This window comes from Nocardia sp. NPDC051911 (genome assembly GCF_040681035.1).
In the GTDB taxonomy this organism is placed as follows: domain Bacteria; phylum Actinomycetota; class Actinomycetes; order Mycobacteriales; family Mycobacteriaceae; genus Nocardia; species Nocardia sichangensis.
This window is the reverse complement of record NZ_JBFAXY010000016.1, coordinates 99,776-156,800: the sequence shown is the minus strand read 5'-3', so window position 1 is coordinate 156,800 and position 57,025 is coordinate 99,776. Positions and strand designations below refer to the sequence as shown.

The 57,025-nt window shown below is 69.7% G+C and carries 53 protein-coding genes and 1 pseudogene (1 of these 54 only partly in view); 26 read left to right on the top strand and 28 right to left on the bottom strand.

What is annotated here, in order from left to right; all coding sequences use genetic code 11:
- A protein-coding gene (locus tag AB0L97_RS21235) for a M48 family metallopeptidase (RefSeq protein WP_356966415.1) crosses the window boundary here: on the top strand, nt 1-109 show its end. It extends 947 nt beyond the left edge of the window; the window shows 109 of its 1,056 coding nt (coding positions 948-1,056); its start codon lies beyond the left edge, outside the window; the stop codon is at nt 107-109.
- Nucleotides 110-189: 80 nt separating this feature from the next.
- Here the strand turns inward: AB0L97_RS21235 and AB0L97_RS21230 are convergent, their stop codons facing one another.
- On the bottom strand, nt 190-468 hold the full coding sequence (locus AB0L97_RS21230; RefSeq protein ID WP_356966417.1) for a hypothetical protein: 279 nt from the start codon (nt 466-468) through the stop codon (nt 190-192).
- A 110-nt stretch (nt 469-578) separates the two neighbouring features.
- Between AB0L97_RS21230 and AB0L97_RS21225 the strand changes: the two genes are divergently transcribed.
- Complete coding sequence (locus AB0L97_RS21225; protein WP_356966419.1) at nt 579-2,561, top strand: glycoside hydrolase family 15 protein; 1,983 nt, start codon at nt 579-581, stop codon at nt 2,559-2,561.
- An 18-nt stretch (nt 2,562-2,579) separates the two neighbouring features.
- Here AB0L97_RS21225 and AB0L97_RS21220 read toward each other — a convergent pair whose 3' ends face one another.
- Complete coding sequence (locus AB0L97_RS21220; protein ID WP_364432066.1) at nt 2,580-4,385, bottom strand: dynamin family protein; 1,806 nt, start codon at nt 4,383-4,385, stop codon at nt 2,580-2,582.
- Nucleotides 4,386-4,466: 81 nt separating this feature from the next.
- Nucleotides 4,467-6,701 carry a hypothetical protein gene (locus tag AB0L97_RS21215; RefSeq protein WP_364432063.1) on the bottom strand — a complete coding sequence of 745 codons (2,235 nt, stop codon included), beginning with the start codon at nt 6,699-6,701 and terminating at the stop codon, nt 4,467-4,469.
- Between the two features lie 568 nt (nt 6,702-7,269).
- Between AB0L97_RS21215 and AB0L97_RS21210 the strand changes: the two genes are divergently transcribed.
- Nucleotides 7,270-7,962, top strand: a complete 693-nt coding sequence (locus AB0L97_RS21210; RefSeq protein WP_355072375.1) for a response regulator transcription factor — start codon at nt 7,270-7,272, stop codon at nt 7,960-7,962.
- Nucleotides 7,959-9,215, top strand: coding sequence for a HAMP domain-containing sensor histidine kinase (locus AB0L97_RS21205; protein WP_355072374.1), 1,257 nt, complete (start codon nt 7,959-7,961; stop codon nt 9,213-9,215). The genes AB0L97_RS21210 and AB0L97_RS21205 overlap by 4 nt, the downstream gene beginning before the upstream one ends.
- A gap of 4 nt (nt 9,216-9,219) precedes the next feature.
- On the opposite strand, the gene lepA is transcribed toward AB0L97_RS21205, so the two are convergent.
- Nucleotides 9,220-11,097, bottom strand: a complete 1,878-nt coding sequence (lepA, locus tag AB0L97_RS21200; RefSeq protein WP_355072372.1) for a translation elongation factor 4 — start codon at nt 11,095-11,097, stop codon at nt 9,220-9,222.
- Between the two features lie 556 nt (nt 11,098-11,653).
- On the opposite strand from lepA, the gene AB0L97_RS21195 reads away from it, so the two are divergent.
- Both AB0L97_RS21195 and AB0L97_RS21190 read left to right on the top strand, forming a co-directional pair.
- Nucleotides 11,654-12,208, top strand: a complete 555-nt coding sequence (locus AB0L97_RS21195; RefSeq protein WP_356966427.1) for a type II toxin-antitoxin system PemK/MazF family toxin — start codon at nt 11,654-11,656, stop codon at nt 12,206-12,208.
- A gap of 8 nt (nt 12,209-12,216) precedes the next feature.
- Nucleotides 12,217-12,621, top strand: a complete 405-nt coding sequence (locus AB0L97_RS21190; RefSeq protein WP_355072368.1) for a DUF5360 family protein — start codon at nt 12,217-12,219, stop codon at nt 12,619-12,621.
- A gap of 54 nt (nt 12,622-12,675) precedes the next feature.
- Here the strand turns inward: AB0L97_RS21190 and AB0L97_RS21185 are convergent, their stop codons facing one another.
- Together AB0L97_RS21185 and AB0L97_RS21180 are read right to left on the bottom strand one after the other, a co-directional pair.
- Complete coding sequence (locus AB0L97_RS21185; protein ID WP_355072367.1) at nt 12,676-13,464, bottom strand: aquaporin; 789 nt, start codon at nt 13,462-13,464, stop codon at nt 12,676-12,678.
- 96 nt (nt 13,465-13,560) lie between these two features.
- Nucleotides 13,561-13,768 (bottom strand): annotated as a pseudogene (locus tag AB0L97_RS21180) (transglutaminase family protein); the annotation flags it as partial.
- 233 nt (nt 13,769-14,001) lie between these two features.
- Between AB0L97_RS21180 and rpsT the strand changes: the two are divergent.
- Complete coding sequence (gene rpsT / locus AB0L97_RS21175) at nt 14,002-14,262, top strand: 30S ribosomal protein S20 (RefSeq protein WP_364432054.1); 261 nt, start codon at nt 14,002-14,004, stop codon at nt 14,260-14,262.
- 175 nt (nt 14,263-14,437) lie between these two features.
- Nucleotides 14,438-14,683, top strand: a complete 246-nt coding sequence (locus tag AB0L97_RS21170; protein WP_355072363.1) for a hypothetical protein — start codon at nt 14,438-14,440, stop codon at nt 14,681-14,683.
- A 6-nt stretch (nt 14,684-14,689) separates the two neighbouring features.
- Here the strand turns inward: AB0L97_RS21170 and AB0L97_RS21165 are convergent, their stop codons facing one another.
- Nucleotides 14,690-15,754, bottom strand: a complete 1,065-nt coding sequence (locus tag AB0L97_RS21165; RefSeq protein WP_355072361.1) for a helix-turn-helix domain-containing protein — start codon at nt 15,752-15,754, stop codon at nt 14,690-14,692.
- A 125-nt stretch (nt 15,755-15,879) separates the two neighbouring features.
- On the opposite strand from AB0L97_RS21165, the gene AB0L97_RS21160 reads away from it, so the two are divergent.
- On the top strand, nt 15,880-16,950 hold the full coding sequence (locus tag AB0L97_RS21160) for an aldo/keto reductase (protein WP_364432049.1): 1,071 nt from the start codon (nt 15,880-15,882) through the stop codon (nt 16,948-16,950).
- Between the two features lie 234 nt (nt 16,951-17,184).
- On the opposite strand, the gene holA is transcribed toward AB0L97_RS21160, so the two are convergent.
- The 15 genes from holA to AB0L97_RS21085 all read right to left on the bottom strand — a co-directional run bounded on the left by holA (nt 17,185) and on the right by AB0L97_RS21085 (nt 35,274).
- Complete coding sequence (holA, locus tag AB0L97_RS21155; RefSeq protein ID WP_364432046.1) at nt 17,185-18,156, bottom strand: DNA polymerase III subunit delta; 972 nt, start codon at nt 18,154-18,156, stop codon at nt 17,185-17,187.
- 149 nt (nt 18,157-18,305) lie between these two features.
- The gene (locus AB0L97_RS21150; protein ID WP_364432043.1) at nt 18,306-21,068 is read right to left on the bottom strand and encodes a ComEC/Rec2 family competence protein; all 2,763 of its coding nucleotides are present in this window, start codon (nt 21,066-21,068) and stop codon (nt 18,306-18,308) included.
- The gene (locus AB0L97_RS21145) at nt 21,065-21,985 is read right to left on the bottom strand and encodes a helix-hairpin-helix domain-containing protein (RefSeq protein WP_364432040.1); all 921 of its coding nucleotides are present in this window, start codon (nt 21,983-21,985) and stop codon (nt 21,065-21,067) included. The genes AB0L97_RS21150 and AB0L97_RS21145 overlap by 4 nt, the downstream gene beginning before the upstream one ends.
- A gap of 588 nt (nt 21,986-22,573) precedes the next feature.
- The gene (locus tag AB0L97_RS21140) at nt 22,574-23,059 is read right to left on the bottom strand and encodes a GNAT family N-acetyltransferase (protein ID WP_355072352.1); all 486 of its coding nucleotides are present in this window, start codon (nt 23,057-23,059) and stop codon (nt 22,574-22,576) included.
- An 82-nt stretch (nt 23,060-23,141) separates the two neighbouring features.
- A complete protein-coding gene (locus tag AB0L97_RS21135) occupies nt 23,142-23,984 on the bottom strand; it encodes a DegV family protein (RefSeq protein ID WP_355072350.1) in 843 nt (280 codons plus the stop codon).
- 3 nt (nt 23,985-23,987) lie between these two features.
- Nucleotides 23,988-24,683: a diglucosylglycerate octanoyltransferase gene (octT, locus tag AB0L97_RS21130; protein WP_355072959.1), complete on the bottom strand. Its 696-nt coding sequence runs from the start codon at nt 24,681-24,683 to the stop codon at nt 23,988-23,990.
- Nucleotides 24,684-25,479: 796 nt separating this feature from the next.
- Entirely contained in the window at nt 25,480-26,142 is a 663-nt protein-coding gene (locus tag AB0L97_RS21125) for a histidine phosphatase family protein (protein WP_356966599.1), read from the bottom strand.
- The gene (gene rsfS / locus AB0L97_RS21120; protein WP_355072349.1) at nt 26,136-26,549 is read right to left on the bottom strand and encodes a ribosome silencing factor; all 414 of its coding nucleotides are present in this window, start codon (nt 26,547-26,549) and stop codon (nt 26,136-26,138) included. Before rsfS ends, AB0L97_RS21125 begins: the two co-directional genes overlap by 7 nt.
- A 94-nt stretch (nt 26,550-26,643) precedes the next feature.
- Nucleotides 26,644-27,285 (bottom strand): nicotinate-nucleotide adenylyltransferase, encoded by a 642-nt coding sequence (gene nadD, locus AB0L97_RS21115; RefSeq protein WP_355072347.1) that lies wholly within the window; start codon nt 27,283-27,285, stop codon nt 26,644-26,646.
- Nucleotides 27,286-27,400: 115 nt separating this feature from the next.
- Nucleotides 27,401-29,353: a hypothetical protein gene (locus AB0L97_RS21110; RefSeq protein WP_364432033.1), complete on the bottom strand. Its 1,953-nt coding sequence runs from the start codon at nt 29,351-29,353 to the stop codon at nt 27,401-27,403.
- A 2-nt stretch (nt 29,354-29,355) separates the two neighbouring features.
- Nucleotides 29,356-31,206: an HSP90 family protein gene (locus AB0L97_RS21105; protein ID WP_364432030.1), complete on the bottom strand. Its 1,851-nt coding sequence runs from the start codon at nt 31,204-31,206 to the stop codon at nt 29,356-29,358.
- A 49-nt stretch (nt 31,207-31,255) separates the two neighbouring features.
- Entirely contained in the window at nt 31,256-31,597 is a 342-nt protein-coding gene (locus AB0L97_RS21100; RefSeq protein ID WP_355072343.1) for an MmcQ/YjbR family DNA-binding protein, read from the bottom strand.
- A gap of 8 nt (nt 31,598-31,605) precedes the next feature.
- Nucleotides 31,606-33,033, bottom strand: a complete 1,428-nt coding sequence (locus AB0L97_RS21095; protein ID WP_364432026.1) for a VWA domain-containing protein — start codon at nt 33,031-33,033, stop codon at nt 31,606-31,608.
- A gap of 3 nt (nt 33,034-33,036) precedes the next feature.
- Nucleotides 33,037-33,918, bottom strand: coding sequence for a MoxR family ATPase (locus AB0L97_RS21090; RefSeq protein WP_355072339.1), 882 nt, complete (start codon nt 33,916-33,918; stop codon nt 33,037-33,039).
- A 90-nt stretch (nt 33,919-34,008) separates the two neighbouring features.
- Nucleotides 34,009-35,274 (bottom strand): glutamate-5-semialdehyde dehydrogenase, encoded by a 1,266-nt coding sequence (locus tag AB0L97_RS21085; protein ID WP_355072337.1) that lies wholly within the window; start codon nt 35,272-35,274, stop codon nt 34,009-34,011.
- Nucleotides 35,275-35,373: 99 nt separating this feature from the next.
- Between AB0L97_RS21085 and AB0L97_RS21080 the strand changes: the two genes are divergently transcribed.
- The 4 genes from AB0L97_RS21080 to AB0L97_RS21065 all read left to right on the top strand — a co-directional run bounded on the left by AB0L97_RS21080 (nt 35,374) and on the right by AB0L97_RS21065 (nt 40,071).
- Nucleotides 35,374-36,252, top strand: coding sequence for a ribokinase (locus tag AB0L97_RS21080; RefSeq protein WP_364432021.1), 879 nt, complete (start codon nt 35,374-35,376; stop codon nt 36,250-36,252).
- A 52-nt stretch (nt 36,253-36,304) separates the two neighbouring features.
- Nucleotides 36,305-37,675 (top strand): glutamine synthetase family protein, encoded by a 1,371-nt coding sequence (locus AB0L97_RS21075; RefSeq protein WP_364432018.1) that lies wholly within the window; start codon nt 36,305-36,307, stop codon nt 37,673-37,675.
- Nucleotide 37,676: 1 nt separating this feature from the next.
- The gene (locus AB0L97_RS21070) at nt 37,677-38,756 is read left to right on the top strand and encodes an amidohydrolase family protein (protein ID WP_364432015.1); all 1,080 of its coding nucleotides are present in this window, start codon (nt 37,677-37,679) and stop codon (nt 38,754-38,756) included.
- Between the two features lie 91 nt (nt 38,757-38,847).
- A complete protein-coding gene (locus tag AB0L97_RS21065) occupies nt 38,848-40,071 on the top strand; it encodes an RtcB family protein (protein WP_364432012.1) in 1,224 nt (407 codons plus the stop codon).
- A gap of 49 nt (nt 40,072-40,120) precedes the next feature.
- Here AB0L97_RS21065 and AB0L97_RS21060 read toward each other — a convergent pair whose 3' ends face one another.
- Nucleotides 40,121-40,603: a hypothetical protein gene (locus tag AB0L97_RS21060; protein WP_364432009.1), complete on the bottom strand. Its 483-nt coding sequence runs from the start codon at nt 40,601-40,603 to the stop codon at nt 40,121-40,123.
- Between the two features lie 106 nt (nt 40,604-40,709).
- On the opposite strand from AB0L97_RS21060, the gene AB0L97_RS21055 reads away from it, so the two are divergent.
- Complete coding sequence (locus AB0L97_RS21055; protein WP_355072327.1) at nt 40,710-41,636, top strand: alpha/beta hydrolase; 927 nt, start codon at nt 40,710-40,712, stop codon at nt 41,634-41,636.
- A gap of 149 nt (nt 41,637-41,785) precedes the next feature.
- Entirely contained in the window at nt 41,786-43,900 is a 2,115-nt protein-coding gene (locus AB0L97_RS21050) for a RecQ family ATP-dependent DNA helicase (protein WP_364432005.1), read from the top strand.
- Between the two features lie 144 nt (nt 43,901-44,044).
- Here AB0L97_RS21050 and AB0L97_RS21045 read toward each other — a convergent pair whose 3' ends face one another.
- Genes AB0L97_RS21045 through AB0L97_RS21035 form a run of 3 tightly spaced genes read right to left on the bottom strand, consistent with a single transcriptional unit; the run spans nt 44,045 to nt 45,380 of the window.
- Nucleotides 44,045-44,782, bottom strand: coding sequence for a contact-dependent growth inhibition system immunity protein (locus AB0L97_RS21045; protein WP_364432002.1), 738 nt, complete (start codon nt 44,780-44,782; stop codon nt 44,045-44,047).
- Nucleotides 44,783-44,829: 47 nt separating this feature from the next.
- Nucleotides 44,830-45,138 (bottom strand): hypothetical protein, encoded by a 309-nt coding sequence (locus AB0L97_RS21040; protein ID WP_355072321.1) that lies wholly within the window; start codon nt 45,136-45,138, stop codon nt 44,830-44,832.
- Complete coding sequence (locus tag AB0L97_RS21035; RefSeq protein WP_364431997.1) at nt 45,135-45,380, bottom strand: hypothetical protein; 246 nt, start codon at nt 45,378-45,380, stop codon at nt 45,135-45,137. The genes AB0L97_RS21040 and AB0L97_RS21035 overlap by 4 nt, the downstream gene beginning before the upstream one ends.
- A gap of 111 nt (nt 45,381-45,491) precedes the next feature.
- On the opposite strand from AB0L97_RS21035, the gene ligD reads away from it, so the two are divergent.
- Both ligD and AB0L97_RS21025 read left to right on the top strand, forming a co-directional pair.
- Nucleotides 45,492-46,460, top strand: a complete 969-nt coding sequence (gene ligD, locus AB0L97_RS21030) for a non-homologous end-joining DNA ligase (RefSeq protein WP_364431994.1) — start codon at nt 45,492-45,494, stop codon at nt 46,458-46,460.
- Nucleotides 46,461-46,538: 78 nt separating this feature from the next.
- The gene (locus tag AB0L97_RS21025) at nt 46,539-47,489 is read left to right on the top strand and encodes a D-isomer specific 2-hydroxyacid dehydrogenase family protein (RefSeq protein WP_356966473.1); all 951 of its coding nucleotides are present in this window, start codon (nt 46,539-46,541) and stop codon (nt 47,487-47,489) included.
- 35 nt (nt 47,490-47,524) lie between these two features.
- Here the strand turns inward: AB0L97_RS21025 and AB0L97_RS21020 are convergent, their stop codons facing one another.
- Nucleotides 47,525-48,022, bottom strand: coding sequence for a GrpB family protein (locus AB0L97_RS21020; RefSeq protein WP_364431990.1), 498 nt, complete (start codon nt 48,020-48,022; stop codon nt 47,525-47,527).
- A gap of 82 nt (nt 48,023-48,104) precedes the next feature.
- Here AB0L97_RS21020 and AB0L97_RS21015 point away from each other — a divergent pair, with 82 nt between their 5' ends.
- The 6 genes from AB0L97_RS21015 to AB0L97_RS20990 all read left to right on the top strand — a co-directional run bounded on the left by AB0L97_RS21015 (nt 48,105) and on the right by AB0L97_RS20990 (nt 54,455).
- Entirely contained in the window at nt 48,105-49,091 is a 987-nt protein-coding gene (locus AB0L97_RS21015) for an alpha/beta hydrolase (RefSeq protein ID WP_355072312.1), read from the top strand.
- Nucleotide 49,092: 1 nt separating this feature from the next.
- Nucleotides 49,093-49,995, top strand: coding sequence for an SDR family NAD(P)-dependent oxidoreductase (locus AB0L97_RS21010; RefSeq protein WP_364431987.1), 903 nt, complete (start codon nt 49,093-49,095; stop codon nt 49,993-49,995).
- 10 nt (nt 49,996-50,005) lie between these two features.
- Nucleotides 50,006-50,926 (top strand): ferritin-like domain-containing protein, encoded by a 921-nt coding sequence (locus tag AB0L97_RS21005; protein ID WP_355072954.1) that lies wholly within the window; start codon nt 50,006-50,008, stop codon nt 50,924-50,926.
- A gap of 11 nt (nt 50,927-50,937) precedes the next feature.
- Nucleotides 50,938-52,443 (top strand): NAD(P)/FAD-dependent oxidoreductase, encoded by a 1,506-nt coding sequence (locus AB0L97_RS21000; protein WP_355072308.1) that lies wholly within the window; start codon nt 50,938-50,940, stop codon nt 52,441-52,443.
- A 95-nt stretch (nt 52,444-52,538) separates the two neighbouring features.
- Entirely contained in the window at nt 52,539-53,321 is a 783-nt protein-coding gene (locus AB0L97_RS20995) for a MerR family transcriptional regulator (protein WP_355072306.1), read from the top strand.
- Between the two features lie 39 nt (nt 53,322-53,360).
- Nucleotides 53,361-54,455 carry a methyltransferase gene (locus tag AB0L97_RS20990; RefSeq protein WP_364431982.1) on the top strand — a complete coding sequence of 365 codons (1,095 nt, stop codon included), beginning with the start codon at nt 53,361-53,363 and terminating at the stop codon, nt 54,453-54,455.
- Between the two features lie 34 nt (nt 54,456-54,489).
- Here the strand turns inward: AB0L97_RS20990 and AB0L97_RS20985 are convergent, their stop codons facing one another.
- On the bottom strand, nt 54,490-54,843 hold the full coding sequence (locus AB0L97_RS20985) for a hypothetical protein (protein WP_364431979.1): 354 nt from the start codon (nt 54,841-54,843) through the stop codon (nt 54,490-54,492).
- Nucleotides 54,844-55,081: 238 nt separating this feature from the next.
- Between AB0L97_RS20985 and AB0L97_RS20980 the strand changes: the two genes are divergently transcribed.
- The 3 genes from AB0L97_RS20980 to AB0L97_RS20970 form a co-directional block, all read left to right on the top strand.
- Entirely contained in the window at nt 55,082-55,786 is a 705-nt protein-coding gene (locus tag AB0L97_RS20980; RefSeq protein WP_355072300.1) for an ESX secretion-associated protein EspG, read from the top strand.
- A 93-nt stretch (nt 55,787-55,879) separates the two neighbouring features.
- Nucleotides 55,880-56,254, top strand: a complete 375-nt coding sequence (locus AB0L97_RS20975; RefSeq protein WP_355072299.1) for a hypothetical protein — start codon at nt 55,880-55,882, stop codon at nt 56,252-56,254.
- The coding region (locus tag AB0L97_RS20970; protein WP_364431974.1) for a hypothetical protein at nt 56,251-57,025 on the top strand (775 nt) is incomplete at its 3' end. The genes AB0L97_RS20975 and AB0L97_RS20970, both read left to right, overlap by 4 nt.

Below are 57,025 nucleotides of genomic sequence, written 5' to 3'. Positions count from 1 at the left end.
GCTGGGCCGGGATGTCGGCGCGGCGGCGAGCACGGTCGCCCACGAGGTCGGCGACACCGTGGCGAAGCTCGGCAAGCGATTCGGCGACTGGCGCGGCGGCGGGAACTGACCGTCAGCGGGTGATCAACCAGGCGACGACGATCAGCACGAGCAGCGCGATGAGGGCGAGCTGAACCCGCGAACGAGGCATCAGCGCGCCCCGCTCTGCACGGGAGTGCGATCGGCGGCGGCCTGCCCGGGTTCGAGCACCGCCGCCGCAGCGGCCGGGGCGGGGCGGGCCGGTGCGGAATGGGCGCCGTAGCGGCGATCCAGCACGCGCAGCACAGCGCGCAGCACGCGATCAAGCCCGTAGGCGATGGCGAAGCTGATCGGGACCATGCCCACGAGCACCACGAGGAACTGCGGGATGAACGGCAGTCCCGCCACCCACAGCTCGAAGCCGTCCCACCAACCTGCGATGCGATGCACGGCTCCAGCCTAGTCGGTACGCCGGCCGGTTCCACGAGGCCGTCGGCCACATCGGCGGACGGAGAAATCGCGCAGTGGACGACGGGCGTACATCGGCCCGAAGATGGGGTATGGCGTCCTCCGATGACCTCACCCTCAACGACTCCGACGGCCTGCCGACGAACTTGGCCGAAACCCACCGCCACGGCGCCTACCCGCCGATCGATGACTACGCCTTCCTGTCCGACTGCGAGACGAGTTGCCTGGTCGCCAGCAACGGCGCGGTGGAATGGATGTGTGTTCCGCGGCCGGATTCGCCGAGCATCTTCGGGGCGCTCCTCGACCGCAGCGCGGGGCACTTCCGGGTCGGGCCGTACGGGGTCAACGTGCCCGCCGCCCGCCGCTACCTGCCCGGCGGGATGATCCTGGAGACCACCTGGCAGACCGGCACCGGCTGGCTGATCGTGCGCGACGCACTGGTGCTCGGCCCCTGGCACAACAACGATCAGCGCAGCAAGACCCACCGGCGCACCCCGATGGACTGGGATGCCGAGCATCTGCTGCTGCGCACGGTGAAATGTGTGAACGGCACCGTGGAGCTGGAGGTGAGCTGCGAGCCCGCGTTCGACTACCACCGGGCGAGCGCACGGTGGGAGTACACCGGCAAGGTGTACGAGGAGGCGACCGCGGTGCGCGGCGACGAGCCCAGCGCCGGGCCGAGCCTGGTGCTCACCACCGATCTGCGTCTCGGACTCGAGGGGCGCGAGGCGCGCGCCCGCACCAGGATGAAAGAGGGCGACGAGGTCTTCGTCGCGCTCACCTGGTCGGAACTGCCCGCGCCGCGCACCTTCGACGAGGCCGCCGAGAAGATGTGGCAGACCACCGAATGCTGGCGCCAGTGGATCACGCTCGGCAAGTTCCCCGATCACCCGTGGCGCAACTACTTGCAGCGCAGCGCGCTCACCCTCAAAGGCCTCACCTACGCTCCGACCGGCGCCCTGATGGCCGCCGCCACCACCTCGCTGCCGGAAACCCCTGGCGGAGAACGCAATTGGGATTACCGCTACAGCTGGGTGCGGGATGCCAGCTTCGCGCTGTGGGGCCTGTACACGCTCGGCCTTGACCGGGAGGCCGACGACTTCTTCGCCTTTCTCAACGACGCGACGACCGGCGAGGACGGGGAGCCCGTCCCGCTGCAGGTGCTCTACGGCATCGGGGGCGAGCGGCAGCTCGACGAGATCATCCTCGATCACTTGGGCGGCTACGACCAGTCCCGTCCGGTGCGCATCGGCAACAATGCCTACAGCCAGGATCAGCACGACATCTGGGGCACCATGCTCGACGCGGTGTACCTGCACGTGAAGTCGCGCCAGCAGGTGCCGGAGACGCTGTGGCCGCTACTGGTCCGCCAAGTGCACGCCGCCATCGAGCACTGGAAGGAGCCCGATCGGGGCATCTGGGAGGTGCGCGGTGAGCCGCAGCACTTCACCTCGTCCAAGGTGATGTGCTGGGTGGCGCTGGACCGCGGCGCGAAGCTCGCCGAGTTGCACGGCCAGTACGAGCACGCCGAAGAGTGGTACGCGATCGCGGAGGAGATCAAGGCCGACGTCCTGGCCAACGGCGTCACCTCAGAAGGCGTGTTCACCCAGGTCTACGGCGGCGACACGCTGGACGCCTCGCTGCTGCTGGTGGTGCTCACCCGCTTCCTGCCGCCCGAGGACGACCGCGTGCGCGCGACCGTGCTGGCCATCGCCGACCGGCTCACCGAGAACGGCTTGGTGCTGCGATACCGGACCGAAACCACCGACGACGGCCTGAGCGGCACGGAAGGAGCGTTCACCATCTGCTCGTTCTGGCTGGTCTCCGCGCTGGTCGAGATCGGGGAGATCCAGCGGGCGCGGCACCTGTGCGAACGACTGCTCGGCTTCGCCAGTCCCCTGCGGTTGTACGCCGAGGAGATCGATCCGCGCAGTGGCCGCCACCTCGGTAACTTCCCCCAGGCGTTCACCCACCTCGCGCTGATCAACGCCGTGACCCACGTCATCCGTGCCGAGAGCTCCCGGCACGCGGGCCGCTTCCAGCCCGCGAACACCCCGCAGGGCCATCCGGTCTGACCCACGCCGGGAAACGGTCTACGCGGGAACCAGTCCGTCGGCCTCCTCGCGCAGCGCGTGCAGTTTGCCGAGCCGCGCCTCGAGGTCGGCGATCCGCTCCGGCCTGCGGTCGCCGTACTTCCCGTAGTTCTCCTCGGCCGAGCGCAGCGCGTCGTCCGCGGCGCGCGAAACCTCGGTCGCGATGTCGGTGAAGTGGTCGCGCAGCACTCGCTGCACGGCGCGCAAGCGGTTACGCGACTCCTTGCCGACCTGGAAGATCACGTCGTCCATCAGGCGGGCCACCGCTACCTTGGCCTCGGCCCGGCGGCGCACCTTGCGGCTCTTGCGGTCGTCCCACAGCGCGTTCACGCCCAGCAGCACGCCCGCACCCGCCGAGTACCAGTTCACCAGCGACATGCCCAGGAGGCTTGTGGCCAGACCGACCATCAGGATGCCGCCGTAGGAACCGCGCAGACCGGTCAGGAATTGCTGGGTGACCCCGGCTTTCGCGCTCTCGAGGGGCTCCAGCGGCTGCACCGCCTCGAGCACCTCCCCGGGGTTGCCCAAGCGCAGGTCCGGCAGCGGTGGGGTCCGGTTGTCGGCCGGGAACTTGGCGGCCACCTGCTCGGACAACTCCATCGAGCGGTAGTGCGCCACGGCGAAGTTCTCCTCGACCGCCTCGCAGATGCGCGCGTCCAGATCGGCGGCGAAATCCTTCCAGCGGCGCGCCGGATCTGTCTGGGCGATCTCGGCCTCGGCGTCGCGGATCAGGCTGCGCAGCCGGTGGCGCAGATCGTGCTCGATGTCGGCCATCAGCTCGGTCGCGCCGTCGACGAGCGTGACCTGCCAGTTCGCGGTGCGCTGGCGCAGCTGATCGGCCTCGTCGCGCGCGCGGGCGAGCTGGTCGGTGATCTCGGCGCGGCGTCGCGGGTCGCGCAGCGCCTCGGCTTCGGTGCGCAGGGTCAGCGCGAGGTGATCGCAGACCAGGCGGATGTCCCCGACCGCGGCTTCCAGCGCCACCGCGTCCGCGCGGGCGACCACGTAGTCGCGCAGATGATCGATCAGCTGCGGCACGCCGGATTCGATGTCGCGCTGGTAGTCACCGGTCAACCCGGCCTGCCGGTGCAGTTCCGCGGAGACCGGGGCCACCGCGAAGCCGAGTCCCGCCGAGTCCAGCAGTTCCCGGTTGCGCTGCTGGGTGCGCGACCAGTGCGGGAACACGTCGATCTTGTTCAGCACGCAGATCACGGTCGGGCAGATCTGCTGGATGCGCTGCAACTCGGCGATCTGCTCCACGGTCAGCTCGGTGCCGGCGTCGCCGACGTAGAGCACGGCGTCGGCCGCGGCGATCATCGACCAGGTGGTGCGGTTGTCGCCCAGCGCGCCCGGCGCGTCCATCACCACGACACCGTCGGCGAGCAGCGGACTGGGCTGGGTGAACTCGGCACGGACGACGCCCTGGGTGGCCAGCGCTGGACCGGGATCGAGCGGGTCGACCGACTGACGTTCGGTGCGGCCGTGCTCGGTCTGCCGCACCAGCGTCGCGGTCGGCTCCGGCCCGTACTCGACGATCACCGGGACGCTCAGATCGCTGTTCGTCGCGCTGACCGAGGCACCGACCAAGCTGTTGACCAGCGTGCTCATGCCGTTCTTCGGACGACCGACGACCACGAGCCGTACCCGGGGATCGCTCACCCTGGCACGAACCATGCTCAGTCGGCTGCCGAGGTCGTCGCGTCCCGCGGATCGGGCCGTCTCCCGCAGCTCGTCGAGTATCCGAATGAGCGGGGCCATCGCGTCCGGATGTTTCACGGTCGCAGCCTTCAGCCCGGCAGCGGCAGACAACCCTCCTCCTTACTCTCGATGACTTTCGTTCAGGTGCCCCCTGCGACCACTCCGCAGTCGTCGGAACCCGCTACGCCCCTGCTAGATCAGGGAGATGTCCGACACATCGGACACGTAATGGTGCGTTTCCACTATGCCCGACTCCGGCAGCAGCGCACCCGAGAGGCTGCCACCCGAGGACAGCGCCAGTGCGGAGTGGTCGTAGGTGTAGTCGGCGACCGGGTAGACGGTGTCGGCCGGGTGGTCGAGCGCCAGCGGCGCCGAGATGCCGTGCGGCTTCGGGTCGATCACCTGCGGCTTGATCGGCGCCTGGGTGGGTACGGGGGCGGTGTAGGTCGGCGCGGACGGGGCGTGCGGCTCGACGGTGGGCGCCTGTGCGGGGGCGCTGTAGGTGGGCTGGTCCGGCGCCTCGTACGTCGGCTGCGAAGGCCTGCTCACCGTCGGTACGTCGCCGGTGGGCAGTTCGTGGGTCGGCACGTCGTTGGTCGGGTAGGTGCTGTTGGAGGTGCCACCGGTGCTCGGGCGACCCGTGACGCCACCCGGCGAGGTCGCGTCGTCACCCGGGGTGGTCGGCGCATGCGTCGGCGCCGGGGTCTGGGTGACCGTCGCGCCAGGGACCTTGGTGGTCGGCACGTCCGGAGCGGTGGTGACGCCCCCGTGCGGCACCGTGGTGGCGCCCGGGAGTTTCGTGACGTCGTGATCCGGCGTCTTCGGCGCGGACGGGACGGTCACGTCGCCGGGAACGCTCGGCGTCGGCGTGGTCTTGACGATCGTCGTCGGCGCGGTGACGGTCGACGCGGGCGACTGGGCGGGGTGGGACGGATGCGGGTCGGTCCCGGGTGCCGGCTTCACCACGGGCGCAGGCCGTACCGCGTCGAACAGCGCGGGGACGGCCGCCGCGGGAGCGGTCAGCACGGACGGGCCCTCCGGAGCGGCGAACACATTCGCGATCGGGGTCGAGGCGGCGTCGGGCTGGATCGTGGTCTGCAGCGGGGTGGCCGCGACCACCGGTGCCGCGGCGACCGCCGCGGGTGCGGGCGCGGACGCCGTGGCGGCGGGGGCCACCGGCGCGACCGCGCTCACGGGGGCGACGGACGCCGAGGCCGCCAGCGGCTGCGCGACGCTCGATGCCGTCGGCGCACCGGCCGCCGACGCGGACTGCGCGACGCCGGAGGCCGCCGACGACTGCGTGGCGGACGCGCCCGATGACGTGAGCCCACCGAGCAGTCCGGAAGGGCCTTGGCTCAGCGCGTTCGGCTGGGCGGCCGCGCTGGCGGTGCCGTCCGGCAGATGGATGCCGTCGGCCAGATAGTCGGTGAATTCGTCGAGCTGATCGCCGACGTGCCCGACGGCGCCGTCGACCTTCATCTCGGAGGTGAAGTAGATCCCGTTCGGGCCGACCCCGAAGTCGACCGACCACTGGGTGCCGACGAACATCCCGAGATCGCCGCCCTGACCGACGCCGTCGAACGGATCGCCCGCCGCGTGCGCCGCACCGGCGCCGCTGTTGCCGGGCAGGTCGAAGACGGTGGAGCCGGGCGCGGTGAAGCCGTTCGCGCCGGGCAGGCCGAAGCCGTGCCCGGCTTGGCCGAGTCCGTGGCCGGGCAGGCCGAACCCGTGCCCGCCGGGCGCGTCGAGATCGTTCGCGGCGTCGGACCGGACGCCGGGCAGCGAGAAACCGTTGGACACGTGACCGTCGGTCCCCGGGATGGACAGTCCGCTCCCGGCATCACCGTCCATGCCGGGGATCCCGCCGAGCCCGGGGACGCCGCCGCCGGAGTGTCCGGGCAGCTGCGTCCCGTGGCCGCCCGACTCGCCGGGCAGCGTCGGCAGCTGCATCCCCTGCTGCGCGCCGGACTCGCCGGCCAGCGTCGGCAGTGGCATGCCGGCGTCGGTGCCGCTGTACTCGCCGGGGAGCGTGGGCAGCGACCCGGCGGGGCCCGCGCCGGTGCCGGGGAGGGCGAACCCGGGCGCGGGATTGCCCGGTCCTGGCACCAAGTTTCCGTGCGCCACCGGGACATTCGAGCCATGCGAGAACGGCGCGGGCTCGACGACCGGGTCAGGGAACGTGATCACCGGGCTCGGCTGGTCGGGATCGGGATCGGTGCTGTGCGCCCAGCCGGTGTGCCAGCTGTCGAGACGGGATTCGCCGGGCTGTGCGGGGACGCCGCCGCCGTTGGCGGCCACCAGCGCGCCGCCGGTGACATAGGCGCCCGCCCGCGCGACCCGTGCGACGCCGGTGGCCACACGGTAGGCGGTGTCGCCCGCGCGGTCGGCCTCTTCGGTGTCGCCGTCGAAGGGCAGATCACGCGTCATAAAAGCTCCACTCTCGGTTGTTCAGCATCCTCACCACGCCGGTCCGACCGAGAGTGAAGATCACCCAACAGTATTTCGGGAATACTCCCCTGTCACATTCTCCAGGACTGGAGAGAATGCGACTGTGGCGGGCAACACAACCCTGCCATCCGATTTGCCGGATCGGAAGCCCCATTTCCGGCGGCCTCCCCGACCGCGCACAGTCTCGAATAGACACCGTCACCAGGCCTGATCGAAACGTGGCGAGTGCGCGGCGGCAAGAACTAAAGGAACTCTGAGAGTTGCCGACGGAGTGCCGAGGATTTGCTCTCCATCGAGGAATTCGACGAATCAGCCGTTCGGCGGCATGGATGCCGAGTTGGCCGAGACGCGAACGTATCTACCGGACGACTATCGGCTCATATCGACTTCCACTCGGCCGCATCGCGACGATCCGCGTCTGCACACCGTCCGACACGTCCGTTACAAGTTTGCGCCGTGGCCAATGCCTCACTTTCCGGTCCCGCGCATCGCGCACCGCGGGCGCAGCCGACACCACGATCTCAGACTGTGGGATTAGATTGACCTCATGGCCGGACATCGAATCTTGGTCGTGGACGACGAGGTTCGCGTCCTCGCGTCGCTGCGGCGGGGACTGGAGCTCTCCGATTTCGAGGTCGTCACCGCGACCGACGGCGCCGAGGCCCTGAGCATGGTCCGCGCCACTACGCCCGACGCGATGGTGCTCGACGTCAACATGCCCGAACTCGACGGTGTCGGCGTGGTCACCGCGCTGCGGGCGATGGGCGACGACATCCCGATCTGTGTGCTCAGCGCGCGCACCGCGGTCAGCGACCGGATCGCCTGCCTGGAACGCGGAGCCGACGACTACCTCACCAAGCCGTTCGATCTCGGCGAGCTGGTCGCGCGGTTGAACGCGCTGCTGCGACGCAGGCGTAAACCGCTGGACCGCCCCGACCAGGCGCGCACGGTCGGGCAGGTGCGGATCGACCCCGCCGGACGCCGCGTGCTGGCCGGGGGCAGGCCGGTGGAGTTGACGAAACGTGAATTCGAGGTGCTCGCCCTGCTCGCCGAGCACATCGGGATCGTGCTCGACCGCGAGCAGATCCTGTCCGCAGTGTGGGGTTACGACTTCCCCACCGACACCAATGTCGTCGACGTCTTCGTCTCCTACCTGCGGCGCAAGCTGGAGGCGGACGGCGTGCCCCGGGTACTCCACACCGTGCGCGGCGTCGGCTTCGTCCTCCGGGAGGAACCATGAGCGGATCGCCGTCGCTGCGCACCCGGGTAGCGGTCGTGTCGGGGGTGGTCGCGGCACTGGTCGCGCTCACCTTGACGATCACTTTCGCCACCCTGCTCGGCGCCACCGGTGAACGTCAGCTGGACGAGACCGTCTCGTCGATGGCGGTGCGGGTCGCCGCGCCGCGTGAAGCCGCGCCCGCGCAACCTGTTCCGCCGTCCGCGGCCACGCTGTCTCCCGAGCAGGGGTCCGCCGACGCGCGCGGACCCGTGGCGCCCGCCGACGCGGCGATCGCCCGGGTCGACGGGCTGCCCGGCGTGCTGGTCGCGCTCGATCCCGACCGCGACGTCGTGGAGGCGGCTATACATCGCAGCCAGCGCATCGGGCTCGGCATCGGCGCGGCGGGCGCGTTGCTGGCCGCCCTGCTCGGCTGGTTCCTGGCCGGGTTCGCCGCACGCCCGTTGCGTCGTCTCGCCGACGCCACCCACCGCATCGACACGTTGGAGAAACTGCCGCCGCTGTCCGGCCGCGGCGCGCGGGAAGCCGAGGAACTCTCCGACGCGATCACCCGCATGCTCGCCCGGCTGGAAGCCGCCCACCGCGCCACCCAACGGGCGCTGACCGGCGCACGCGACTTCGCCGCGGTCTGCGCGCACGAGTTGCGCACGCCGCTCACCGCGTTGCGCACCGACCTGCAAGTACTTGCCACCAAAGAGATTCCGGAACAACAGCGCGGCGTGATCCTGTCCGAGATCCTCTTCGCCGAGCGGCAGATCGAGAACACGCTGACCGATCTGGAACGCCTCGCGGTCGGCGAACTCACCGAACCGGACGTCTTCGAGCCGTTCGACCTCTGCGACACCCTCGACCGCGCGGTGCACGACGCGCGGCGCGGGCATCCCGGGGTGCGGGTCGAACTCGCCGAATGCCCACCGATCACGGTGACCGGTCTACCGGGCGGCGTCATGCTCATCGTCACGAATGCCGTCGCCAATGCCGTGCAACACGGCAAGGCCGGAACCGTCACCGTCAGCGCACGATCCGGCCCGGAGGACATCGTGGAGATCTATGTGGACGACGACGGTCGCGGCATCCCCGAGGCGTTGCGCGGCGACGCCTTCGACCGCTTCGTCAAGGGCCCCGGTTCCCCCGGCTCGGGCCTCGGCCTGGCCCTGGTCCGTCAGCAAGCCGAATTGCATTCCGGCACCGCCGAACTCGACGAGAGCCCGATGGGCGGCGCCCGCCTGCGCGTACGGCTGCGCGCGGCGGGCTAGCCGCCTACTTCTTGTCCTTCGGCTTGTCCGAAGCGGCGTCCGAGGACAGCGCGGCCACGAAGGCTTCCTGCGGGACGTCGACGCGGCCGATCGTCTTCATCCGCTTCTTGCCTTCCTTCTGCTTCTCCAGCAGCTTGCGCTTGCGGCTGATGTCACCGCCGTAGCACTTGGCCAGCACGTCCTTGCGGATGGCGCGAATGTTCTCGCGGGCGATGATCTTCGACCCGATCGCGGCCTGGATGGGCACCTCGAACTGCTGGCGGGGGATCAGCTCGCGCAGCTTGGTGGTCATCTTGTGGCCGTAGGCCTGGGCGGCGTCGCGGTGCACGATCGCGCTGAACGCGTCCACCGCCTCGCCCTGCAACAGGATGTCCACCTTCACCAGCTGCGATTCCTGCTCGCCCGCCTCCTCGTAGTCGAGGCTCGCGTAACCGCGGGTGCGTGACTTCAGCGAATCGAAGAAGTCGAAGATGATCTCCGCCATCGGCATGGTGTAGCGCAGCTCGACGCGGGTCTCGGACAGGTAGTCCATGCCGCCGAGCTCGCCGCGGCGGGACTGGCACAGCTCCATGATCGAGCCGATGAACTCGCTCGGCGCGATGATGGTGCACTTCACCACCGGCTCGTAGACATTGCGAACCTTGCCTTCGGGCCAGTACGAGGGATTGGTGACGACGTGCTCGACGCCGTCCTCCATCTCCACCCGGTACACCACGTTCGGGGCCGTCGAGATGAGGTCGAGGTCGAACTCGCGCTGCAGGCGTTCGCGCGTGATCTCCATGTGCAGCAGGCCGAGGAAGCCGCAGCGGAAGCCGAACCCGAGCGCGACCGAGGTCTCCGGCGTGTAGGTCAGGGCGGCGTCGTTGAGCTGCAACTTCTCCAACGCGTCGCGCAGGTCCGGGTAGTCGGAGCCGTCCACCGGATACAGGCCGGAGTACACCATCGGGCGCGGCTCGCGATAGCCGGTGAGCGGTTCGGTCGCGCCGCCGCGCGCGCCGGTCACCGTGTCGCCGACCTTGGATTGGCGCACGTCCTTCACGCCGGTGATCAGGTAGCCGACCTCGCCGACGCCGAGCCCCTGGGTCGGTTTCGGCTCGGGCGAGACGATGCCGATCTCCAGCAGCTCGTGGGTCGCGCCGGTGGACATCATCTTGATCTTCTCGCGCGGAGTCAGCTTGCCGTCCACCACACGGACGTAGGTGACCACGCCGCGGTAGGTGTCGTAGACCGAGTCGAAGATCATCGCGCGGGCGGGCGCGTCCGCCTCGCCGACCGGCGGCGGCACCTGGGCGATCACCTGGTCGAGCAGATCGGCCACGCCCTCGCCCGTCTTGCCGGAGACGCGCAGCACGTCCGACGGATCGCAGCCGACGATGTGCGCCAGCTCGGCGGCGTAGCGCTCCGGGTCCGCGGCGGGCAGGTCGATCTTGTTCAGCACCGGGATGATCGTCAGATCCTTCTCCAGCGCCAGGTACAGGTTGGCCAGCGTCTGCGCCTCGATGCCCTGCGCGGCGTCGACCAGCAGGATCGCGCCCTCGCACGCCTCCAGGGCGCGCGACACCTCGTAGGTGAAGTCGACGTGGCCGGGTGTGTCGATGAGGTGCAGCACGAAATCGGTGCCCGCGTGCTCCCCCGTCCTGGGCGTCCAGGGCAGCCGCACGTTCTGGGCCTTGATGGTGATGCCGCGCTCGCGCTCGATATCCATCCGGTCCAGATACTGCGCACGCATCTGCCGCTCTTCGACCACACCGGTCAGTTGCAGCATCCGGTCGGCCAGCGTCGACTTGCCGTGGTCGATGTGCGCGATGATGCAGAAGTTCCGGATCCGGGCGGGATCGGTGAACGTCGTGTCGGCGAAGCTGGCGGGCACTCCACTCCTCATGGGTATCGGCAAACTGCCGTCTATCGTCCCATGGTGCTCTGCCAGTTTTTGCAGCGCCTTCGGCGCTGCGTGTTCGCGGCCCCTCATGGCTCGCGCCCGAGCTGCGGGTCCTTCCTTTACCCGGGGCGAATGGACGGACGCGGCTGAGCCGGTGACGGCTGGGGATGAGCCAGTGGATATGTCGCAGACGCTTCGGGCAGTCGGACATGAAGTGCGCCGCGATGGTCGCGGTGCGATGCTGCGCCCTGCGCGACCGCTCATGGTCAGCGATTACTGTCTGCCTGCGCATTGCGCGAAGAATGCGCTGAGGCCACGCTTCGAAGATGTCACCGCCCGCACCGTCGCCACCGTCGGGCGCGCCGTGCCGTCCTCCGCTGCGTTCATCGCGCTCGGTCTCGGCGTACCTTGCCAACGGGGCAGGGAGCCGGACATGTCCGATCGGTCCCGGATCGGCGGGCACATCCGCTTCCATAGCTCGCTCGCAGACGAATGGCCCCCGCGACACAACGGTTCCCACGCGGGTGAGAAGCGGCGGGTGCGCCGTTATTCTCCTGGGATGGCCCGAAGTTGGAACACCCTCGGCAAGCAGATCGGTCTCATCGCTAAGCAACAGGGGCCCAAGATCGTCAAGCAGCAGGGTCCCCGGCTGGTCGACCGGCTGGTGTGGTCGCTGGCCCAGCGGCGCACGGCCGTGGGCGTCACGGTGCGGCCCGCCGCGTCGACGCCGGTCCCGACCGCCGAGCGGGCGCGGCAGATCGTCTACTCGCCGCAACTGGACGGCCGTGCCGATCCCGGGGAGATCGTCTGGACCTGGGTGCCGTTCGAAGAGGATCCGAGCAACGGCAAGGACCGGCCGGTGTTGGTGGTGGGCCGGGACCGTCGCACGCTGCTGGGGCTGATGCTGTCGTCGAACCCGGAACGCGCCTACGACCGCAACTGGATCGGCATCGGCAGCGGGTCCTGGGACCACGACAACCGCCCTAGCTGGGTGCGGCTCGATCGGGTGCTCGACGTGCCGGAGGCGGGCATCCGCCGCGAGGGCGCGATCCTGCCCCGCAAGACCTTCGATCTGGTCGCCCACCGGCTCTGCGCCGAATACGCCTGGCACTGAGGCGGACCATGGCACGCGTGCTCGGACCGACCAAGATCGCCATGCTGATCACCGACGTCGGTTTCCTGCTCTACTGGGCGATCGCGTTCGCCCAGGTGATTCCGCCCGAATGGGCGTACAAGGATTACACCGACCCGATCCTCAGCGACTGGAACTACTCGTTCGTCGTACTCGACCTCGCCGCGAGCGCCACCGGCTTGGCGAGCCTGTGCCGCTCGCCCGGTTGGCGCACACTGATGACCGTTTCGCTGACCCTGACCAGCGTGGCGGGGCTGCAAGCCATCGCGTTCTGGACACTGCGCGGCGATTTCAGTCCGTTGTGGTGGGTGCCCAACCTCTTCCTGCTGCTCTTCCCGATCCCGGCGCTGGTCACTTTGGTGTGCACCGCACCGCAGGAGCGCACCGCGAGCTGACCGCCCAGCCACAGTGATCGGCCCCGGCCGACTGACCGGGGCCGAACGCCTTCGTCAGGAGATCATTTCGCGGGAACGGCCGAACAGCAGGCCGTACAGCAGCGCGCCGAGTGCGCCGCCGATCAGCGGGAACACGATGAACGCCCAGACCTGCCCCATCGCGCCGTCCTGGTAGGGCGCCACGGCGAGGCTGCGTGCCGGGTTCACCGAGGCGTAGTCCACCGGAATCGCCACCAGGTTGATCACCGCCAGCGTGGCGCCGATGGACAGGCCGGCCAGCGGCACGTCGGAGAGCTGATCGGTGGAGGACAGCACGACGAAGACCAGCAGCGCCGTGAGCATCACCTCGACGATGATCGTGGCGGCGATGCCGAACCCGTTCTGCACCACCACCTCGCCCAGCGGCCCCCGAATCGCCGAGGGACTGTGCTTGCCCCACCCGTTCGCGGCGAGGCCGTCGACCGACCGGTCGTACGACGGCAGGTTCTTGGCCAGCGCGAACAAAACGAGACCGGCGAGGAGCCCGCCGATCAGCTGCGAGATCACGTACCCCGCCGCGGACACGCCGCTGATCCGGCCGAGCAGCAGATGCCCCACGGTCACCGCCGGGTTCACGTGGCAGCCCGAAATCGGCCCGATCGAATAGACGAGAAACATCAGCGACAGGCCGAAAGCGAGCGCGATGCCCAGCGGACCGACCTTCTCCCCCGCCAGCACCGCGGTGCCGACACCGCCGATCACCAGGACGAAGGTGCCGAGCGCCTCCGCGCCCCATTTCTTGCTCTCGGGAACCGGTTTGTTCTCGACAGCCTCTTCGACTACTTCCTGGGCCGTTGGAGACATCTGTCCACCTTCCGCGTTCCAGACATGTACTCGGACGAGTCGTGGTACCGCTTCGGCAACGCCAGCCGCTCGAAAGCAACGGTTGCTAGGAGGACGCTACGCGAGTCGTGTGATCTCTACAACGACTTCGGGGCCGGTCGAACCGCCGCCCGAGAAGAGGCCCTTCAGCGGCGGCGTATCGCGTAGTGGCGGCCCACCCCGACGGACACGTGCTGCTCGGTGCCTGCGTGCGCCGGCCGGGCCGTGAGCCCGACCACGCGCCGGTCCATGCCTCGACGCGGGCGTACTCTCGCCCGGAGACCGTCGTGCCGATCCCCGCAGCCGGATTCGCGGGTGGAACTCGCCGGTCGCCAGGGAAGCCAGCGCGGTGCCGTGTCCGGTATCGACCGGGGCGGGTCCGGTGTCGGATTTCGCGTGCCGAACGGTGACTGGTAACCTCGACCTTCGGCGCTGCGTTACCCGTTCCATTCGGGTATGTCGCGCGCTCGACGAACTTTCCCAGGACAGACCTACCAGACAGGAACACGAGGAACCGGCGTGGCCAACATCAAGTCCCAGCTGAAGCGGATCCGCACCAACGAGGAAGCGCGCAAGCGCAACCAGTCGGTCAAGTCCGCGCTGCGCACCGCCATCCGCAGCTTCCGCGAGGCCGCTGCCGCCGGTGACAAGGAAGCCGCCGCCGTGCGCCTTCAGTTCGCCAGCCGGAAGCTGGACAAGGCCGCCTCGAAGGGCGTCATCCACGCCAACCAGGCCGCCAACAAGAAGTCGGCCCTGTCGCTGGCTTTCAACAAGCTCTGATTCACCCGGTACCGCGCGCCGGTACCGCACTCGTGGTGTGACGCAGCCGTCGTGGCCTCGATGACCACGGCGGCTTTTGTCGTGCCCGGACAGCAATCTGGCTCCCACGCCGTTTCAGCTGCTGTTTCGAGATTCGGCCCGCGCTGTGTCGGAGGTTCCAGCTACCATTCCGCGCATGGTAACCGTGTATGCCAATCAGACGGTCGTTCGCGCCGAGGACCTGCCGGACGTGATCCGCGCGGCCGAGGTGCTCGGATTCGGACTGAAGATCGAGAATGTGCTGGTTCCCGACGACGACGGCGGTTACTCGTTGGAGTGGATCGTCACGCGGGACGAGGACGTGCCCGCCTACGAGGAGTGGGAAGGCCGCTACGAAGACGCGGACGACGACGGCGAGCTGATTCTGACCTCCACGGAATAGCCCCGGTCACCGCGTATCCAGGTCGGCGGTGAGCCGGTCGAGCGCCGTCTGGGAGTCCGCGTCGGCAGCGCGGTAGATGACGATCCGCTGGTCGGGATCCTGCACGGGTATGAGCACCTCGTAGCTGACGACCAGCGGACCCACCACCGGATGCCGCAGCGGCTTGTTCCCCCGTCCCTGCACGCGGACGTCGTGGCGGGCCCATGCCTGCTCGAACTCCGCGCTGTGGGCGGTGAACTCGGCGATCAGGTCGGCCAGCGCCCGGTCCTCCGGATGCGCGGCCCATGCCGCGCGCAGATCCGCGATGCCCTCCCGGATGATGCGCTCCCGCTCGACATAGAAATCTCGCATGCCCGGGTCGAGCAGGCACAACCACATGGAGTTGCGCTGCCGCTCCGGCAGCGCGCCGAAGTCCGTGATCAACGCCGCCATCTCCCGATTCCAGGCCAGGATGTCGTAGCGGTGGTTGACCAGCATCGCGGGCAGCGGGGACAGATCGCGCACCAGCATGGCCAGTGCGGGCGCGGGCACCGTGCTCGGCTTGCCGCTGTCCGGCTGCCGCTGTCGCGCCAGATCGAACAGGTAGGCGCGCTCGTCGTCGTTCAAGCACAGGGCCCGCGCCAGCGCGTTCAGCACGTCCACCGACGGCCGCAGGCCCCGCCCCTGCTCCAGCCGCACGATGTAGTCGGTGCTCACGCCTGCCAGTTCGGCCACCTCTTCCCGGCGCAGCCCCGGCGTCCGGCGCGCCTGCTTGCGCTGCGGCAAGCCGAGATCCTCCGGCGTCAGCCGCTCCCGGCGAGCCCGCAAGAAGGCGGCCATCTCCTGCACTCGATCCGCGCCGCTGCCGGACCCCGCGCGCGTGCGCGAACTCCCGCCGCTGGACCCGAGGTCGCGGCGCTGGGTCGAATCAGCGCCGCTCCCGGGTCCGGCGTGATTACGCGGGCTGCCGCTGCCAGGCCTGGGATCGCGGCGCTGGGCCGACTCCGCGCCGCTCCCGGGTCCGGCGTGGTTACGCGGGCTGCCGCCACCGGAGGTGAGGTCGCGGCGCTGTGTGGGGTGCACGGTGCTCATCACCGTCGATCCTACGGCTGCCTAGGACTGGCCTTCCCAGGATGAAGCTTCCCTTACTGGTCCTCGCGCTGCGCTGAAGACTGGCTTCCGGCAACGAGACATCGCGAAAACACAAGGAGCTGGACATGTCCGGAGCTCGCACCCTCGACACCTACCGGCTGCTCGGCCGCTCGGGCCTTCGGGTGTCACCCCTGTCCCTGGGAACCATGACCTTCGGCGCCGATTGGGGCTGGGGCGCGGACCGGGACGAAGCCCGCAAGATCTTCGACACCTATGTCGAGCGCGGCGGCAACTTCATCGATACGGCCAACCAGTACACCAACGGCACCTCCGAGCAACTGCTCGGCGAATTCACCGCGGACAACCGCGAAAGCTTGGTGCTGGCCACCAAATACACCATGCTGCGCCGTCCGGGTGACCCGAATTCCGGTGGCAACCACCGCAAGAGCATGGTCGGCTCGGTGGAGGCCAGCCTGCGCAGGCTGAACACCGACTACATCGACCTGCTCTACTTGCACGCCTGGGATTTCCTGACCCCCGTCGAGGAGATCCTGCGCGGTATGGACGATCTGGTGCGCTCGGGCAAAGTGCTCTACGTCGGCATCTCCGACGCGCCCGCCTGGCAGATCGCCCGGATGCAGACCATCGCGGACCTGCGCGGCTGGTCGCCGCTGATCGCGCTGCAGATCGAATACAGCCTGATCGAGCGGACCGTCGAGCGCGACCTCATCCCGATGGCGCGCGAACTGGGCCTCGGTGTGATTCCGTGGTCACCGCTGGCCAGCGGTGTGCTCACCGGCAAGTACAGCCGCGCCGACCTCGACCACCAGGCGGACGGTTCGCCCGAAGGCAGCCGCAAGAACGTGGCCGCCGCCAACGGCTCGCTCACCGAACGCGGCCTCGCCATCGCCGACGTCGTGAAGCAGGTCGCGGACGAGATCGGCAAGACACCCTCGCAGGTCGCGCTGGCCTGGACGCTGCGCGAGCCCGGAGTCACCTCGCCGATCATCGGCGCGCGCACGGCGGCGCAACTGGAGGACAACCTCGGCGCCCTCGACGTGGAGTTCGACGCCACCCAGCTCGCCAGGCTGGAACAGGCCAGTGCGGTGGATCTCGGATTCCCGCACGAATTCCTCAACCGCCCCATGACCCAGAGCGTCACCTTCGGCGACCTGAAGATCGACGGGCGCGTCTGAGCGTCGATCCGATGCGGCGGCGCGAAGCGAGACCCGCACCGCCGCATCGGGTCGCACCTGATCGGCGGCGCGGCCGGTCTCCGGCGAGCTGCCGTCCGCCGTGCATGGGTACCTGCCGAGTTGGGTGGTGACCAGCCCCGCATGGCGTTGCCCCAGCGGGAACCAGGACCGAGGCTGAACCCTCTGAAGCGTGTGCTCCGGCGAACGCGTTGGAACGGGTCGACCGGACCCGGATCAGCTCGCGCCGTGCAGATCGAGGATTCGGGTAAGGGCGTGTTCCAGCGCATAGCCCGCGTCGGCGGCGCCGCCTTTCACGTCGGCGTTGAGAGTCGCGACCACCTGGAGGGCGGAGCCGATGGTCGCGGGGGTCCAGTTGCGGGCCTGGGCTTGCGCTTTCTTCACCTTCCACGGCGGCATGCCGAGCTGCTGGGCCAGCTTGAACGGGTCGCCGCGGCCGGCCGAACCGACGCGCGCGATGGTGTGCACCGAGTCGGCGAGCGCGTCGGCGAGCAGGACATGCGGAACGCCGCGGTCGTTCGCCCAGCGTAGCGCCTCCATCGCACCGGGGCGATCCCCGGCCACCGCGAGTTCGGCCACGTCGAACCCGGAGACCTCGGCCTTGCCCGAGTAGTAGCGGCGCACGGCCGCGACATCGATCTTCCCTCCGGTGTCCGCGGCCAGCTGCCCGCACGCCGCGGCCAGCTCACGCAGGTCCGAGCCCACCGCTTCCAGCACCACTTGGACGACCTCGCCCGACACCCGCACTCCGGCGTTGCGGAACTCGCCGCGCACGAACTCGACGCGCTCGGCGGCCTTGGTCAATTTGGCACAGTCGTGGGTGACGGCACCGGCTTTCTGCAGCGCGGACGCGAGCGCCTTGGCCCGTCCGCCACCGGAGTGCACAACGACCAGCAACACACCCTCGGGCGGGCTCTGCGATGCCTCGGTGATCACCGCGACCGCGTCCTTACCCGCCTCGGCCGCCGCCTCGAGGATGATCACCCGGTCCTCGGCGAACAACGAGGGGCTCAGCAGTTCGGCCAGCTCCGCGGTACTCGCGTCCCCCGCGCGCATGCGATCGACCGGCACCGCGTCCGGGTCCGGAGCCAACGCCCTCACCTGCGCGGTGAGCGCGCCCAGCGCCCGCTCGATCAGCAGTTCCTCTTCCCCGAGCACCAGATGCACGGGCGCAGGCCGCTCGCTCACGACGGCGCCTCCTCGTCGCCGGAGGGCATCGTGCTCGATGGCTCTGCCGCCTTGCTCCATTCGCCGCGCTCGTCCACAGCCCGATCCTACGGTCAACGACCGACACCCCACCCCGGCCAGGGGCAGTCGCGGCACGCGTGATCCGCCGGTCATCGCGAACTCGTCATACGCAAGTGGCCGCCTCCGGCCGAGACCACGATGTCGCCGTCCAGGTCCGTGCGTACCACCGTCGCGCCGAGGGCTGACAAGTCCGCGAGGACGGTGGGGGCGGGATGCCCGAAGGCGTTGTCCGCGCCGACGCTCACCAGCACCAGACGCGGACGCACCGCGTCGAGAAATTCCTTTGTGGTGGTGCGTGATCCGTGGTGCGGAAGTTTGAGGATCTCCGCCTGGATGGGAATTCCGGCGTGCATCAGAGCCCGCTGCGCGGTGGCCTCGATGTCCCCGGTGAGCAGAATCCTGCCCGCGGGCGTGCGAGCGGTGACGACCACCGAACGGTCGTTGGCGCCGTCGGTTTCCGCGCCCCGGACCGGTCGCGGACCGTTCCTTGCCGGTGCGAGCACCTCCAGTTCGATCGACCCGAAACTCAGAACATGTCCGGCCGACAATTCCAGCAGCGGCACTCCCGCGCTCCTGGCGATGGCCGCGACCCGCGTGAGACCGGAGGCAGCGGCATGCGCGTCACCCGATGGACGCGCCTGGCTCCGCACCCCGTATCCGACTGGCCGACAATCGATTTGCGCATGTCCCAGCACGGTAACGGCGCGATCATGGCTGCCCTGCAACCGGCTTCGCGCATCTCGTCGGCCGAACGAAACGATTCGGTCGTTCCGGGCATGACCTTTCGCGAACCCGCTGAGCCGGTGCACCTCCGCGGCCGGTGCGGTGGCGGGCACGGAAGCGCACCCGAGCCCCGCTTCGGGCGTCGACCGATCGTGTGCGGGTGGCGCGAGCACGTCGAGCTCGTGGACGCCGACGGCGATCGCGTCGACCGTGCGGCCGTGCAGCGCGCCTGCGAGCCCGTCGATGTGATCCGCGTGCGGGTGGGTGAGGATCAGCAGCGGGATGCGCGAGACGCGCAAACGATCCAGGCAGGTCCGGATCGGACGCGGATCCGGCCCGACATCGATGACCACGGCGGCGCCGGGACCGACCGACAGCGCGAGGCCATCACCTTGGCCGACGTCGCACGCCGCGAGGACCCAGCCGGTCGGCGGCCAGCCGGGGTGCCAGAGCCGCACCGGGACCAGGACCACCGCGACGCCGACCACGACCGCGGCGGCGATCCGCCGCACCGGGCGAGCGCGCAATGCCGCGATCACGCCCACCACGACGGCACTCGCGATCAGACCTCCCGCCAGGCCACCCGGTACCGCGACGGACGCGCCGGGCAGCGCGGCCGCGTGGCGGGCCACCCACAACAGCCACCACAGCGGCGGTGCCGCGCAGCGCAGCGCCAAGTCGGCCGGCGGCGACCACAGGCTCGACAGCGCGGCACCGGCTGCCCCCGCGACGGTGATCGGCGCGACGACCGGGGCGACCAGCACGTTCGCGAGGACGGCGACCAGGCTGAGCTGTCCGGTGAGCGCGATCATGATCGGCGTCGTGACCACGAACGCCCCGGCGGACACGGCCACTGTCTCGGCGGGCACCCGCCACCATCCCCTGGCGCGCAACCAGTCGGCCCAGCTCGGCGCCAACAGGATCAGGCCACCCGTCGCGACGACCGACAACGCGAACCCCGCGTCGACGGCGAGCCCTGGCCAAAGGGCTAGCAACGCGATGATCGCGGCGCACAACGCGGGCAGCGCCTGTTTACGACGGCCGGTGAGCACGGCGAGCAGGGTGATCGCGCCCATCGCGCCGGCGCGCAGCACGCTCGGGTCCGGCCTAGTGACGACGATGAACATCAGCAGCGCCACGGCGGCGACGGCCGTAGCACCGCGCGGGCCGAGCGTCAGCAGGCGTACGACGAGCAACACCACCGAGAGCAAGATGGTGAAATTCGCGCCGCTGACCACCGTCAGGTGTTGCAGCCCAGCGATCTTGAAATCCTCGCGCACCTGTTCGGGCAACGCCGAGGTATCGCCGACGACCAGCGCTGGCAGCAGCCCTGCGGCGTCGGCCGGCAGGGCTCGCGTCGCCGAGGCCGCGAAGTCGGCGCGCACCGTATCGGCGGCGCGCTGCCACCACGGCAGCGGTCCGGCGGCAGTGGGCGCGCCCTGCGCGTGCAGCGTGACGACGGTGAGGTCGGATCGGCGCGGCATCTCCACCCTGGCCCGGAACTCGACCGGCCCGCCCGGCGACAAGTCACCCCACTCCGCACCGGAAGCCAGGACGACCACCGCGCCACCGGCACGTACCGTCACCCCGCCGCGTCGGTACTCGCGCAGATCCGCCCGTACCACCCATTGACGGTCCGCGCCGGAGACCTTGGCGCGCAGCGGTTTCGGATCGTCTGTCGGAATGACCACCACACGCACCGACTGCCCGGACGAAGCCCGCAGCGGATGGGTCGCCACGCGATGTTCCCGCCATGCCGCCGCGGCCGCGAACCCCGCGCCGAGCACCACGGCGGCGAGCGCAACCACCGCCACCGCTCGTCGGCGTTCGCCGCGGTGCGCGGTCACCCACAACAGCAACACCCACAACCCGATGGCCGAGACCGTCAACGCGATCGCCAGCGCGATCCCGGCCCGCCACCCTGCCGCCACCGCCACGATGGTCGCACCCCAGCAGCACAAAGCGGCGGGCAGCAGGCGAGCGTCGAGTGTCTGAACGACGCCGGGCTCCTCCGACGCGACGCCCTCCCCCGAACCTCGAACGGCTCCGGCGCGCGGGCGGGCCATGGACGATTCCGTATCGGCACCCAGCTTCCGGCGAACCAGTTCGAGCAACCCGGCGGCGTTCATACCCGCACCAGATCACGCAGCCGCGCCAAGCGGGCGGGGCCGATGCCCTCGACTTCACCGAGTTGCTCGATCGTGCTGAAGCGACCATTGGTGGTACGCCAGTTGATGATCGCGCGTGCGGTGACCGGCCCGACACCGGGGAGAGCATCGAGTTCGGCTTCGGAGGCAGTGTTGAGGTCGATCCGGCCCGCCGGGCTCGACGGACGGCTCGGCGCGGCGGCGGACCCGGTGGATGGGCGCCCGCCTGCGCCGATCGTGCCGCTGCCCTGCTGCGACGCGCCCGAACTCGGCGCGGCCGGACCGACCTGCACTTGATCGCCATCCGACAGCCGCTGCGCCAGATTCAGGCCGGTGGTGTCCGCGCCTTCACTCGGGCCGCCCGCCGCGGCGAGCGCGTCGGCGACACGCGAACCGTCGGGGAGACGAACCAAACCGCTGCGGTGGACCAGGCCGACCACGCTGACGACCAATTCCGTCGTCGGCGGGCCGGGATCGACTGCTCGCGGTGGCGCTCCGGCCGCGCTCGTGGCGGCAGCACTGGATGTCGCCAAGGCGACGCTCTGTCCGATCGGCAACGGCGGCACCGTGTGAGCGATCGGGCGTTCGCGGAACACGACCACCCCGGCGACGACCATCGCGGCAAGGCCGACAAGCGCGAGCGTACGGACCCCGTAACGCCCCGGATCGAGCCGCAGACCCCGGAACCGTTCGGGCACGAGGCAGTGCAGCCGATTCGCGCCGGGCACCGGCTCCTCCAGCCAGCCGGGCGACCGAACTCGGCCGACATCGTCTTCGGACTCCCGGTCGGGCGCGGGATGGCCGGGCAGCCGCACGAGATCCCATTTCCCCGCGGCAGCAGGACGGCTCGCGGGCCGGGCCCCACCGGTTTGCGCGGCACCATCGGAGTGGTTTCTCACGGGTGCCGACCGGCGGTCGCCTTCTTCATCCTCGGATTCGGCGGGGCTGGCATCCACCACCTTCCCGGCATCGGGTGCGGGTCGCGTCTCCCCAGCTGGGGGACCGGGGCGGACGGCAGGCGGCGTCCGGCCCGTCTGCCACCCGAGACCCACTGGACGCGCGGCATTTTCATCCGCAGTCGATGGGCGTGCGACCGTGCTCGATCGACGCCGGTATGGGACGGCCGCCGCGGCCATGGCGGTGCGGCTCGGACGATCCGGCTGCCCCGTTTCCCCCACGGGCACGCTACGCGCAGACCGCGTCGTCTCCCATCCAGACGGTCCGTGCTCCGCATCGGGCCCGGCCTTCCCGGTGCCGACACCGGCCGTCATGCTCGCGCCGACCCGGGCGGTCAGCTCACCCAATCGCCGCCGTACCCGCTCGCGTTCGTCCTGTCGTGACATGGCCGCGACGGTAGTGCGGGCAGACGCCGAAAAGACCGGTCCGACCAGCGGATTCGACGAACATGTTGACAACCGCGGCCCTGTGCACAACTCACCGGGGAACAGTGGCGGCTATGCCGGAACCCGCCGTGGCTCTGGTCCGCCTCAGCCCAGATCCTTGGCGAAGCAGTTCGACAGGGGAAGCACTTCGTACGGCGAGAAGATCGGAACTCGGTGGTAACCGCTGCGTTCGTAGAAGCGGACGGCCTCCGGTTGCAGGTGACCGGTTTGCAGGATCAGTCGGGGGCGTCCAGCGGCGCGGGCCGCATCCTCGGCGGCGGTGAGCAATAGCGCCGCCGCGCCCGAGCCGCGATGCGCGGGGCGGACGAACATCCGCTTGACCTCGAGTTCCTCCCCGTTCCACCGCAGCGCGGCGTGACCCACCGGACCATCGGAGTACGCCACGAAAGTGCTGTGCACAGTGGCGGAATCCACCGCGTTCGGGTTCGTGGGCAGTTGCCTGGCCAGATGCGCGTAGCGCGGCCCGACCTCGGCCGCCATCTCCGCGCGCAACGTCACCGCGTCCGGATGGTCCCAGTCCACGGCGGTCACGGTGAGCGGAGGACGGACCGGCGGCTTCGCGGAACTCATGCTCCGACGCTAGCCGTACGCCGGGCGACGCGCTCGCATTCGGATCACCGAGATCGTTGTCCGCCCGAAGACCCGCACACGCTCAGCGACACCCGCCGGGGACGACGAGCACGCCGAGCGCCCCCAACCCGAGATGCACTGCCAGCGCGGGCCCGAACTCGGCGACAATGAGTTCTTCCAGGCCGGGAACGAGTTCCCGCAACTGGCCCGCGATGGTCTGTGCGGCGTCCTCGGCGCCCAGATGCTGCACGGCCACCGCGGCGCCGTCCTCGCCCGCCGCGTCGACTGCCGCGGCGACGAGTTTCGCGTACGCCTTGGAGCGCGTCCGGACCTTCTCCCGCAGCTCCAGCCGTCCCTCGACGATCTGCAGCAGCGGCTTGGTGACCAGCTCGCTGGCGAAGAACGTCGCCGCCGACGACAGTCTGCCGCCGCGCCGCAATTGCTCGGTGCGATTGACCAGGATGAACGTGCGGGCCCGCGCGGCGGCCGCCACCGCCGCGTCGTACACCACGTCCAGCGGCGCTCCCGACTCGGCACGCCGGGCGGCGGCCAGCACGGGCAGCCCGGTGGCCAACCCGGCTCCGAGCGAGTCGACCAGCCGGACGCGGTCGGCGGCGTCCATGTCGCGCACGGCCTGCCGACCGGCCTCCCATGTGCCCGACAGCCGCCGGGAAAGGTGCACCGCGACAACGCCGTCACCGCCGCTGCGCTCCAAGGCCCGCTCGTACACCTCCCGCAGCTCGCCGGGCGAGGCGGCCGAAGTGGTCACGGTGTCGGAGGCATAGTCGATCTCGACCGGGTCGACGCCTTCCCGCATCGCCCGGTCACCGACCAGGACGTGCAGCGGGACGACGGCGATATCCAGCTCGTCGACATGTTCGGCAGGGAGGCTGGCGGACGAATCGGTGACGACCACGACTGCCACGGACTACCGAACCTCCTGCAGGGTCTTGACCATCGCGTTGGCCACCGCCGTGTGACCGTCCCAGCCCCAGTGGATGCCGTCCGGATTCGCCTCGCCGGAGAAAATGTTGTCGCGCACCGCTTCCCCCAGGTCGACCAGCGGCACCGAAGTCCGGTTCGACCAAGAGCGCAGCGCCTCCACCGCCCGTGGCCGCCCGGAGTGCACGCGGCCGTAGGCCTCGCAGTTGTGCACCGAGGGCAGCACCGCGACGACCGGCAGGTCAGGGCGCAACTGCGCCAGAGCCGTGCGGCACTGTTCCAGATAGTCGACACTCACCTTCGGCGGAAGCGCCACGGGCCTGCCGAGTTTCGACAGCTTGGGCTGCAGCCAGTTGTAAGTGGCGCGGACGACGCGGCGCAGCGCGGGCGGGCGCACATAGCGGATCAGTTCGCGCAGCGCGGTGGGCAATGGCGAGGGCAGCGTGTCCATGCCGCCGACGGCGAAGACCACCGCACCGGCGCGCGGCACCGCCGCCCACACCCGAGGATCGCCGATCAGGGCCCAATAGGCGTCGCGGCAGGTCCAGCCGATCCGGGCGACCAATTCGACGTCCCAATCCAGTTCGGCCGCAACGAGGTTCGGCCAGATACGCGGATGGTCTGCAGGCAGTCCGCCCTTGGGCCCGAAGTAGGACAGGGAGTCGGCGATCACCAGCAGCACCGGGCGCCCGGCTTCGCGCGTTTCGGCGGGTTCGTCGGCGCCCGCGGATTCCGGAGCGACAGCGGCGAACTCGGGCGCAGCGAGTTCAGGTTCTCCTGGCACAGCGGATCCGGGCGTCGCGGACTCGATCACGGCGTCTGTCGGCGCGGGCGATGCGGAAATCGTGTCGGCCGCGGACTCCTCTCTTGCCGGAGCAACAGGTTCGCCGAGCGCCGCAGCGGACCCATTACCCGCCGAGACAACCGGTTCGTCGAGCACCGCTGCGAACCCAGCCGCCACCGTGGCATCCGATCCGGCGATTGTGTCGGCCGCGGCCCCGTCCGTCACCGCGACCGATTTGCCGAGTGCTCCGGCGAATCCATCCGCCCGTGTGCCAACCGATTCCGCGATCGCAGAGGCTGCGGAACCGTCCGCCGCCGGGGCAACCGGTTCGCCGAACGTTGCAGTGGACCCGTCCCCCGTCGAGGAGACCGATTCGCCGAGCGTTTCCGCCGACTCGGCAATCCGTTCCGGAGCGTCGTTCGCGGCACCGACGGGCGACGCGCCGCCGCCGACGTGTACCTGCGGCTCGGCGCTGGTGACGATGTCACCGGATCCGTCGTACTCCGAGTCGGATTCCTCTCCGGACTCGGACCCGCCGCCGGAATCGCCTGCCGCGCCGGAAGCTTCGTCGGATGTAGCCGCGGATTCGCGGGAAGCCGGTGGCGGACCGCCGAACAACGCGTCGGGCAACTGCCGTTCGGCCTTCGCCGAGACCTTACGGAACAGTTCGTCCGGGACCGATCTGATCGGCTCTTCAGAGGACATCCGGTGCTACCTTCGCCGCTGCGTTCCACACATCCAGACGCCAGCCGGGCTGTTCGATGCTCGGGCCGTGACTGCTGAGCTGCACCCAGCTGGTATTGGCCAGTCCTCCGAGGATCGGCCAGTTCTGCGGCGGCAGGTCCAGCAGCGCAGCCGTGAGGGCGGCGATCAGCCCGCCGTGCGCCACCAGGATGATAGTCCGGCCCGGCCAGTCCTGCCGTTCGACCAGCAACTCCTGCACCACCGGCAGCGACCGCGCCCCGACCTCGAGTTTGCTCTCGCCGTTGGGCGGGGTGTAGCGCGCGTCCAGCCGCCACGCCATGCGCGCGCCCGGATAGTCGGCGTCGACCTCCAGGTGGGTCAATCCCTCCCAGTCGCCGAGATTGGTCTCCCGCAACCTGACGTCGGGCACGACGGTGAGCCCGGTGTGTTCGGCCAGAGCCGTCGCGGTGTCGAAGGCACGGCGCAGATCCGAAGCGTGGATAGCGATGGCGTTGCGCGAAACCAGTTCGCGTGCCGCCTCTTTGGCCTGTCTGCGACCGAGTTCGGTGAGATCGGTGTCGATCTGGCCTTGCATGCGGTCGGTGGCGTTCCATTCGGTCTGCCCGTGGCGCAACAGGATGAGGGTGCGCACGCCGGCATGTCTGCTCACGATCGCGCCTCGTCCTCCGTCGCCGCGGCGCGCGAATCCGGCGCGGCCCCGGTGAGACCGGCGACCGGCACCACGGGGCAGTCCTTCCACAGGCGTTCCAGCGCATAGAAATTGCGCTCGTCGTTGTGCTGGATGTGCACGACGACGTCGACGTAGTCCAGCAGCGCCCAGCGGCCTTCGCGGGTGCCCTCGCGCCGGACCGGCTTGTGCCCGGCCGCGCGGAGTTTCTCCTCCACGTTGTCGACGATGGCGTTGACCTGACGCTCGTTGGGCGCGGACGCGATCACGAAGCAGTCGGTGATCACCAGCTGCTCCGACACATCGAGCACCACCACGTCGGACGCCAGCTTCTCGTCGGCGGCCAGCGCGGCGACCTGCGCGATCTCCACCGACTCGGTCGACGCGGTCATGCCTGCACCCCCCGGGCGCTCGGCGGGACGGCACTCGCGGCCGTGGGGATCGTTCGCTCGCTCATGCCCGCACCTTCGCTGCGCTCGCTCACGCTCAGCTACCTTCCGCTGCTCCGGGCACATACAGGTGCCGCTTCGATATGTACTGCACCACGCCGTCGGGGACGAGGTACCACACCGGCCGATTCTCGGCGGCGCGGCGACGGCATTCGCTCGACGAGATCGCCAGCGCGGGGACCTCGACCATGGTCACCGCATCCGGCGGGAGATCCCGCAGATGCTCCTCGAGATGATCGATGTTCAGCTCGTACCCCGGACGGCTCACCCCGACGAACTTCGCCAGTTCGAACAGTTCTGCCCAATCCTGCCATGTGAGGATGCTGGCCAGCGCGTCCGCACCGGTGATGAAGTACAGCTCGGCGCCGGGATGGGCCGATCGCATCTCCCGCAGGGTGTCGACGGTATAGGTGACCTTGCCGCGCTCGATGTCCGCACGGCTCACCGAGAACCGTGGGTTGGACGCGGTCGCGATGACGGTCATCAGGTACCGATCCTCGGCCGGGCTGACCTGCTTGTGCGATTTCTGCCAGGGCTGCCCGGTCGGGACGAAGATCACTTCGTCCAGGTCGAACCGGTGCGCGACCTCGCTGGCGGCGACCAGATGCCCGTGGTGGATGGGGTCGAACGTGCCGCCCATCACCCCGAGCTTGCGGCCGCGCCGACCTGTCTCGTGCATGACTGCCGAGCTTAACGGGTCGCCCACGGCCCGCACGGGGCCGGTAAGCGGGGGCGGGCGGCGAACTGGGGACACCCGCCCGCACTATGCCCCGCCACACGGGCCCGGCGGCGCCTCAGGCGGTGGCGTCTCCCATCTCGCGCATCCGGGCCAGCTGCTCGCGGGTGCGCGCGAGTTCATCCGCCGCCTCGGCCGACCGGCCCGCCAGCGGGGCCAGCTCGGCGATCAGCGTCCGCATCGAGGTGAGCCCGGATTCGGGATCGGCTTCGCCGCACACGCGCAGCCAGGCCGCCGCCCGCAGGCAACGCGCCCGCTCCGCCACCGCGCCCAACCCGGCCCACAGCTGTGCGGCGCGCTGGTAGGCGGCCACCGCCTCGTCGTCCTGCCCGCAGTACTCGAGCGCGGTGGCGGCCGACCACGCCAGCTCGGCGTGCAGCTTCGTCCGCTCCGGGTCGCGTTCGACGAGTCGTGCCGCCTCCAGGAACTGCCGCGCGGCCTCGCGGTGGCGGTTCAGTGCGTTCAGCGATCGGCCGAACTGCGCGCGCACCACCGCCAGTTCGCCGGACGGATACGGAATCGCGCCGCTGAGCAGCGCGTGTTCGAACAGGGCGACAGCCTCGCCGTGGCGCTCCGCGCGATGGAACGCGCGTGCGGCGACCACGGTGTGATGCAGTACATCCGGTTCGGACAGCCCTTCCCAGCGTGCCGCGGCGCGCACCGCGGCATCGGCCAGATCGAGTTCGCGGTCCGGCTGGCTCGCGATGGCGATGACCAGCTGCGCGCCCAGCCGGGCGGCCTCCTCCCCGGCCAGCACCTGCGTACCGAGCGCCAGCGCTTCCCGCAGGTGGGCTTCCGCCTCCTCGGGCGTATCGGCGAGCCGGGCGGCACCGAGTTCGGCCAGCCTGCGGACCTCCGTCGCTCGGTCGCCGGAGAAGTCGTCGGCCGCCCGCACGCTGTCCGGCGCGCTCGCGGCGCGCGGCAGTGTGCTGCGCAAACCGAGCGGCAACCGGTCCAGTAGCGGTTCGGCCGCGAGCCGGGCGGCGGTGCGCAGGCTGACCGAGCTGTTGCCGTTGCGGGCGTCGTAGCGAGCACACAACGCGCCGATCTCGACCTCCAACCGGGCGCGCACCGATTCCACCGTCCCCTCCGCAAGCGGAAGATCACCCAGCCGCAGCGCCACCAGCCTGCGCAGCAGCACGCACACGCCGGTGGCGAAGGCCAGGCGCGCGCCCGCGTCGGCTCCGGAATCGGCCAGCCAGTTCGCGTGCTCGGTGAGAATTTCCAGCCCGCGTGCCTCGTTGCCGGTCAGCGCGCAGAATTCCATATGCGACGCCACCGACGGACGCAGGTCCTCGGTGTGCCGGACCAGCGGATACCCGGTCAGGTGCGCGCCGCGTGCCGCCGCGACGCGGCCGGTGCGCACCAGCGGGAGCAGTGCCTGCGCCAGAACGCGGTGCGGCTCCTCGGCGCAGGTCCGTTCGCCGTCGAGCACGGGCTTCCAGTGCGCGAGTCCGCCCTCGTCGTCACCGAGAGACACGCTCGTCACACCCCATTCGCCGCGCTCGCAGGCATCGCAGTCGGACATGCTGTCGCGCGGTGCGGCCATCGCCTGCTCCAGCCACGCGGCGGCGGCCGCGGCGTCACCGATCTCGCGGGCGAGTTCGGAGCGCAGGGCCAGCACCGGGCGCGGACTGTAGCCGCGCTGCCGGTAGCGGCTGTCCAGTTCGTCGAACCAGCGATCGATCGTGGACAGCGGCAGCGCGGGGTTGCCGACCATGCCCCAGGTCACCCATTTCAGATACCAGTGCACCGAGTGCGTCATCGAGCCCAGCTCGGCGGGGTGGTCGTCGTAGATCCGCAGCAACCTGCCGTAGGCGACGGGCACCAGATCGCGTTCGCCCGCGTAGGTGTACGACTGCGCGAGCTCCAGCAGCACCCTGCCTTCCAGCGCGCGATCCGATCCGGTTCGCGCGGCCGCGGCCAGGGTCTCCAGTCGCTCGGTGCGCGTCCGGCCGTGCGGTAGCGCGTAGACCTGCGCCAGCGCCGCGCCGATCTCGGCGGCGTCCATGCTCACTCCGTCTCTTCACCGCGGTCGGCGGCACGTTGGGTGGCCCAGCCGAGGAATTCGCCGAAGGCGCGATTGAGCAGCGCCGTGTCGGCCGCGCTCAGCGGGCGGTGGGTCATCAACAGGGCCTGCCCGTAGAGCGATTCCACCGCCGTCTTCCGGAAGCCGGGATCGTCGATGCGGGACAGCCTGCGCACGATCGGGCTGTGGTGGTTGAGCACCAGCCGAGCGCGCGGCGTCGCGACCGCCAGGGCGCCGAGGATCTCGGTCCACAGGTCGTCGGCGTCCCCGGCCGTCTGCGCTCTGGCGCGTTCGTTGCGTGCGGCGCGGCCGTCGAGATAGAGCGCGGGCACCGTGATCGGATGGAAGGCGCGCACGATGACGTCGCACGACAGCGGGTCGAGCACGGATCGCGCCAGTTCGAGCACCGGGGCCAGCGCCAGTTCGTCGCCTGGGTCGACCGGGTCGAGCGCCGCGGCGATCGCGTCTACGTCCAGGTCGACCACTTCGACGCCGGGCAGCAACCGCGGCAACCGCGCGATCAACTCCCGGTCGTAGGCGTAGCCGCCGTTGACGACGCCGATGCCCTGCGCGGCGGCGGTGGCCGCCACCTGACGGAACTCCTCGACCGTCGCCGTCACCCGGACGGTGCGGTGGTGGCGGGCGAACTCGGTGAGCGGCACGCGCCCGTCGGTGGTCTCGAAGTGCAGATGGGGCAGCATGATGCGCAGCAGTTCGACGGAATGGCTCGCCATCGCCTTCACGCCGAGTGCGTGCACGGACAGGAACGCGGCCAGCCGCTGCGGCTGTTCGGCGGCGATCTCGGTGAGCCAGTCCCGGATCCGGTCTCCGAGCACCTCGCGCACGACGGCGAGCCGCTCGTCCTCGTAGAGGCCCTCCCGCGACGCGGTGGGGCGCAGCGTGTCGGTGTCGAGCACGCAGCGCACGAAGAACGCCCAATCCGGCAGCACGCCGCGCACCGCGTCACCCAGGAGCATGCCCTTCAGGTACACCCGATGCGCACTGCTGTCGGACGGGTTGCCCGGCTGGGACAGGACATAGGCCACACCGCTGACGCCTGCCGCACCGGCATCGAGCTCGATGGCGTCGAGCGGGACGAAGCCCAGCGTCCGGTGACCGTAGTCGAGCAGGGCGGCCCTGCGCCGCTGCGCCGACGGATACGCGCGGCGCCAGACCGGAACGCCTTCGGTGACCGTCGTCACAGCACCGTCCGACTCCACCGTCACCTCGTAGGGCAGCAGCGACCCGAATTCGCGTGCCAGGTCGGTCACCCGCTGCGGCCGGAACCACTCCCCGGCTCCCCCGCGCGGGGTGAGCCACACCGTCGTGCCCGGTTGCGCGTACTCGCCTCGATCGAGTGAGCGCACCGAGTAGGTGCCGTCGGCGCGGGCCAGCCACTCGACCGGCGAGGCGGTCGGGTCGGCGGCCGATCGGGTGACGACCCGGATCGTCTCGGCGACCGTGAAACAGGCCAGCAACCCGATTCCGAACTGTCCGAGGAACTCCCGTCGCGCGCCTTCGATGTCGTCGCGTTTGGACGAGCGGCCGATGGTGGCGAGGAACCGGTGCACGTCGGCGTCGGTCAGGCCGACACCGGGATCGCTGATCCGCAGCCCGGACTCGTCCACGGAGAGCCGAATTCCGGTGGGAGCCAGCGGATCGAGCCGAACACGTGCGGTGACCGCGTCGACGGCGTTCTGCAACAGCTCGCGCAGATAGACCCGCGGACTCGAATAGAGGTGATGAGAAAGCAGATCGACTATCCCGCGCAAATCGACCTGAAACGAATAGTTGTTGTGCACCGCCACCGGATCGTCCGGCGTTCTGTTCCCCATGGCCGCCGATCTTGTCGGCGCACGCCAAAGATCCCCTTAACGAACCCTTTCAGGCGGTCGGGCGCTTGCTCTTCGGCAGCTTGCGCACGACGGCCTCGTAGGAGAGATCGACCAGCTCGTAGAGTTCGTTATCCGAGACCGCGCCGCCGAACTGGATGACGTTCCAGCCGTACCGCCCGATGTAGGCGGACGCCGCCACGTCCCCCGGGTACACCCGGACCAGTTCGTCGGCCTCCTCGCGGGTCCGCCCGCATTTGAGGCCGACCGATGTCGCGCCGAGGAAGGCGAAGATCTTGTCGCCGACCTTGGCGACGACGTCGCCCTCCCACGGTTCGTCCTGCCAGGCGCCCGGCTTGGCCAGGCAGTAGCTCAGCAGCGCGGCATCGTCCATGCCGTCTCCTACACCGGTAGCAGCCGCGAAACCACCGCGGTGAGTTGTTTGGCCGAACGACATTCGTGCATCTCGATCACGTCGCGGTACTTGTCCGCCGCGGAATCGCCGGAACCCCACTGGTTGCGCGGTTCGGGATTGAGCCAGTGCGCGTGCTTGGCCACCTCGACCAGCGACCGCAGGGTGTTCAGCTCCGGGTCACGGTAGTTCGTGCGGGCGTCGCCGAGGATCAGCAGCGAGCTGCGGCTGGTGACGGCGTCCGGGAAGTCCCTGGCGAACCCGGCCAGCGCGTTGCCGTAGTCGGAGTGCCCGTCCAGGCCGACGACGTTCGCCTCACCGAAGATCCGGGTCATCGACCGGTCCAGCTGGGTGTGCGGATCGAAGAACCGGGTCACCTCGTCGATCTGGTCGACGAACGCGAAGATGCGCACCCGGGAGAACTGTTCGCGCAGCGCGCTCACCAGCAGCAGCGTGAAGTTGCTGAAGCCGGCCACCGAGCCCGACACATCGCACAGCAGAACCAGTTCGGGGCGGCCCGGTCGCGGCTTGCGGTTCACCAGGTCGATGGGCACGCCGCCCGTGGACATGGACGCGCGCAGAGTGCGGCGAAGGTCGATGGCTCCGCGATGGGCGTGCCTGCGACGCGCGGCCAGACGCGAAGCCAGGATGCGGGCCAACCGCTGGGTACCGCGCTTGAGTTCGGAGAGTTCGGCCTCGGAGGCGCGCAGGAAGTCGACCTCCTCGGCTTGCCGGGCGACTCCGTAGCTCGCCACGCGTTCGCGTCCGATCCGTTCGGCGACGCGCCGCCTGGTCTCGGCCTCGACGGTCGCGCGGAAGCCCGCGATGCGCTGCCGGGCGGCGCGGCGGGCGATCTCGGAGTCGAACTCGCTCGTGTTCGGCCCGAGGGCCATGCCCGCGAGGATCTTCGCCAGCAACGTCTGCGGCTGCACCTCTTTCAGCGCCTGGTACGACGAGAAAGACGGACCGCGGGCGGACTGGTACTGGCCGAGTTGCTCGACCAACTGCGCGGCCAGCGCCTCCAGTTGCTGGGTCGCCGACTCCTGCGCCAGCAACTCCGCGAGCAGTTCGCGCAGCGCCGGGATGTCCACGTCTCCCGAGGGCGTGTGCGGGATCTCCAGCTCGTCCTGGCTCACGGCGCGCTGCCCGACGGCGACGGGGAACCACAGGTCGAACAGCCCGTCGAAGGTCGCGCGGTGGGTGGTGCGCCGCAACAACGCGCACGCCAGCCCCTCCCGCAGGACCTCACGGTCCATCAGGTCGAGCACGGTCACCACGCGGCCCGCGTCCACCGTCTCCGACGGTCCGACCGGTATCCCGCGCGCCCGTAGCGCCTCCACGAACCCGACCAGATGTCCCGGAATACCGTGTGGCGCGCTCAGTGCCGCGACTTCGGCAGGGACCGGCCCGGTCGCCATGGCTCAGGCCAGCTTCAGTTCGGCCAGCGCGCGCTGGTGGTCGCTCTGGTGTTTGAGGACCACACCGAGCGTCGCTCGGACGGTGGTGTCGTCCAGGTCCCGCAGGCCGAGCGCCAGCAGCGTGCGACCCCAGTCGATCGATTCCGCGACCGAGGGCAGCTTCTTCAACTGCATGCCGCGCAGCACGTGCACGATCCGCACCAGCTGCGCGGCGACGGCCGCCGACAGTTCGGGCACCCGGCTGGCCAGGATGCGCCGCTCCAGCTCCTCGTCCGGGAAATCCAGATGCAGGTACAGGCAGCGACGCTTGAGCGCCTCGGACAGCTCGCGGGTGGCGTTCGAGGTGAGCACCACGAACGGTTTGCGGCTGGCGGTGATCGTGCCCAGTTCCGGTACCGTCACCGCGAAGTCGCTGAGCACCTCGAGCAGCAGGCCCTCGATCTCGACGTCGGCCTTGTCGGTCTCGTCGATCAGCAGCACCGTGGGATCGGTGCGCCGGATCGCGGTCAGCAGCGGGCGCGAGAGCAGGAACTCCTCGGTGAAGACGTCGGCCTTCGTCTCTTCCCAGTCGTTCTCGCTGGAGGCCTGGATGCGCAGGATCTGCTTGGCGTGGTTCCACTCGTACAGCGCGCGGGCCTCGTCGACGCCCTCGTAGCACTGCAATCGCACCAGCTCGGCGCCCGAGGTCTGCGCGACCGCGCGCGCCAGCTCGGTCTTGCCGACACCCGCCGGTCCTTCGATCAGCAACGGCTTGCCCAACCGATCGGCGAGAAACACCGAGGTGGCGGTGGCCTTGTCCGCCAGGTAGCCCGTGCTGGCCAACCGTTCGATCACGTCGTCCACCGACGTGAAGATCGGCTCCTGTACTGCGCTCTCCGACACCACCCGGCACCTTCCTTCCGAACCGTCCCCCACGCTACGGCAGCGCGTCGCCGATGCCGACTCGGCCTCGGCCGTGGCCGCCGCGCACGCGGGTCAGACGGGCCGGATCTGTCCTTCGCCCCAGACGATCCACTTCGTGGAGGTCAGCTCCGGCAGCGCCATCGGGCCGCGAGCGTGCAACTTCTGGGTGGAGATGCCGATCTCGGCGCCGAAGCCGAACTGCTCGCCGTCGGTGAACGCGGTGGAGGCGTTCACCATCACGGCGGCGGCGTCGACCCGGCTGGTGAACTCGCGGGCCGCGGCGAGGTCGCCGGTGACGATGGCCTCGGTGTGGCCGGTGCCCCAGGTGTTGATGTGCTCCACCGCCGCGTCCAGGCCGTCGACCACTTTGAGCGCGATGTCCAGGGTGAGGTATTCCTCGCCCCAGTCGGCCTCGGTGGCCGGAACCTGGCCGGGCAGGTCGCCGTGGATGGTGACGCCGGAACGCTCCAGCGCTTCGGTGAGCCGGGGCAGCGCCGTGTCCGCGATCCCGGCGTCGATCAGCACGGTCTCGGCGGCGTTGCACACGCTGGGACGGCGGGTCTTGGCGTTGATCAGGATCCGCTCGGCCATGTCCAGGTCGGCGGCGGCGTGCACGTAGACGTGGCAGTTGCCGGTACCGGTCTCGATGGTCGGCACCTGCGCGTCACGCACGACGGCGTTGATCAACCCGGCGCCGCCGCGCGGAATGACCACGTCGACCAGGCCGCGGGCCTGGATCAGATGCGTGACGCTGGAACGGTCCTCACTCGGCAGCAACTGCACGGCGTCGGCCGGGATGTCTTGCGCGGCAAGCGATTCGCGCAGCACCGCGACGAGCGCGGCGTTGGAGCGGGCCGCCGAGGACGAGCCGCGCAGCAGGGCGGCGTTACCGGACTTGAGCGCGAGCCCGAACGCGTCGACGGTGACGTTCGGCCTGGCCTCGTACACCATGCCGACCACGCCGAGCGGCACTCGCACCTGCCGGATCTCCAAGCCGTTCGGCAGCGTCGAGCCGCGCACCACCACACCCACCGGATCGGGCAGTCCCGCCACCTGACGCAACCCGGAGGCGATGCCGTCGATGCGGGGCTCGGTCAGCCGCAGCCGGTCCAGCAGTGACTCCTCGGTGCCCGCGGCCCGCGCCGCGGCGATGTCCTCGGCATTGGCGGCCAGCACCCGATCGGCGGCGGCCAGCAGCGCGTCGGCGGCGGCGTGCAGGGCGTCGTTCTTCCGCGCCGTCGTCAGCGGGGCGAGGGCTCGCGACGCGACCCTGGCCTTGCGCGCGGCCTCGTGCACCACCTCGCGAACATCAGGCTGGGTGGTCGTTCCTACCGTCATGGGTACAGCCTACGCACCGGGTACACCGCCGATCCCACCCGCCGCGACGCGGGCGCGGTCACGTGCGCGACCCGGGCCGGGCGACTACCGTCCGGCGATATGACGGTCGAATCGGACGCTCCCGCGATCGTGGTGCTCGGCAGCGTCAACATGGACCTGATCACTACGACCGCACGCAGACCGGTCCCCGGTGAGACGGTCCTCGGCAACGGCTTCGCCATGGTGCCCGGCGGGAAAGGCGCGAATCAGGCGATCGCTGCGCGGCGGGCGGGCGGCGAGGTCCACTTCCTCGGGGCGGTCGGCGACGACGTCTTCGCCGGCGAACTGCGCGCGGCGCTCACGAACGCCGCGGTGTTCACCGACCGGCTGCGCACGGTCGCCGGGCCGAGCGGCATCGCCACGATCGTGGTGGACGACGACGGCGAGAACAGCATCATCGTCGTCGGAGGCGCCAACACGCGGATGACCGAGCTGACCGAGGACGACCTGGCGGCGATCGCGGCCGCCGATATCTTGTTGTGCCAGCTGGAGATTCCGGTCGAAACGATCGCCGCCGCGGCCCGCCACGCCCGCGCGCACGACACCACCGTGCTGGTGAACCCATCGCCCGCCCGTCCGCTGCCCGCCGATCTTTGGACGAATATCGATGTCGCCGTGGTGAATTCCGGCGAGGCCGAGCAACTGGGCGCGGACCTGGACACCGTCGCGCACGTGGTCGTCACCCGCGGGGCGGCGGGCGCGGACTATCGCGGACCGGACGGCGCCCGCCTGTCCCAGCCCAGCCCGCGGGTCGATGTCGTCGACACCACCGGCGCGGGCGACGCCTTCACCGGTGCGCTGGCCGCAGCCTGGCATCGGGGGCCGGAATGGGCGCTGACCTGGGCTTGCGCGGCCGGGGCGCTGGCTACGACCCGGTTGGGCGCGAGCAGTTCGATCCCGGCCCGCGAGGAGATCACCGCAGCCCTCGCCGCGGAGTGACGACTCGCGCCGCGGCGGCTCCCGCTGCGCCCGAGCCGATATCGTGATGGGCATGGCCACCACGCCGGATCGCATCCCCGCCGAGGGCGACACCGCGCCGATCGAGCGGCTGGACGCGGCCATGGTCGCGCTGAGCTTCGTGGACAACGCGGGCATCACGCGCGTGAAAACCGTCCCCAGCCAGCGGCTGGACCGAGCGTCCCGGTACGGCGTCGGAGTGTCGCCGTGCTTCGAGACCTTCGCCTTCGACGACCTGATGGCGATCGGGCGCTATCTCGGCGGGCCCGACGGCGACCTGCGACTCGTCCCCGATCTGAGCATGCTCACCGAACTGGCCTGCCAGCCCGGCTGGGCGTGGGCGCCCACGGACAAATACACCCAGGACGGCACCCGCTTCGCCGCTTGCCAGCGCCACTTCGCGGCACGCCAGACGGCTGCGGCGCAGGCCGCCGGACTGCGGTTGTCCATGGCGTTCGAGACCGAATGGGCGGTGGGCCGCGCCGACGACACCGACGACTTCACACCCGCGATCCACGGCCCCGCCTACGGACTGGTGCGGCTCGGGCAGGTGGCCGACTACGCCGCCGACCTGGTCGCCGCACTCGAGCGCCAAGGCGTCACCGTCGCCCAGTTCCATCCCGAATACGCCCTCGCGCAACTGGAGTTGTCGGTCGAACCGTCCGAGCCGGTCACCGCCGCCGACGAGGCCGTGCTGGTCCGGCACACGATCCGGCAGGTGAGCGCGCGGCACGGCAGGCGGGCGCTGCTCGCCCCGTGCATCGAACCGGGCGGCGCCGGTTCCGGAGCGCACCTGCACCTGTCGGTGACCGACGAGGACGGACCGCTGTTCGCGGACGGCGACGGCCCGCACGGCATGCGGCGGACCGGCGAGGCGTTCCTGGCGGGAGTGCTGCGCGAACTGCCCGCGCTGGTCGCGGTCGGCGCGGGCAATCCGGCGAGCTTCCTGCGGTCGGAGCCGTCGCGCTGGGCGGGAGTCTGGCAGTGCTGGGGCCACGAGACCAGAGAGGCCGCGCTACGGTTCGTCACCGGGGTGCGCGGCACCGAGGCGTGGGCGGCCAACGCCGAGATCAAATGTTTCGACGCGACCGGCAATCCGTACCTGATCGTCGGGTCGGTGATCGCCGCCGGGCTCGCCGGTGTCGCCGAACAGTTGCGCCTTCCGGTCGAAATCACCGGTGATCCAGCGACTTTCGACGCCGAGGCACGCATGGTATCGAATGTGCGCCGCCTGCCGACCACCCCGTCCGAAGCCGCCGACCACCTCGCCGCGTCCACGGTGCTCGCCGACGCCATGGGCGTCGAACTACACGACTCGCTGCTCACCGTGCGCCGCGCGGAGGCCGAGCGGTACGCCGCCGCGAGCGCCGAAGAGCTGGTCGCCCTGACCCGCTGGCGGTTCTGACATGCTCACCGACGGTGTCCGGCTCACCGACCACCACTGCCACGGGGTGTACACCGAGAACCTGGATCGGCCCGGCTTCGAGCGCTTGCTCGGGGAAGGCGCGCGCGGCAGTTTCGATTCCGCGATCGGGCTCGCCGTGCGCCGCTGGTGTGCCCCCGCGCTCGATCTGCCCGCCCACGTCGGCCCGGACGTCTACCTGCGTCATCGCGCCCGGCTCGGCGCGCGCGAGGTGTCCGCCCGGCTGCTGCGCGCCACCGGGGTGACCCGATGGTTTCTGGACACCGGAATCGGTGGTGGAACAGCGGATTTCATCGAGCTGGCCGGCGGGGAGGTGCGCGAGGTGGTGCGGCTGGAGGAAGTGGCCGAGCAAGTCGTCGCGCAGGTCGGCGCGGTGTCCGGGGTGTACGAGCGGATCGAGGAGGAGCTGCGCGCTCGGGCGGTCGGCGCCGTCGGGTTGAAGACGATCGTGGCCTACCGGTGCGGTCTGGACTTCCCGCCGCGGGATCACCCGCCGACCAGTTTCGCGCCCGAGCACCGGCTCACCGATCCGGACGTCCTCGGCTGGCTGGTCGGCCTCGGCGCGCGCATCGGCGCCGAACTAGGTCTTCCGCTGCAATTCCACACCGGATTCGGTGACCCGGACCTGCGCCTGCGGCACGGCGACCCGCTGCTGCTCACCGACTTCCTGCGCCGGACCGCGGGCACCGGGCTGTCGGTGATGTTGCTGCACTGCTGGCCCTTCCATCGCCATGCCGCTTACCTCGCGCACGTCTTCGAGCACGTCCATCTGGATCTGGGCCTGACCATCCCTTATGTGGGACAGCGGGCCGGGGCCGTGCTGGCCGAGACGCTGGAGCTGGCTCCGTTCCGGGCGCTGTGTTACTCCTCCGACGGCTACGGGCTCCCAGAGCTGCACTACCTGGGCGCCCTGCTCTGGCGGCGCGGTCTCGGCAAGCTCGTCGACGAGTGGCTCGCCGACGACGCGATCACCACCGCCGACGCCGAAGCCCTGGTCAGCGCCATCGCCCACGGGAACGCCGAGCGCGTCTATCGCGCACGGTTCGAGCAGGCGGCCGGCTGACCGCCACCATTCCGGGCGGTCGAATATTCGGGTGCGCCGGGTGTCCTCGGTACCTACCGTTGATGGCATAACCAACGGAAGGATCGACACCATGTTTCCCGTCGAGCTGCGCGGCACCAAGGCGCAGACGCTGATGTGGGCCGACGAGCACGAGGTCGAGCAGGCCGCGCTCCAGCAGCTGCGCAACATCGCCGCGCTGAAATGGGTCCACGGCGTCCGCGTGATGCCGGACGTGCACCTCGGCAAGGGGGCCACGGTCGGCTCGGTGATCGCGATGAAGGACGCGGTGGCCCCCGCCGCGGTCGGCGTGGACATCGGGTGCGGCATGGAGAGCGTGCGCACCGATCTCACCGCGGCGGATCTGCCCGACAACCTGCGTTCGCTGCGGTCGCGCATCGAGGCGGCGGTGCCGGTCGGCTTCCAGGCGCATCACGACGCCGTCGATGTCACCCGGCTCGGCGGCCAGGTCGCGGGCCTCGGCGCGAGCACTGCGGCGCTGCGCGCGGGCTGGGACCGGTTCTGGGGTTCGTTCGGCGCGCTGGACAGCCGGGTTCAGGCACGAGAGTCGAAGGCGCACAAGCAGATGGGCACGCTCGGCGGCGGCAACCACTTCATCGAGGTCTGCCTGGACCAGGAGGACCGGGTGTGGATCCTGTTGCACTCCGGCAGCCGCAACATCGGCAAGGAACTCGCCGAGCGGCACATCGCGATCGCGCGCACGCTGCCGCACAACGTCGATCTGCCCGACCGCGACCTGGCGGTCTTCGTCTCCGGCACGCCGGAGATGCGGGCGTACCGGCGCGACCTCACCTGGGCGCAGGAGTACGCGGCGCGCAACCGCGCGGTGATGCTCGCCCTGGTCTGCCGTGCGGTCGCCGCCGAATTCGCCGATCGCGGAGTGCGTTTCGAGCAGCCGATAAGCTGTCACCACAATTATGTGGCGGAGGAGATCGTCGACGGCGTGCCCATGCTGGTCACCCGCAAGGGGGCCGTGCGCGCGGGGGAAGGCGATCTCGCGCTGATCCCCGGCTCGATGGGCACCCGCTCGTATGTCGTACGCGGCAAGGGGAACCCGGCTTCTTTCCAGTCCGCCTCGCACGGCGCGGGACGGCGGATGAGCCGCAACGCGGCCAAGAGGCAGTTCACCGTGGCCGACCTCATCGCCCAGACCGAGGGCGTCGAGTCGCGCAAGGACGCGGGCGTGGTGGACGAGATCCCGGCCGCGTACAAGGACATCGATGAGGTCATCGAGGCACAACGGGACCTGGTCGACGTGGTCGCGACGCTGCACCAGGTGCTCTGCGTCAAGGGCTGAACGTCGGCTGCGCGCCGGGCGGACCGACTCGCCCGGCGTGCGGCCGCGGTCAGCGCCGCCGCAAGGTGGCGGCGAGCCCGGCTCCGATGAGCAACAGGCCGAGCACCAGCCCCCATCCGTTCAGCACCCAGTTGTAGAGGGCCAGGCGCCATTCCTCCGACAGCCCCGGCGTCTGCTCGATCAGACGCCAGAGGTCGTGAGGGAAGAACGACTGCACCGCGCCCGGCAGCAGACCCCACACCAGGCCCGCTATCACAGTGCCGACGGGTGAGTACGCGGCCAGCAGCGCCACCAGGAACAACAGCAACGCACCACCGATCATCTGGGCGTTCGAGTTCCAGCGGTCGCCCTCGTCCCCGAGGATCACCCACTGCCGGGTGCCGAGCCCGCCATGAGCGGCCAGGCCGATCCCGATGGGCGTCACCGACAGGCCGACGAGCGTGCCCGTCACAGTGCGCGAGACATTGTTGCTGGTCCGGAACTCGGCGCCCGGCGGAGCCCACCCCGCGGGCGGCTGAATGTGGCTCGACACCGCTGCCTCCTCCCGGTCCCCCTACCGGGGATTCAGGGCTTCATTGTCCATCGCCGGGAGCTGTTTCGCTCTGGATGTCTCGGCGGCGTACTGGATACCATCGGATATGCCCTGGCGGCCCTCGTTCTTCTCACCCGCTCCTGCGGACGCGGCGGCCGGCCCGCCGGAGATCCCCGGCGTGCGGCGTTCCTATGTCACCGCTCGCGGGGTGCGTTTCCACGTCACCGAGGCGGGACCGACGGATGGCCGCCCCGTGTTGGCCTTGCACGGCTGGCCCGAGCATCATTACGCCTATCGTCACCTGCTCGCCGACCCGCCGGACGGACTGCGGATCATCGCGCCCGACCTACCCGGCTACGGCTGGTCCGGTCCCGCGCCGCACCGGTGGGCCAAGGACGAAGTCGCCTCCGACCTGCTCGCATTGCTGGACGCGCTCGGCCTGAAGCGCGTGCTGCTGGTCGGCCACGACTGGGGCGGTTACATCGCCCACCTGCTCGTGCTGCGCGAGCCGGAGCGATTCGACGCGCTGCTGGCGCTCAACATCGCCCACCCGTGGCAGACACCGCGCACTTTCCTCCCGCACGCGTGGCGGTTCCTGCTCTATCAACCCGCCGTCGCGGCGTTCGGCACCTACCTGCACCAGCGCACCCGCTTTCTGGACCTCGTCTTCGCCGGCGCCGTACGCGATCGCGAGAAGTTCGGACCCGAGGCGATTCGCGTCTACGCGGACCGTTTCCGCGACCCCGTCTGTGCCCGCACGGCGACCGACACCTACCGCACTTTCCTGCTGCGCGAAGTTCCGCGCTCGGCCGGACACGGCGAACGACGTCGAGCGAAGATTCCGATCCGCACCCTGTTCGGAGTCGAGGACGCGGCGGTCCATCCTTCGCTCGCCGCCGAGGAGACCGCGCGTGCCGACGACTACCGCCTGGAACCGGTGCGGGGCTGCGGCCACTTCATTCTCGAGGAACGTCCGGATCTGGTCCGTGCCCGGCTGGCCGAGTTGGCGGCCGCCACCGCGCGATCCGCCTGATCACGCCCTCACGTCGAGGATGCGCACCCGCCACGGCGAGTGCCGTGCCCGTGGAGATCGTGTGGCCGGAAGGCGCCGCGCGCGGCTGACCGATCGCCACACCGGCGCCCCGACGCCGCCTGTCGGTGGCGTCGGGCACGATGGACCGCATGACCACGGCCACCGACGCGTCTCCGATCGACCTCACGGCCCCCGACCTGCGCGAGCACGCCGAACAGCTGCTGCGCGAGCTGGCCGGGGCGGGCGCCGCGCTGCGGGAGGATCAGTGGACCGCGATCGAAGCGCTCGTCGTACGGCGGCGCAGGGCGCTGGTCGTGCAGCGCACCGGCTGGGGCAAGTCGGCGGTGTACTTCATCGCCGCCAAGCTGCTGCGCAGGGCCGGGCGCGGGCCCACGGTGATCGTGTCGCCGCTGCTCGCGCTGATGCGCAACCAGGTCGCGGCGGCACAGCGCGCGGGAGTGGTCGCCGCGACCATCAACTCGGGCAATGTCACCGAGTGGGACGAGATCCACGCACAGGTCGCCGCCGGTGCGGTCGACGTGCTGCTGGTCAGCCCGGAGCGATTGAACAATCCGGATTTCCGGGATCAGGTGTTGCCCCGGCTCGCGGCCGACGCCGGGCTGGTGGTGATCGATGAAGCGCACTGTGTGTCGGACTGGGGCCACGACTTCCGGCCGGACTACCGGCGCATCCGGACGCTGATCGCCGACCTGGGCTCGGACGTCCCGGTCCTCGCCACCACCGCGACGGCCAACGACCGGGTGGTCACCGATGTCGCCACCCAGATCGGCACCGACACCCTGGTGCTGCGCGGCACGCTGGATCGCGAGTCGCTGCACCTGTCGGTGGTCCGCTTCGACGATGCCGTGGAGCGCACCGCCTGGCTCGGCGGGCACCTCGACCGGCTGCCCGGCTCCGGCATCGTCTACACGCTCACCGTCGCCGCCGCGCACGATCTGGCCGACGTGCTGAACTCACACGGCCACACCGTCGCCGCCTATACGGGCCAGACCGACCCGGCCGAACGCGAGGCGCTCGAAGCGGCGCTGTTGAACAACGAGGTGAAGGCGCTCATCGCCACCTCCGCGCTCGGCATGGGCTTCGACAAACCCGATCTGGGATTCGTGGTGCACATCGGTGCGCCGTCCTCGCCCATCGCCTACTACCAGCAAGTGGGACGCGCGGGGCGGGGCACCGACCGGGCCGAGGTGATCCTGCTTCCCGGCCCCGAGGACGCGCGGATCTGGAGCTACTTCGCCTCCGTCGCCTTTCCCCGCGAGCACATCGTGCGTGCCGTGCTCGACGCGCTGGAATCCGACCGGGCGTTGTCCACCGCGGCGTTGGAACCGCTGGTGGAGTTGAACCGCTCCCGGCTGGAGATGGTGTTGAAGGTGCTCGACGTGGACGGCGCGGTGCGCCGCGTGCGCGGCGGCTGGATCGCCACGGGCCGGCCGTGGACCTATGACACCGAACGGTACGAGCGCCTGTCCATCGCCCGCGAGGCCGAGCAGCAGGCCATGATCGACTATCAATCGACCGCCGGTTGCCGCATGGAATTCCTGCGCCGCCAGCTCGACGACCCGGGTTTGTCCACGGATTCGCCCGGCTGCGGCCGCTGCGACAACTGCACCGGCCACCGCCCCGACCGCACTGTCGCCGCCGACGCGGTGGCCGCGACCAAGGCCCGGCTCGATCGTCCCGGCCTCGATCTCGCGCCGCGCAAGCAGTGGCCCACCGGTATGGCCAAGCTGGGAATCCCTTTGTCCGGCAAGATATCCGGCGGAGCCGAGACCGGTCGTGTTCTCGGCAGGCTGACCGACCTCGGCTGGGGGCAGCGACTGCGCGCGCTGCTCGACGGCCCCGACGACCCGGTTCCCGACGCGGTCTTCGACGCCTGCGTCGCCGTTCTGCGCGAGTGGGATTGGGCCGCCCGCCCGACCTCGGTGCTCGCCCTGGAATCGCCACGCCACCCCGTGCTCACCGCCACCCTCGCCGCCCGCCTCGCCGAAGTCGGCCGCCTGCACGACCTCGGCACGCTGCGCACCCGCCCGGACCGACCGCCCGTCTCGGCGGCGAACTCCGCGCATCGCGTCGCCGGACTCTTCGATTCCTGGGAGATCCGCGACCTGACCCGAGTACCGGGCCCGATCTTGCTGGTGGACGCCATCACCGACACCGGCTGGACCTTCACCGTCGCCGCCCACGCCCTCCGAGCAGCCGGCGCCGCCGCCATCCTCCCCTTCGCCTTGGCCACACCGACATAACGACGACACCCAGCGAACGCGTGCGGGTCTTCTGCCCAACGAAGAAGCCGCACGCCGTCGAACACGCTCCACCGGCATCCATCCGGCACGCCTGCAACGCCGGTTCGTAGGCTTCGCCCCGCTGAACGTCCTGGACCGTAGCTGCTAGTCGTTGCCGGGCGGATCGGTCAGAAAATCTGTGATGCGGTGCCAGATCTCTTCGTGCGGTGCACCGTGTTCGGTCAAATCACCCAGGTCACGGACCTTGTCGATGACGATTCGTATGCGAGTGACCGCGACCGGGTCCCGCCGCCAATGTTCCTGGCCGACTCGCAGCGTCGCGACCAGCAGGTCACCAGGAAAAAGGTCGCCTCCGGCCAGTGGATTCCATTGCAACTGGTGTAACACACGCGGCAGTAGGACATCGACGCCTTCGTTCTGCTGCAGAAGACGACGAACATCTTCGTCGGTCAGACGCCCGATCGGCTTGCGCCGCAGCTCATGCACAGTACGCATCAGACCGCTCGCATCCGCAGGCATCGTGGGCCACACGTCGTCCTCGAGCTGCTCCAACGACAGATCCTCATCAGCGTCCGCGCATACCGTCCATCTCCCGGTTTCGTACCGGAAAAAGAGAGTAGCGACGTTGTCCGGTGCATGAACGATTCGCGCGAAGGCGACATCTCCGAAGAGGCGGAGGCCCGAAACCTCGAAAGTAGGCTCACCGATCGGCTCACCAGACGGCTCGTCATAGTCGGGATCGGGCACATTGTCCAAGAACTGCTCGGCTTCCTCGGCGCACATCAACGCGGCCATCTCACGAGGGATCCCGCGCTCCACCGCCACCCAGAACTCGTTGATCAGCCCCAGGATCAGCGACTCGTCGTCACCCGGAGATCTCATCCCGGCATTCTGCCCGCACCGCCGTCCCCGTGCCCCGTCCGCCGAAGTCACAGACTCAACGTCGCCCGCAAGCGCGCGTCCAGGGATTCCGTTTCCTCCAAGGAGAGCACGCCGAGGTGTTCGGTGAGCCAGGGCCGGTAGGCGCGGTGCAGTTTCAGGGTGTCGGCCCAGCCGTGCTCGGTGTGGGTGGCCAGCACGTGGCCCGGGTCGGCGTCGCGCAGTGGAACGACTTGCAACCAGCGATAGCGCGAAGTGATCACCGCCGAATCGGACACCAGCACCACTGTCATGCGCCGCGGGAAGGGGGTGCCGTCGCTGAGAGTCGGGGCGTAGCGCCAGACCTCACCGCGTCTCATGCGGCGCCGTCGGCGTCGTCGTCGGCGGCGGCGGCCTGGGTGATCGCCACGTCGTCGTATGCGGCGGCCAGTTCGGCTTCCTCGTCGATGGTCAACGCGGTCAGGCTGTCGTGCACGAGCGTGGTGCGCAGCGCGGCGTTGATCACCGCCGACAGGCTGCGGTTCTGGCGATCGGCGGCCGCTCTGGCCCACTCGGCCACCTGTGGATCCAGCGTGACGGTCACGCGCGTCGCCTTGCTCATACCCGTATGCATACCAGAGCGGTGCAGCGCCGCGGACCGGTACGGGACATCCGTCACGGCGGCGCGCGATCGTGCGCGGATTTCCTTCGGCTCGGCCACTACAGTCGACCCGTGGCCAGCAAATCCACCGGGTCGGCGATCGAGCTAGAGGTCGGCGATCACACGCTCAAAGTCTCCAACCCCGACCGCGTCTACTTCCCGGAGTCCGGCGCGACCAAGCTCGACTTGGTGCGGTACTACCTGAGCGTCGGGGACGGCATCGTCAACGCGTTGCGCGGCAGGCCCTGCATGCTGCACCGGTTCCCCAAAGGACTCGCGGGCGACAAGGTGCATCAGAAGCGGCTTCCCGCGGGCGCGCCGGACTGGATTCCGACTGTGCGGGTGTACTTTCCGCGCTATGGACGGCACGCCGACGAGTTGTGCGTCGAGAAGCTCGCCGACGTCATCTGGGCGGTGCAGATGTCGACCGTCGAGTTCCATCCGTGGAATTCCCGCGCCGCCGATACCGAGCGTCCGGACGAGTGGCGCATCGACCTCGACCCGATGCCGGACTGCCCGTGGTCGCGGGTGCAGCGGGTCGCGACGGTGGTGCAAGAGATCCTCGACGAGATCGGCGCCGTCGGATGGCCGAAGACCTCCGGCGGCAACGGCCTGCACGTGTACGTCCGGATCGCGCCGCACTGGGGTTTCCAGGAGGTGCGCCGGGCGGCGCTGGCGTTCGCCCGCGAGGTCGAGCGCCGCGCACCCGATGACGTGACCACCACGTGGTGGCGGCGCGATCGCGACCCGAAGCTGCTGTTCGTCGACTACAACCAGAACGCGCGCGATCACACCATCGCCGCCGCCTACTCGGTGCGCGGCGTCCCCGCCGCGACGGTCTCCACCCCGGTACGCTGGGACGAGATTCCCGACATCGATCCGCGCGACTTCACCATGTCCTCCGTCCCCGCTCGCTTCGCCGAACTCGGCGATCTGCACGCGGGCATGGATGACGCGGTGTTCCACCTGGATCCTCTCCTGGAGTGGGCCGAGCGGGACAAGGTGGACGTGGAGCTCGACGACGAGCAGAGCGGGGCCTAGCGCCGCGCCCGGCGGTGCTACGGTCGCAACGTCCACCCGCTCGCGACCACGTCCTACTGCTCCGAAGGAGGTCCAACCATGAACCGGCCGGCAGTAACGATCGCGATCGCCCCCGCCGATCCTGCCCCCACCCTGGTGGAGAAGGCCGTGGTGGAGGCGGGCGCCGCCGTCTCCGATCTCGACGAGGCGCAAGGGCTGATCTGGGTCGGCGGCCCGGGCGAGTTCCCGGAGCGACTGCCCGCAGGCGTGGAATGGGTGCAGCTCCCGGCCGCCGGTATCGAGGAATGGTTCACCGCGGGCGTCATCGCCAGGCATCCCGGTGTGCGATTCACCTCAGCCGCAGGCGCTTTCGCGGCCAGTGTGGCCGAGCACGCGCTCATGCTGCTGCTCGCGGGCGTCCGCTACCTGCCCGAGCACTTGCGCGCGGCGGACTGGCGGCAGCAGGACTTCTTTCCGCACGTCGGCACGCTGCGCGGCAAGACCGTCACGATCGTCGGCGCGGGCGGCATCGGCCGTGCGCTGATCCCGATGCTGGTGCCGCTCGGCGCGCACATCATCGCGGTGAACCGCAGCGGACGGCCGGTCACCGGCGCAGGCATCCCGCCGTCGGTAGAGACGATCTCCGCCGAGCACCTCGGCCGGGTCTGGCCGCACACCGATCACGTGGTGGTCGCCGCGCCCGCCACGCCCGCCACCAGGCATCTCATCGGCGCGGACGTACTCGCGCGGCTCAAGCCGTCCTCCTGGATCGTCAACGTCGCGCGCGGCAGCCTCGTCGACACCGACGCACTGGTCGACGCGCTGCGCTCCGGCGCGATCGGCGGCGCCGGACTCGACGTCACCGACCCCGAGCCGCTCCCGGCGGGCCATCCGCTCTGGTCGCTGCCGAATGCCATTATCACCCCGCATGATTCGAATCCGCCCCAACTCCGCTTGGCGGCCTTCGCCGACCACGTCCAGGCGAACGTCGAGCGCTTCGTCGAACGCCGCCCGCTGCTCGCACCGATCGATCCCGCGCTCGGGTACTGACGAAGGCACTTCGCGCGCAACAACATTCGAGTGTGTCAGCCGAACAACGCTCGACCGAGGATTTCCTCGACGACTCCGCTCTTGGCGTTGGCGTAGTGCTGCACGAACTTCCATTCGCGCTGCGTCAGTTCCCGTTTGGTCCGTTCGTAATACGCACGATCGTCCTCGTGCGTGCGCAACCAGTCGCGGAAGGCCAGGATCCGCTCGATCTCGGGCCCTCCCGATTCCGGCGAGAGCACATGCAGATTCACGTTCCACCGCGCACCGCTGTCCACCCGACGAACGAAACAGCGATGCTGGTACCAGTCCGGTTGCCGGATACGCAGCTCATACCCGGCAGCCTCGAGGGCTGATAGATAGGCGACTTCGGCGGCGGCATCCGGAACAAGTAGCAGGACGTCGATGACCGCCTTGGCCGCGAGAGGGGGAACCGGCCACGCCGGGTTGTATTCCTCGAGCATCACCCCGGCCGCGTAGGGCCGCAAGTCGCCGACCGTCGCCGCCGCTATGTCGTCGTCATCCAACGTCGCCATACGTCACGGTAACCGGCACGCACATCAGCCTTCTAGAAATGTGCCATTGACAACTGGCACATTCATCACTGATTCTTAGCGCATGACAAGGTCGACGAGGACCTCGGTCCCCGGTGTTCCCACCGCGCCCTCGGCACGCGCCACTGTGGCCGCGGCAGCTACCAGGCTCACCCTGCGTCCGCTGAACTGCGCGGTTCCGATGAATCCGCCGGGTGTCTGGTTCGCGCGTAAGCTCATCGCCACCCTGATGGCCGTCGGCGGTCCGGTTCCGGCAGGCACTTCCGTCACTCAGGTCCGGTCGGGCGCGGTGCGCGGTGAATGGGTTCGGGCGGCGGGGGTGCCGTTCGGAACGCGGGCCGTCTACTACATCCACGGCAGCGGCTACGTGATCTGCTCGGCTCGCACCCATCGCGGGCTCGCGGCCCGGCTGTCGGCCGAGACGGGACTCCCGGTCTTCCTCTCCGACTATCGTCTGGCGCCCGAACACCGGTTCCCGGCCGCGGCCGACGACGTCGAAGCGGGCTACCGCTGGCTGCTCGGCCGTGGCATCGCCCCGGAAGACCTGGTGATCGCATGCGACTCCGCGGGTGGGCATCTCGCACTCGACCTGCTGGTCGAGAACGGACGGCACCGACGGCCGCAGCCCGCGGCCGTGGCGATGTTCTCCCCGCTGCTCGACCTCACCCTGAGCCTGGCGGCCGAGCGGGAACGCGTCCGGACCGATCCGCTGATCTCGGCCGCCGCCGCGAGCAAGCTGCCCGCGGCCTACACCAGCGGCCACGCCGCCGACGCGGCGCGCCTGCGGCTGGCCATCCCGCACGGTCTCGCGCTGCCGCCGATCCTGGTGCAGGTCGGCGGCACGGAGATGCTCGGCGCCGACGCAGAGGCGCTGTGCGAAATGGTCCGGCGCGCGGGCGGCAGCTGCGAACTCGAGATCTGGCCGGGACAACTGCATGTCTTCCAGGCCCTTCCCATGGTGGTGCCCGAAGCCGACCAGGCTCTCGCCCGCGCCGCCGACTTCCTGCGCGCGGCGCTGGTCGCTACCTCCGGCACGGAAAAGGTGAGCTGAGATGTTCGGATTGGACAAGTTGGTGGCCCTGGGCCGCACCCGGCGCACGCACGGCGCGCGAGCCGTGGTCACCGGCGCGGGCAGCGGCATCGGCCGGGCGTTCGCGCTGGAGATCGCGGCCCGCGGCGGACGGGTGATCTGCGCCGACATCGATGAGACGCGCGCCGACGAGACGGTCGCCCTGATCGAACGCGATCACCCTGGCGCCGCGCACGCCTTCCGCTGCGACGTGGCGCAACGGGAAGACGTAGAGCTGCTGGCCCGCTTCGCCGAAACGATTTTCGACCGCCCGGTCAGCCTGGTGATCAACAACGCCGGCGTCGGCATCGGCGGAAAAGCCGTGGGAAACATTGGTTTCGACGACTGGCAGTGGGCCCTGGGCATCAACCTCTGGGGCGTCGTGCACGGCTGTGAAGTGTTCGCTCCGCGTCTGCGCACGGCCGGGCGCGGCGGCATCATCAACGTCGCCTCGGCCGCCGGATTCGCCGCCGCGCCCTCGATGGCCGCCTACAACGTGTCCAAGGCGGGCGTGCTGTCGTTATCGGAGACCATGGCTGCCGAACTGAGCGGCTCCGGAGTCGCGGTCACCGTCCTGTGCCCGACGTTCGTCCGCACGAACGTCGCGCGCGACGGCCGGATCACCAAGGAATCGGCGCAGCTGGCCGACTTTCTCATGCGCTGGACGGGATTCTCCCCCGAGCGCGTCGCGCGCACCGCCCTCGACGCGCACGACCGCGGGCAGCTCTACGTACTCCCCCAACTGGACGCGCACGTCGTCTGGCTGCTCAAGCGGTACTTCCCCGCGCAATACACCTTTGCCCTCGGGCTCCTGGAGCGGCTGCTGCCACAAGAGGACTCGACCACCATCGACCGCACGTCGGTCACCGACAAGACAGGAGTCTGATATGGCCGCCATCGCGATGGACTTCGACGACATGCTCCGCAAGATCAAGGACCGCCAGTGGGCACTGGCCGACATCGATTGGGACGCTCCGGGCGCCGAGACGATCACGCCGGAACTGCACGCCAAGCTCAAGCCGTTCATGGCCGATCTGATGTGGATCGAGAACGTCGGCGCGCGCGGCTTCGCGGCGATGGCCAAGAAGGCGCCGAACGAGACGCTGCGCGAGATCTACCGCTATTTCCACGCCGAGGAGCAGAAGCACGCCAACGCCGAGCTGGCGCTGATGCGCCGGTGGGGCATGCTCGACGGCGACGAGATCCCGCAGCCGAACGTCAACGTCAAGCTGGTGATCGATTTCCTGGACAAGTACTCCGACGACATGTCGCTGTCGTTCCTCGGCACCGTCATCCCGATGCTCGAGGTCGCGCTCGACGGCGCGCTGATCAAGTTCATCATGGACGAGATCGAGGACCCGGTCTGCCAGGAGGCGTTCAAGAAGATCAACTCCGACGAATCCCGCCATCTGGCGGTCGATTTCGCCGTGATGGACCTGCTGGGGCACGCGGAGATGCGCAAGCTGCTCATCGACCTGGTCGGCGGCTGGGCCAAGCCCTCGCTGATCATCGGCGTGCTGAGCTACGTGCCGCTGCTGAACAAGATGCGCGACAACATCGTCGCGATGGGCGTGGACGAGGAGAAGCTCTACGGCGCGCTCAAGCGGTACGCGAACGTGGGCGAGCGTAGTGAATTCGCCCGCAGGCTGCCGATGTACCAGATCGTGAAGACGCACGGCAGCTGGGTGATCGACCGTGGCCACCCCTACCACCTCGTGGCCGACGCGCTGGTGAAGATCACCGGGTTGGTGCCGAAGACGCTGCTGCGCAGCAACCCGACCTGGTCGAAGGAACTGACCTACGAGCCCGCGGCATGACAGGGAATCCGATGAGTACGCACACCCTCGACGTCGCCGTCATCGGCGGCGGATTCGCCGGAATCGGCACGGCCATCCGGCTGAAGCAACGCGGAATCCGTGATTTCGCGATTCTCGAGCGCGGCACCGCGATCGGCGGAACCTGGCGCGACAACACCTATCCCGGTGCGGCGTGCGATATTCCGTCGCGGCTGTACTCCTACAGTTTCGCGCCGAACCCGAACTGGTCGCGCACCTACTCCGGGAGCAACGAGATCCTCGGCTACATCGAGGCGATGGCCGCGGAGTTCCGGCTCGGTCCGCACATCCGGTTCGGCCACAACGTTTCCGGCATGGTGTTCGACGAGCAGGCCGGAGTGTGGGAGATATCGATCGACGGCCACGCGGACCCGATCCTCGCCCGCACCGTCGTGCTGGCGTCCGGCCCGCTGGCCAATGCCAGTCTTCCGGACATCCGCGGCATCGAGACCTACCGAGGGCACAAGATCCACAGCGCCCGTTGGGATCACGACTACGACTTCACCGGCAAACGGGTCGCGGTCGTCGGCACCGGCGCCAGCGCGGTCCAGATCATCCCGGAACTGGTCGACAAGGCCGCCTCGGTGAAGGTGTTCCAGCGCACTCCCGGCTGGGTGCTGCCGCGGATCAATCGGCAGACCAACGGCTTGACCAAGGAGCTCTACCGTCGGCTGCCCGCCGCCGAGCAACTGGCGCGACGCGCCTGGTTCTACGGCCACGAGTCGGTAGCGCTGGGCGTGGTCTGGAACACGCCGCTGACCAGGGTGGTCGAGCTGGTCGGCAAGGCGCAGCTGCGCAGGCAGGTCAAGGATCCATGGCTGCGCCGCCAGCTCACTCCGGACTTCCGGGCCGGCTGCAAACGCCTGCTGATGACCGACGACTACTACCCCGCCCTGCAGCGGGACAACTGCAAGTTGATCACCTGGCCGATCGCCCGGATCTCCGAGCACGGCATCCGCACCGCGGAAGGCATCGAGCACCAAGCGGATTGCATCGTCTTCGCGACGGGATTCGACGTCTCCAAAACCGGGACGCCCGTTCCGGTGGTCGGACGCGGTGGCCGGGTTCTCGCGGACGAGTGGTCGCGCGGGGCCTACGCCTACAAGAGCGTCGCGGTTTCCGGATATCCCAACCTGTATCTCACGTTCGGACCCAATTCCGGCCCGGGACACAACTCGGCGCTGGTCTACATGGAAGCCCAGATCGACTACCTCGTCGGCGCGATCGGCGTCATCCTGGACCGGGACCTGCGCATGCTGGACGTGCGGCGCGACCGGCAGGACCGCTACAACGCCGCCATCCAGCGCAGACTGTCGGCCACCACCTGGAACTCGGGATGCCACAGCTGGTATCTCACCGAGGACGGCTTCAACGCGACCATGTATCCGGGCTTCGCCACCCAGTACGTCCATCAATTGCGCAAGGTCGATCTGGACGACTACTTCGTGGTCGAATCGACCGCCGACCAGCGGCGACAACGAGTGGCACGGGTTTCCTGAGTGCCGGAGGCACCGGCGGCGCGGACGATAGACTCGGTCCGCAGGGAGTTCTACAGCGCGCCGCCGGTCCTTCGGCGCCGTGGGCAGCGAGGGAGGTGAGGTCGACGCCGGAGTACCGGATCGATGACCTCGCGCGCGCCGCGGGCACCACCACCCGCAACGTGCGCGCCTACCAGGAACGCGGGCTGCTGCCGCCGCCGGTCGGCAAGGACGGCCGGGCCAGCATCTACGACGACGCGCACCTCGAGCGGCTGCGCTTGATCGACGCGCTGCTCCAGCGCGGTTTCACCACCGCGCACATCGCCGACTTCATCACCAGCTGGGAGACCGGCAAGGACCTGACCGAGGTACTCGGCCTGCAACACGCCGTGACGGCGTCCTGGGCCAAGGACGAGACCTTCGAGGTGCCCCGCGAGCTGATCGGCACCATCCTCGGCGCCGACGCCGACGAGCTGGTCGACCGGCTGCGCGAGATGCGGCTGGTCCGGCTGGAGGGCGACACGGTGGTGTTCACCGAGACCCAGTTGCTCACCTCGTTCGCCGAACTGCACGAGTACGGTCTGGAACTGCGCACGCTCATCGAGATCTATGCCAAGGTGGCCGACCGGATCGATGACATCACGCACATCATGATCACCGCCGCCAAACAGCACATCATCGACGAGCACGGTCCCGGCTGGATGCCCGACACCAGCGGCGAAATCGCCGAGACCACAACGATGCTCAACAAGATGCGCGAGCTGGCGGTCGCCTCGGTGCACGCCACGCTCGCCCGCTCGCTGGACGTCACGCTGCGCCGCGAACTCGGCGACTATCTCGCCACCGCCGCCGAGCGAGAGAAACAGCGCAGCGAATCCGGGCGCGACGTACCCTCCTAGACAAGCGCAGAGTGCCGACCTTCGACGGATGGAGTCGCCGTGGCGTCCGACCGACCGAGAATTCCGCCGCTGCCGCTGGTACGGGCCGTCGAATCGGTGCGCGCCGCCCTGGCCTTCGCGTTCCGCAAGCTGGTGCCCGGGCACCTCGCGCTGATGGAGCTGATCGCCGCCGGATGGATCACGCAGGCCATCCACGCCGCCGCGGCGCTCGGCGTGGCCGACGCACTCGCGGCGGGGCCGCGGTCGGGCGCGGACCTCGCGGCGGCGGTCGGCGCGGACGAGGACGCGCTGCGGCGGTTGCTGCGCCTGCTGATCAGCCACGGCATCTTCACCCAGCGACGCGACGGACGGTACGCGCTGACGCCGATGGCGCGAGCCCTGTGCCGCGACTCGGACGTGTCGTTGCGCGACGCGGTGCTGTTCTTCGGTTCGCCCGGGCACCGCAACCACTGGTCGCACTTGGTCGACGCCGTGCGCACCGGCGAACCGGTCGGCGTGAAGCTCGACGGGATGCCGTTCTTCGAATACGTCCAGCACGACCGGGAACTCGGCGTACTGTTCGACCGCGCGATGACCAGCATCGGCACCCTGTCGATGGAGCCGCTGTTCGCCGCCTACGATTTCGGCCGCTACGCGACCCTGGTCGACGTCGGCGGCGGCGAAGGGACGATGCTCACCGAGATCCTGCGCCGCGCACCACGATCGCGTGGCATTCTGTTCGACGTGCCCGAAGTGGTGGCCGCGGCCCCCGCTCGGCTCGCCGCGCTCGGTCTCGCCGATCGCTGCGCGGTGGAGAGCGGATCCTTCTTCGACAGCGTCCCCAGGGGCGGGGACGCCTACATCCTCAAGCACATCCTGCACGACTGGGCCGAACCGGACGCCGGTCGCATCCTCCGCACCGTGCGCGCGGCCATGGAACCCGACGCCCGGTTGCTGATCGTCGAACTGGTCGTCCCTGAACACGCCGCACCGCACCCGAGCAAGTACATCGACTTGGAGATGCTGGTCAACGCGGGCGGACGGGAACGCACCGAGGCCGAGTACCGCGACTTCCTCGCCAGGAACGGATTCACGCTGACCCAGCGCGTACCGACGGCTTCCCCGGACAACGTGCTCGAGGCCAGGCCGAGCTGAACCCGCTCGCCGGACGCGTTGCCGCTCGGCGGCGCTACGACGTGGCCGGGACGACGAACGCCAGCGTGGCGATCCCCACGGCGCCGTCGGCCACACAGGTGGCCCGCATCGGCTTGCCGACCGGCGTCTGCCGCGACTCGAAGCCGCTGTAGTAGCCGAACACCGGCCCGGACCGCTCCGACGGCAGGAAGAAACCGAGGCATTCGGCTTCCAGCACCGACGCTCCCTCACCGCTGTGGCACAAGGCGGCCGCGTCCGTGACGCCACGGTCGACATAGCAGCCCGCGGGCTCCGCTGCGGCGGACCCGGCTCCGACCCAGGCGAGGCCACCCGCGAGGAACAACAGAACGGTTCCCGCGCCCACTCGCCGCATCATGGTGTGCACCACAATACCTCCTCGGCAGATCTCAGCCCTACCCGGTCGCTGCCGTGCTCTTCCACTATTTCAGCAGAATCGAAGGGGACGGTCGAGCACGACACCGCCGCGCAAATACTGTTTCTCCAGGGCGGATACCGAACCCATCCGGCGAGGCCGTGGCGTCTCCCCGCGGGAGTTCCCCCGTCCGGCGTCGAGACCGCTAGGCTACGAACAGCATTGGCTGGTTCGGTGAGGATGTGATTCGGCCGTGGAATGGACCTTCACTCCGGACGAGTTCGCCCATATCTGGCGCGAGACCGACCTGGATCGCCACCCCTACCCGCTGCGCATCCTGGAGACGCCCAGAACCGAGGACGACGCCGAGAAGTTGCGCATCGCCCTCGCCGAACGGCTGCCGCTGGGCTCCGACCCCGACCTTTCGGCATGTCTGCGCATTCTGGCCAGGCCGCATACCAGGATCGTTGCCATCGGTGGTACACACCAGCCGGGCGGCGAACTGCGGTTGCTGGCCGCCGCCATCTACGATCGTGCCGTGCTCGCGGTGCAGGAACCCGGCGCGATTCCGGATTTCGGTGGTCGCGTGCGCATTTCGATCGGGCACAGCGCCAAACTGGGCCGGCGGATCGCGGCGCTGCTGCCGAAGACCCCCGCGGGCCGCGAACCCGCTCGCGTCGCGTCCGGGGCCGCCGTGCGCGACCGAGAGACCGTGACCGCGCGGCAGCAAGCAGCGCCGCGGATTCGCAAGTTGCTGCTGGAGCCGCATACCGCCGAGGGCCACATCAGGATCGAGTCGCGGCTCGATCGACCGACCCAGCCCCCGCCGATCCATTACACCTGGATCGATGTGCGCGACGACGGAAGATATCTGATCAAAGCGGGCGACGAGGTGCGCATCGCGCCCGCCTCCGCTGATCAGATCGCGACCCAATTGCAAAAGCGCATACCGATATAGCCCACTTTGGTGACCACTGCCGCCGACTATTGCTGACCCGGCGCTGGGCTTCCGGTTAGTCTGGGGCAGACCGACCGATCTCAGGGGTGAGCGATGACGATCGATACCAGCCGAGCCGATATCGCCCGATTCAAGGAGGCCGCGCAGGCCGGGACCGTCCAGTTCGATCCGGCGGCGGCTCGGCAGTGCGCCGAAATGTACGAACGGCAGGCCGATCGGCTGATCCACCTACAGCAGAGTCTCGAATCCGCCGCGGATCTAGGCGGTTTCGGTGGATTCGTCTCCGCCCAGCAGTTGCAGGCGGGATTCAGCCACAAAGCGCGTGACGCGGCGGCGCTGCTCGACCACTACATCGAAGCGGCCTACCGCATGAAGGAAGCGTTCTTGATCAGCGGAGGACTGTTCGAAGAGGCCGACGCCGCGAGCGCCGCCGCCCTGCGCGCGGTCCGGACGAGGTTGCCCCGATGACCGGTTCCGATCCCACCTACATCAACTCGATGGAGCATTTCGAGTCGATGCGGCACGACGAGATCTACGCGAAGGCACAGCAGATCGATCCCGCGCAGGTGCTGCACGCGTCGACCATCTGGCTCGACGCGGCCGGCACGCTCACCACGTCGTTCCCACTCACCCACGGCGGCGTCGATCGCGTGATGGACGCGGCGGACTGGAAAGGCGCCGCCGCCGACGCCGCTCAGGCTTGCGCACGCAGCTTCGCGGCGTCGGCCGACGAGCTGGCGGCGGTGCTCGGTCAAGTGGGCGCCCGCCTCGGCGGGGTCGCCGCGGCCGCCGAGGCGGTGAAACTCGCGGTGGTGCCGCCCGGCGCTTCCGGACCGGTCGGCGCGATCGCGCAGTTGCTGGAGGCGGCGCACGTCATCGACGCGCAAATGGCGCAGGAGGCGCTGCGCCAAGAGGCCGTGCTCGCGATGAACATGGTCTACAAACCCGCCTATTCCACGGCGGGATCCGCGGTGCCCGCGCTGCCGGCACCACCCGCCGCCACGGCGCCGTCCGCGCCGCAGGCGGTCTCACCCGGCACGCCGCGACACTCGGCGCCCGAGCAGACATCGCCGAACAACCAATGGTCGCCTGGAACAACGCAACCCGCGCCTGCCGCACCGGAATCGCCCGCACCGTCGCATAATTCGACACCGCCCGGGCCGAAGCCGGATCCGCAACAGACGCCTTCGGCGCCGCCCACCCAGCAGGCTCCGCCGCCACAGCAAGCGCCGTCCACGC

Excerpts from the sequence above, each read along its gene's own strand:
- AB0L97_RS21225 (WP_356966419.1), top strand. The coding sequence starts at position 579 with ATGGCGTCCTCCGATGACCTCACCCTCAACGACTCCGACGGCCTGCCG.
- AB0L97_RS21215 (WP_364432063.1), bottom strand. The coding sequence starts at position 6,701 with ATGACGCGTGATCTGCCCTTCGACGGCGACACCGAAGAGGCCGACCGC.
- AB0L97_RS21210 (WP_355072375.1), top strand. The coding sequence starts at position 7,270 with ATGGCCGGACATCGAATCTTGGTCGTGGACGACGAGGTTCGCGTCCTC.
- AB0L97_RS21205 (WP_355072374.1), top strand. The coding sequence starts at position 7,959 with ATGAGCGGATCGCCGTCGCTGCGCACCCGGGTAGCGGTCGTGTCGGGG.
- lepA (WP_355072372.1), bottom strand. The coding sequence starts at position 11,097 with ATGAGGAGTGGAGTGCCCGCCAGCTTCGCCGACACGACGTTCACCGAT.
- AB0L97_RS21195 (WP_356966427.1), top strand. The coding sequence starts at position 11,654 with ATGGCCCGAAGTTGGAACACCCTCGGCAAGCAGATCGGTCTCATCGCT.
- AB0L97_RS21190 (WP_355072368.1), top strand. The coding sequence starts at position 12,217 with ATGGCACGCGTGCTCGGACCGACCAAGATCGCCATGCTGATCACCGAC.
- AB0L97_RS21185 (WP_355072367.1), bottom strand. The coding sequence starts at position 13,464 with ATGTCTCCAACGGCCCAGGAAGTAGTCGAAGAGGCTGTCGAGAACAAA.
- AB0L97_RS21170 (WP_355072363.1), top strand. The coding sequence starts at position 14,438 with ATGGTAACCGTGTATGCCAATCAGACGGTCGTTCGCGCCGAGGACCTG.
- AB0L97_RS21165 (WP_355072361.1), bottom strand. The coding sequence starts at position 15,754 with ATGAGCACCGTGCACCCCACACAGCGCCGCGACCTCACCTCCGGTGGC.
- AB0L97_RS21160 (WP_364432049.1), top strand. The coding sequence starts at position 15,880 with ATGTCCGGAGCTCGCACCCTCGACACCTACCGGCTGCTCGGCCGCTCG.
- AB0L97_RS21150 (WP_364432043.1), bottom strand. The coding sequence starts at position 21,068 with ATGAACGCCGCCGGGTTGCTCGAACTGGTTCGCCGGAAGCTGGGTGCC.
- AB0L97_RS21140 (WP_355072352.1), bottom strand. The coding sequence starts at position 23,059 with ATGAGTTCCGCGAAGCCGCCGGTCCGTCCTCCGCTCACCGTGACCGCC.
- rsfS (WP_355072349.1), bottom strand. The coding sequence starts at position 26,549 with ATGACCGCGTCGACCGAGTCGGTGGAGATCGCGCAGGTCGCCGCGCTG.
- nadD (WP_355072347.1), bottom strand. The coding sequence starts at position 27,285 with ATGCACGAGACAGGTCGGCGCGGCCGCAAGCTCGGGGTGATGGGCGGC.
- AB0L97_RS21110 (WP_364432033.1), bottom strand. The coding sequence starts at position 29,353 with ATGGACGCCGCCGAGATCGGCGCGGCGCTGGCGCAGGTCTACGCGCTA.
- AB0L97_RS21105 (WP_364432030.1), bottom strand. The coding sequence starts at position 31,206 with ATGGGGAACAGAACGCCGGACGATCCGGTGGCGGTGCACAACAACTAT.
- AB0L97_RS21100 (WP_355072343.1), bottom strand. The coding sequence starts at position 31,597 with ATGGACGATGCCGCGCTGCTGAGCTACTGCCTGGCCAAGCCGGGCGCC.
- AB0L97_RS21095 (WP_364432026.1), bottom strand. The coding sequence starts at position 33,033 with ATGGCGACCGGGCCGGTCCCTGCCGAAGTCGCGGCACTGAGCGCGCCA.
- AB0L97_RS21085 (WP_355072337.1), bottom strand. The coding sequence starts at position 35,274 with ATGACGGTAGGAACGACCACCCAGCCTGATGTTCGCGAGGTGGTGCAC.
- AB0L97_RS21080 (WP_364432021.1), top strand. The coding sequence starts at position 35,374 with ATGACGGTCGAATCGGACGCTCCCGCGATCGTGGTGCTCGGCAGCGTC.
- AB0L97_RS21075 (WP_364432018.1), top strand. The coding sequence starts at position 36,305 with ATGGCCACCACGCCGGATCGCATCCCCGCCGAGGGCGACACCGCGCCG.
- AB0L97_RS21070 (WP_364432015.1), top strand. The coding sequence starts at position 37,677 with ATGCTCACCGACGGTGTCCGGCTCACCGACCACCACTGCCACGGGGTG.
- AB0L97_RS21065 (WP_364432012.1), top strand. The coding sequence starts at position 38,848 with ATGTTTCCCGTCGAGCTGCGCGGCACCAAGGCGCAGACGCTGATGTGG.
- AB0L97_RS21055 (WP_355072327.1), top strand. The coding sequence starts at position 40,710 with ATGCCCTGGCGGCCCTCGTTCTTCTCACCCGCTCCTGCGGACGCGGCG.
- AB0L97_RS21050 (WP_364432005.1), top strand. The coding sequence starts at position 41,786 with ATGACCACGGCCACCGACGCGTCTCCGATCGACCTCACGGCCCCCGAC.
- AB0L97_RS21045 (WP_364432002.1), bottom strand. The coding sequence starts at position 44,782 with ATGAGATCTCCGGGTGACGACGAGTCGCTGATCCTGGGGCTGATCAAC.
- AB0L97_RS21040 (WP_355072321.1), bottom strand. The coding sequence starts at position 45,138 with ATGAGACGCGGTGAGGTCTGGCGCTACGCCCCGACTCTCAGCGACGGC.
- AB0L97_RS21035 (WP_364431997.1), bottom strand. The coding sequence starts at position 45,380 with ATGAGCAAGGCGACGCGCGTGACCGTCACGCTGGATCCACAGGTGGCC.
- AB0L97_RS21025 (WP_356966473.1), top strand. The coding sequence starts at position 46,539 with ATGAACCGGCCGGCAGTAACGATCGCGATCGCCCCCGCCGATCCTGCC.
- AB0L97_RS21020 (WP_364431990.1), bottom strand. The coding sequence starts at position 48,022 with ATGGCGACGTTGGATGACGACGACATAGCGGCGGCGACGGTCGGCGAC.
- AB0L97_RS21015 (WP_355072312.1), top strand. The coding sequence starts at position 48,105 with ATGACAAGGTCGACGAGGACCTCGGTCCCCGGTGTTCCCACCGCGCCC.
- AB0L97_RS21010 (WP_364431987.1), top strand. The coding sequence starts at position 49,093 with ATGTTCGGATTGGACAAGTTGGTGGCCCTGGGCCGCACCCGGCGCACG.
- AB0L97_RS21000 (WP_355072308.1), top strand. The coding sequence starts at position 50,938 with ATGAGTACGCACACCCTCGACGTCGCCGTCATCGGCGGCGGATTCGCC.
- AB0L97_RS20975 (WP_355072299.1), top strand. The coding sequence starts at position 55,880 with ATGACGATCGATACCAGCCGAGCCGATATCGCCCGATTCAAGGAGGCC.